Origin of the sequence: Dialister sp. i34-0019-2H8 (assembly GCF_042846925.1) — a bacterium.
Lineage (GTDB): Bacteria > Bacillota > Negativicutes > Veillonellales > Dialisteraceae > Dialister.
On sequence record NZ_BAABYQ010000001.1, the window covers coordinates 50,001 to 107,671 of the forward strand.

The 57,671-nt window shown below is 56.3% G+C and carries 32 protein-coding genes, 2 rRNA genes and 1 other annotated feature (2 of these 35 cut by a window edge); of the genes, 26 read left to right on the plus strand and 8 right to left on the minus strand.

Annotation, left to right across the window (positions count from 1 at the left end):
- From ACGG9R_RS00180 to ACGG9R_RS00215, 8 genes are all read left to right on the plus strand, one after another.
- Positions 1–2,106: ribosomal RNA gene (locus ACGG9R_RS00180) — 23S ribosomal RNA — on the plus strand; it begins 820 nt to the left of the window's first position.
- Positions 2,107–2,191: 85 nt separating this feature from the next.
- Positions 2,192–2,308, plus strand: a 5S ribosomal RNA gene (rrf, locus tag ACGG9R_RS00185).
- 223 nt (positions 2,309–2,531) lie between these two features.
- On the plus strand, positions 2,532–2,684 hold the full coding sequence (locus ACGG9R_RS00190) for a hypothetical protein (protein ID WP_390150050.1): 153 nt from the start codon (positions 2,532–2,534) through the stop codon (positions 2,682–2,684).
- Positions 2,685–2,823: 139 nt separating this feature from the next.
- Entirely contained in the window at positions 2,824–3,999 is a 1,176-nt protein-coding gene (locus ACGG9R_RS00195) for a GspE/PulE family protein (protein WP_390150053.1), read from the plus strand.
- A 1-nt stretch (position 4,000) separates the two neighbouring features.
- Positions 4,001–4,999, plus strand: coding sequence for a type IV pilus twitching motility protein PilT (locus ACGG9R_RS00200; protein WP_390150055.1), 999 nt, complete (start codon positions 4,001–4,003; stop codon positions 4,997–4,999).
- 87 nt (positions 5,000–5,086) lie between these two features.
- On the plus strand, positions 5,087–6,274 hold the full coding sequence (locus ACGG9R_RS00205; protein ID WP_390150058.1) for a type II secretion system F family protein: 1,188 nt from the start codon (positions 5,087–5,089) through the stop codon (positions 6,272–6,274).
- Positions 6,275–6,335: 61 nt separating this feature from the next.
- Complete coding sequence (locus ACGG9R_RS00210; RefSeq protein WP_390150061.1) at positions 6,336–6,983, plus strand: HAD family hydrolase; 648 nt, start codon at positions 6,336–6,338, stop codon at positions 6,981–6,983.
- 189 nt (positions 6,984–7,172) lie between these two features.
- Positions 7,173–8,156 carry an ABC transporter substrate-binding protein gene (locus ACGG9R_RS00215; RefSeq protein WP_390150063.1) on the plus strand — a complete coding sequence of 328 codons (984 nt, stop codon included), beginning with the start codon at positions 7,173–7,175 and terminating at the stop codon, positions 8,154–8,156.
- A 927-nt stretch (positions 8,157–9,083) separates the two neighbouring features.
- Here the strand turns inward: ACGG9R_RS00215 and ACGG9R_RS00220 are convergent.
- Positions 9,084–10,136, minus strand: coding sequence for a YitT family protein (locus ACGG9R_RS00220; RefSeq protein ID WP_390150066.1), 1,053 nt, complete (start codon positions 10,134–10,136; stop codon positions 9,084–9,086).
- 348 nt (positions 10,137–10,484) lie between these two features.
- Between ACGG9R_RS00220 and ACGG9R_RS00225 the strand changes: the two genes are divergently transcribed.
- The 3 genes from ACGG9R_RS00225 (at position 10,485) to ACGG9R_RS00235 (ending at position 28,815) form a co-directional block, all read left to right on the plus strand.
- Positions 10,485–12,134 carry a ShlB/FhaC/HecB family hemolysin secretion/activation protein gene (locus ACGG9R_RS00225; protein WP_390150069.1) on the plus strand — a complete coding sequence of 550 codons (1,650 nt, stop codon included), beginning with the start codon at positions 10,485–10,487 and terminating at the stop codon, positions 12,132–12,134.
- A gap of 180 nt (positions 12,135–12,314) precedes the next feature.
- On the plus strand, positions 12,315–12,581 hold the full coding sequence (locus ACGG9R_RS00230; protein ID WP_390150072.1) for an ESPR domain-containing protein: 267 nt from the start codon (positions 12,315–12,317) through the stop codon (positions 12,579–12,581).
- Positions 12,547–28,815, plus strand: coding sequence for a leukotoxin LktA family filamentous adhesin (locus ACGG9R_RS00235; RefSeq protein WP_390155013.1), 16,269 nt, complete (start codon positions 12,547–12,549; stop codon positions 28,813–28,815). The genes ACGG9R_RS00230 and ACGG9R_RS00235 overlap by 35 nt, the downstream gene beginning before the upstream one ends.
- Before the next feature lie 618 nt (positions 28,816–29,433).
- On the opposite strand, the gene larA is transcribed toward ACGG9R_RS00235, so the two are convergent.
- The 3 genes from larA to lonC all read right to left on the minus strand — a co-directional run bounded on the left by larA (position 29,434) and on the right by lonC (position 33,886).
- On the minus strand, positions 29,434–30,735 hold the full coding sequence (larA, locus tag ACGG9R_RS00240; RefSeq protein ID WP_390150075.1) for a nickel-dependent lactate racemase: 1,302 nt from the start codon (positions 30,733–30,735) through the stop codon (positions 29,434–29,436).
- Positions 30,736–31,330: 595 nt separating this feature from the next.
- Positions 31,331–31,672, minus strand: coding sequence for a cupin domain-containing protein (locus tag ACGG9R_RS00245; RefSeq protein WP_022105114.1), 342 nt, complete (start codon positions 31,670–31,672; stop codon positions 31,331–31,333).
- Positions 31,673–31,969: 297 nt separating this feature from the next.
- A complete protein-coding gene (lonC, locus tag ACGG9R_RS00250) occupies positions 31,970–33,886 on the minus strand; it encodes a Lon family ATP-dependent protease (RefSeq protein WP_390150079.1) in 1,917 nt (638 codons plus the stop codon).
- Positions 33,887–34,039: 153 nt separating this feature from the next.
- Between lonC and ACGG9R_RS00255 the strand changes: the two genes are divergently transcribed.
- From ACGG9R_RS00255 to ACGG9R_RS00290, 8 genes are all read left to right on the plus strand, one after another.
- Positions 34,040–34,303, plus strand: a complete 264-nt coding sequence (locus ACGG9R_RS00255; protein ID WP_390150081.1) for a hypothetical protein — start codon at positions 34,040–34,042, stop codon at positions 34,301–34,303.
- 488 nt (positions 34,304–34,791) lie between these two features.
- Positions 34,792–34,995: a DUF2922 domain-containing protein gene (locus ACGG9R_RS00260; RefSeq protein WP_022105282.1), complete on the plus strand. Its 204-nt coding sequence runs from the start codon at positions 34,792–34,794 to the stop codon at positions 34,993–34,995.
- Positions 34,996–35,339: 344 nt separating this feature from the next.
- Positions 35,340–35,564: a DUF1659 domain-containing protein gene (locus ACGG9R_RS00265; protein WP_022105281.1), complete on the plus strand. Its 225-nt coding sequence runs from the start codon at positions 35,340–35,342 to the stop codon at positions 35,562–35,564.
- A gap of 163 nt (positions 35,565–35,727) precedes the next feature.
- The gene (locus ACGG9R_RS00270; protein ID WP_322350198.1) at positions 35,728–36,243 is read left to right on the plus strand and encodes a hypothetical protein; all 516 of its coding nucleotides are present in this window, start codon (positions 35,728–35,730) and stop codon (positions 36,241–36,243) included.
- Positions 36,243–37,538 (plus strand): glutathionylspermidine synthase family protein, encoded by a 1,296-nt coding sequence (locus ACGG9R_RS00275; RefSeq protein WP_390150085.1) that lies wholly within the window; start codon positions 36,243–36,245, stop codon positions 37,536–37,538. The genes ACGG9R_RS00270 and ACGG9R_RS00275 overlap by 1 nt, the downstream gene beginning before the upstream one ends.
- A gap of 705 nt (positions 37,539–38,243) precedes the next feature.
- Positions 38,244–39,194 carry a magnesium transporter CorA family protein gene (locus ACGG9R_RS00280; protein ID WP_022105024.1) on the plus strand — a complete coding sequence of 317 codons (951 nt, stop codon included), beginning with the start codon at positions 38,244–38,246 and terminating at the stop codon, positions 39,192–39,194.
- Between the two features lie 300 nt (positions 39,195–39,494).
- Positions 39,495–40,340: a ChbG/HpnK family deacetylase gene (locus tag ACGG9R_RS00285; RefSeq protein ID WP_390150088.1), complete on the plus strand. Its 846-nt coding sequence runs from the start codon at positions 39,495–39,497 to the stop codon at positions 40,338–40,340.
- A 122-nt stretch (positions 40,341–40,462) separates the two neighbouring features.
- Complete coding sequence (locus tag ACGG9R_RS00290) at positions 40,463–41,347, plus strand: DMT family transporter (protein ID WP_390150090.1); 885 nt, start codon at positions 40,463–40,465, stop codon at positions 41,345–41,347.
- Positions 41,348–41,987: 640 nt separating this feature from the next.
- Here ACGG9R_RS00290 and ACGG9R_RS00295 read toward each other — a convergent pair.
- Complete coding sequence (locus ACGG9R_RS00295) at positions 41,988–42,623, minus strand: nitroreductase family protein (RefSeq protein WP_390150092.1); 636 nt, start codon at positions 42,621–42,623, stop codon at positions 41,988–41,990.
- Positions 42,624–43,005: 382 nt separating this feature from the next.
- On the minus strand, positions 43,006–43,476 hold the full coding sequence (locus tag ACGG9R_RS00300) for an MlaD family protein (RefSeq protein WP_390150095.1): 471 nt from the start codon (positions 43,474–43,476) through the stop codon (positions 43,006–43,008).
- A gap of 861 nt (positions 43,477–44,337) precedes the next feature.
- On the opposite strand from ACGG9R_RS00300, the gene ACGG9R_RS00305 reads away from it, so the two are divergent.
- The 5 genes from ACGG9R_RS00305 to ACGG9R_RS00325 all read left to right on the plus strand — a co-directional run bounded on the left by ACGG9R_RS00305 (position 44,338) and on the right by ACGG9R_RS00325 (position 52,341).
- On the plus strand, positions 44,338–46,494 hold the full coding sequence (locus ACGG9R_RS00305) for an McrB family protein (protein ID WP_390150098.1): 2,157 nt from the start codon (positions 44,338–44,340) through the stop codon (positions 46,492–46,494).
- Positions 46,478–48,196, plus strand: coding sequence for a DUF2357 domain-containing protein (locus ACGG9R_RS00310; protein ID WP_390150101.1), 1,719 nt, complete (start codon positions 46,478–46,480; stop codon positions 48,194–48,196). Before ACGG9R_RS00305 ends, ACGG9R_RS00310 begins: the two co-directional genes overlap by 17 nt.
- A 646-nt stretch (positions 48,197–48,842) precedes the next feature.
- Positions 48,843–49,451 carry a GTP pyrophosphokinase family protein gene (locus tag ACGG9R_RS00315; protein ID WP_390150104.1) on the plus strand — a complete coding sequence of 203 codons (609 nt, stop codon included), beginning with the start codon at positions 48,843–48,845 and terminating at the stop codon, positions 49,449–49,451.
- Positions 49,452–49,565: 114 nt separating this feature from the next.
- Positions 49,566–50,240 (plus strand): response regulator transcription factor, encoded by a 675-nt coding sequence (locus ACGG9R_RS00320; RefSeq protein WP_390150107.1) that lies wholly within the window; start codon positions 49,566–49,568, stop codon positions 50,238–50,240.
- Positions 50,241–51,090: 850 nt separating this feature from the next.
- Entirely contained in the window at positions 51,091–52,341 is a 1,251-nt protein-coding gene (locus ACGG9R_RS00325) for a sensor histidine kinase (protein ID WP_390150109.1), read from the plus strand.
- A gap of 378 nt (positions 52,342–52,719) precedes the next feature.
- Here ACGG9R_RS00325 and ACGG9R_RS00330 read toward each other — a convergent pair whose 3' ends face one another.
- Both ACGG9R_RS00330 and ACGG9R_RS00335 read right to left on the minus strand, forming a co-directional pair.
- A complete protein-coding gene (locus ACGG9R_RS00330) occupies positions 52,720–53,775 on the minus strand; it encodes an iron-containing alcohol dehydrogenase family protein (protein ID WP_390150112.1) in 1,056 nt (351 codons plus the stop codon).
- Positions 53,776–53,916: 141 nt separating this feature from the next.
- The gene (locus ACGG9R_RS00335) at positions 53,917–54,897 is read right to left on the minus strand and encodes a bile acid:sodium symporter family protein (protein WP_390150114.1); all 981 of its coding nucleotides are present in this window, start codon (positions 54,895–54,897) and stop codon (positions 53,917–53,919) included.
- A 203-nt stretch (positions 54,898–55,100) separates the two neighbouring features.
- Positions 55,101–55,343, minus strand: a binding site (T-box leader).
- 257 nt (positions 55,344–55,600) lie between these two features.
- Between ACGG9R_RS00335 and ACGG9R_RS00340 the strand changes: the two genes are divergently transcribed.
- Positions 55,601–56,539: an AEC family transporter gene (locus ACGG9R_RS00340; RefSeq protein ID WP_390150117.1), complete on the plus strand. Its 939-nt coding sequence runs from the start codon at positions 55,601–55,603 to the stop codon at positions 56,537–56,539.
- Positions 56,540–57,121: 582 nt separating this feature from the next.
- A protein-coding gene (locus tag ACGG9R_RS00345; protein ID WP_390150120.1) for an ABC transporter ATP-binding protein/permease crosses the window boundary here: on the plus strand, positions 57,122–57,671 show its 5' portion. The gene runs 1,148 nt beyond the window's last position; the window shows 550 of its 1,698 coding nt (coding positions 1–550); its start codon is at positions 57,122–57,124; the stop codon falls past the right edge of the window.

Sequence of the window (57,671 nt, forward strand, 5' to 3'; positions counted from 1 at the left end):
AATCGAACGTGGAGATAGCTGGTTCTCCCCGAAATAGCTTTAGGGCTAGCCTCGAGGTAGAGATTGCAGGCGGTAGAGCACTGATCAGGAGAGGGGCCTACCCGGCTACCAAACCCAGTCAAACTACGAATGGCTGCAATTATACTCGGGAGTCAGACTACGACTTATAAGGGCCGTGGTCAAAAGGGAAACAGCCCAGATCATCAGCTAAGGTCCCAAATGCCGTGCTAAGTGGCGAAGGATGTGGCGTTTCATAAACAACCAGGATGTTGGCTCAGAAGCAGCCACCATTTAAAGAGTGCGTAATAGCTCACTGGTCGAGAGACGCTGCGCCGAAAATGTCCGGGGCTCAAGCACGGAACCGAAGCTATGGCATTGACTATGTCAATGGGTAGGGGAGCGTTCTTAACAGGAAGAAGCATGACCGGAAGGACATGTGGACCGTTAAGAAGTGAGAATGCCGGTATGAGTATCGAAAAGAAAGGTGAGAATCCTTTCCACCGAAAGCCCGAGGGTTCCTGAGCAACGATCGTCGTCTCAGGGTAAGTCGGGACCTAAGCCGAGGCGGAGACGCATAGGCGATGGACAACAGGTTGAAATTCCTGTACCGGATACAATCGTTTGAGCGATGGAGCGACGCAGAAAGGCATATGATCGCGCGACTGGAAGAGCGCGTCCAAGTGCGTATGTTGAATCGGAGGCAAATCCCTGATTCTAAAAGCAGAGACACGATGGGGAGTTATACGAAAGTATGACGAACTCATAGATCCTACACTGCCAAGAAAAACTTCTAGTGAGAAAGTATCCGCCCGTACCGTAAACCGACACAGGTAGGCGGGGAGAGAATCCTAAGGTGCGCGGGAAAACCCTCGTTAAGGAACTCGGCAAATTGCATCCGTAACTTAGGGAGAAGGATGACCTTAAGTAAGCGAAAGGGAGAAACCCCTGGAACAGAACAAGGTGGCAGAAAAGAGGCCCAAGCAACTGTTTACCAAAAACACAGGTGCCTGCGAAAGCGAAAGCTGAAGTATAGGTGCTGACGCCTGCCCGGTGCTGGAAGGTTAAGGAGAGATGTCAGAGCAATCGAAGCATTGAACTGAAGCCCCAGTGAACGGCGGCCGTAACTATAACGGTCCTAAGGTAGCGAAATTCCTTGTCGGGTAAGTTCCGACCCGCATGAAAGGCGTAATGATTTGGGCACTGTCTCAACGAGGGGCCCGGTGAAATTGAAATACCTGTGAAGATGCAGGTTACCCGCGACTGGACAGAAAGACCCCATGGAGCTTCACTGCAGCTTGAGATTGAATCTCGGTGATGCATGCACAGGATAGGTGGGAGACTTTGAAGTATGGGCTTTGGCTTATACTGAGTCGATGTTGGGATACCACCCTTGTATTGCTGAGATTCTAACACGGAGGCTAACAACCTCGTGGACCATCTCAGGTAGGCGGTTTGACTGGGGCGGTCGCCTCCGAAAGAGTAACGGAGGCGCCCAAAGGTTCCCTCAGGTCGGACAGAAACCGACCGAAGAGTGCAAAGGCAGAAGGGAGCTTGACTGCGAGACAGACAAGTCGAGCAGAGACGAAAGTCGGGCTTAGTGATCCGGTGGTACTGTGTGGAAAGGCCATCGCTCAACGGATAAAAGCTACCCTGGGGATAACAGGCTAATCTCTCCCAAGAGTTCATATCGACGGGGAGGTTTGGCACCTCGATGTCGGCTCATCACATCCTGGAGCTGGAGTAGGTTCCAAGGGTTGGGCTGTTCGCCCATTAAAGTGGTACGCGAGCTGGGTTCAAAACGTCGTGAGACAGTTTGGTTCATATCCATCGCGGGCGCAAGAAGTTTGAGGGAGGCTGCTCCTAGTACGAGAGGACCGGAGTGGACGGATCAACGGTGTACCAGTTGTCACGCCAGTGGCACGGCTGGAAAGCCGCATCCGGAAAGGATAAACGCTGAAAGCATCTAAGCGTGAAGCCCGTCCCGAGATGAGACTTCTCATCAGCAATGAGTAAGACCCCTTAAAGACGATGAGGTTGATAGGCTGTGAGTGGAAGGCCCGTAAGGGTTGGAGCGACGCAGTACTAATAGGTCGAGGTCTTAACTTGAATTTCACAAGCGCGACCAAGTGGCGGAAGCCCTTCGGAAAACTTTTCTTCTATATAGTTTTGAGAGAACAGACACTCTCAACGATTCAGTGGCGATAGCTGTGAGGATACACCCGTACCCATGCCGAACACGGTAGTTAAGCTCACAAACGCCGAAAGTACTTGGCTGGAAGCGGCCCGGGAGGATAGGAAGCTGCTGATTAACTAAAAGGACCAATCATGTAAATGGTTGGTCCTTTTTGCTTTGCCTTGAAGTCTCGGTTGGCTGGAATCGCCGGCGGTATGAAAGACTATGAGGGGCGATCTTCTCCCGCATGTCATTTCGAGCGCAAGCGAGAAATCTTTTCCGTTTGCGGTCAATCGGTGTATGCGTGTGAACGGAAACGGGAAGCCTGATACTCCATGAATGTGGGATACGGTGCTTCATGCAAACGGATGAGCAAAGGGAACAACAAAGCCGCAGCAATAAAGATCCCTCGGCTGCGCTCGGGATGACGGTGCTTGGGGAGCGGATGGTCTCACGGGGCGGCGGCATCGCTGCCTTTTTAGAAGAGGGTATTCTCGTATCGACGACCTAATCCCTAGCCACCAATCCCTAGCTATCAGTCGCCAGTCACGCCAATGACAGGATGCGATATTTCCAACATTGTTGGATGGGTGTTTTCTATTTATGCTATAATGAGGAAAAATCCTTGATGGTAAGAAGGAGGCGGTCGCATGGAGGAGCTGCGCGGTGGAGCGGATGTGGTGCTGAAGAAGATCATGCGACAGGCGGCTGCTGAGAGGGCGAGTGATGTCCATATCGAGCCGGGGGCTTCCTTTGTGCGGGTACGGTTTCGGAAGGACGGGCTGCTTTCGGATCGCTTTTGTCTCTCTTCCTCCATGGCGCCGAATCTTTCGGTGCGCGTGAAGGTCCTTGGGCGGCTGGATGTGGGGGAGAGCCGTTTGCCGCAGGATGGGAGCTGGGCGGAGGAGATCGATGGGGTGCCGTATGATTTCCGCATTTCTGTCCTGCCTTCGATGTATGGGGAGACGATCGTCATCCGTATTCTGTCGGGGCGGGTGAATTTTATCGAGAAGAATGAGCTGGGAATGCGAAGGGAGCAGGAGTCGCTGTTTCGGCGGGCGCTTTCCAAGGGGCAGGGACTGATCCTCACGACGGGGCCGACGGGCAGCGGAAAGACGTCGACGTTGTATGCGGCGCTGAAGCTCTTGAATCAGGAGACGGTGAGTATCATTTCTATCGAGGATCCGGTGGAGTACCGGCTGCCGGGCGTGACGCAGATCCAGGTGAATGAGCGTTCGGGGCTTTCCTTTGCGCGAGGGCTGCGTTCGCTCGTGCGGCAGGATCCGGATATCGTGATGATCGGGGAGATCCGTGACAGAGAAACGGCAGAGATCGCGATCCATGCCTCGCTCACGGGGCATCTGGTGCTGTCGACGCTCCACACGATGAGCGCGGCCGCTGCGCCGCTTCGTCTGATGGATATGGGCATCCCGCCCTATCTTCTTTCCGCGTCGCTGTCGCTGGTGATGGCGCAGCGGCTGGTACCGAGGCTTTGTCCTTCCTGCAAAAGGGAGGTGGTCTTGACGGAGGATCTCCTGACGGCCCACGCTCTGCCGCGCTCCCTTGCCGGGCATGCGGCTTACGAGCGGGCTGGCTGTGAGGCCTGCCGTCATCGCGGCTTTTCCGGGCGGACGGGGGTCTTTGAGATGATCGCCATCGGAGACAGCGAGAGACGCATCCTGCATCATGATTTCTCGCAGGAGAAGCTGCAGCAGGCGATGCGGAAAGCGGGACAGAAAACGATGGGCGAGTCGGCGCTTCTTCTGATGGAAGAGGGGGAGATCTCGCCGGAGTCGGCGGCGGTCATTCTGGCCGGGGAGGCATGAGATGGATATAGAGAAACTGCTGGCAGCGAATCCTGCCATGACGGATATTCACTTGACCGAGGGGCTGCCTCTTATGATCCGTGTCTATGGGGCGCTGAAGAAGATGAAGGAGATCGCGGAGCCTCAGCTCTTTGCAGAACTCATCTCTTCCTATGTGCCTCCCGATAGGCAGGCGGCGTATCAGCGGACAGGAAGCGCGGACAGTGCGTTTTCTTTGGGAAATGTCCGCTGCCGTCTGCATCTGTATCGCAGCGGCGGTCTGGCATCGGCGGCGATCCGCATCCTGCCGGAGCTTTCTTTGCTTGGCGCGGATCCCGACAGGACGTGGCTGGAGAAGGTATCGCAGCTTTCGCACGGGCTTGTCCTCATCACGGGTTCTTCGGGAAGCGGCAAGAGTACGACGATGGCGCGCATTCTTTCGCTGATCAGCCAGAAGAGAGCCTGTCATGTGGTGACGCTGGAGGATCCGGTGGAGTACGTGATCCCTATGGAGAAGGCGCTCATCCATCAGCGGGAGATCGGGCGTGATGTGGCGGATTTTCCGCAGGGCATCCGTGATGCGCTGAGAGAGGATCCCGATGTCATCGCGCTGGGAGAGATGCGAGACAGCGAGACGATCTCTGCGGCGCTGACGGCGGCGGAGACGGGGCATCTGGTGCTGGGGACGCTGCACACGACGCGCGCGAAGGATGTGCCTGCCCGCATCATTCATGCGTTTCCCGGCGATCGGCAGGAGGAGATCCGGGGGCTTCTCGCGGCGAATCTCGTGACGGTCTCTTCTCAGATGCTTTATCGCAGCGGCAAGGAGACATGGCTCCTGCGTGAGATCCTGACGAATGTCTCTGCCGTCGCGCATCTGATCCGCGAGGGCAAGGAGGAGCAGATCCCGTCGTATATGGAAATGGGACTTTCGCAGATGCGGACGATGAAGCAGGCGATGTATGCCATGAAGGGGATCAGTGAACGGGAAAGGGAACGGCTTTTGAAGAGTTTGGAATAAATTGTGCGTCTCTTCCACCCCTTTTGAACCTTCTGAACTTGTTTACCAAGTCATCAGTCACTCATTTCCCACAGCAAAGGACCATTCATGAAACAATTTCACTATAAGGCTTATGACGAAGAGGGCGGGATCCACGAAGGAAGCCTTGCGGCAAGGACGAAGCGGGAAGCAGCGGCAGCCCTCTTCTCTGAAGGGCTGTCGGTCATCCGCCTTTTTGAGGAGAAAGAGGCGCATCGTTTTTTCCGTGCGCGGCCTTTTGCAAGCCGCCGCGCGCTGTCCCTTCTGGCTTCGTCCTGGGCAGCACTCCTTTCCGCTGGGCTGACGGTGACAGAGTCGCTCTCGCTCCTCGCGTCGAAAGAAAGACCGCAGGAGAGGAGACTCCTCCTCTCTGCGAGAGAGCGGATCGCGAGCGGGCATTCTCTGTCGGAGAGCTTTGCGGCGGGCGGCTGGTGTCCGTCTTTTTTTATTTCTCTGCTGGAAGTGGGAGAAATGACGGGGACACTGCCGTCGGCCCTTACACACATCGCGCTGTACTATGAGAAGGAGGATCTGTTCCGGCGGCGCCTCTCGCGTTCGCTGGCGTATCCGCTCTTTGTGCTTGCCTTCGCGTTGGTGCTTCTTCTGGTGATCCTGCTCTTCATCCTGCCGTCCTTTGCGATGCTTTTCGAGACGCTGGGGATCACACTGCCGCTTCTCGCTTCGGCGGGGCTCGCGCTGGGGCTTTTCCTTCGGCACTGGGGGATGCTTCTTGGCCTTATACTCTTCGCTGTCCTGATCGTCGGAGCGCTGTACCTTCGGACGCGCGCGGGCCGGCGGCGAAAGGAAGTGTGGCTCTACCGCTCTGTCTTTTATCGCCGTCTGCTGCTCATCCGATTCACTCTTTCGCTGTCCTCTTTCCTCGAAAGCGGAAAGCCGCTCTCGGAAGCGCTCGCCGCCAGCATGAAGGTACTGGGCAATCACGTGGCAGAAGAAAAGGTGCGCGGTATGGAGAGGAAGCTGATGCAGGGGGAGAATTTTGCGAGCGTATGGGAGGAAAGCGGGTTCTGTTTCCCGCTCCTCTTTGAGCTTTGTCAGGTGGGACTTTCGAGCGGGGAGCTGCCGCGATTTCTGGATCAGGCAGCAAGGCTCATGACGGCGGAAACGGAGGAGAAGCTCCGTCATTTCCGTCATATCGCGGAGCCTGCCATGCTGCTCTTCGTGGGCGGCCTCACGGCGCTTGTCCTCTTTTCGGTCATGCTGCCCGTTTTCCGGATGGCGGGAAGTCATTTGGGGTAGGGAAATGCGGATCGCCTCTCTGCGATCGATTCCGTGTTTCCACAGATCAAGGAGGATCAACATGTCCATAGCAGTCATTTTCGACATGGACGGCACGCTTTTTGATACGGAGGCCGTCTTTCAGAAGTATTGGAATGCCATAGCAAAAGAACGGGGCATCGTACTGCCGGATGCTTTCAAGTATGAGATCTGCGGCACCTCGGGCGAGGTGATGAACCGCATCATCGAGAAGCATTATCGGGTGAAGGATGGCACGGAGATCCAGCGGGAGTGCAAGCAGCGCGTGGCAAAGGAGCTTTCGCGCGGCGTGCCCCTGAAGCCCGGCTGCCGGGAGATCCTTGCCTCGCTTCACGCGCGCGGCATCCCCATGGCGATCGGGAGCAGCGGACCGCGGGCGCAGATCGAGAGCAATCTGTCTGTCAGCGGCCTTACGTCCTATTTCTCAGCCATTGCGAGCGGAGATGAAGTCCTTCACGGGAAGCCGGCGCCGGATATTTTTCTGCTGGCTGCGAAAAGACTGGGCGTCCCTCCGGCGGATTGCTGCGTCTTCGAGGACAGTCCGAATGGCATCCGTGCGGCACACGCAGCCGGCATGAAGCCGATCCTCATCCCCGACCTCATGCCCGTCACGGAGGAGATCGCATCGCTCACGGTCGGCGTGTACAAGGTGCTGACAGATGCTTTGGAAGAATTGGTGGCTGGTGACTAGTGGCTAGGGATTAGATGCTTCAAGTAACTAGGAGACTAGGAGACTAAGAGACGTCAGACTTTAGACGTCAGACATCTAAAGTCTAAAGTCTCCCAGTCTCTACGTCTCAGGTGGGCATCACCACTATGCCATGACCCGCAGTTTATGTTATGATTAAAAACGGAAAAGATTTCTATCATAGGAGGACGCATGAAAATATATCAAACGATGGGACTGGGATTGGCGCTCCTGCTTTCCCTTTCCGTGACCGGCTGCGGGGTGAAGCAGGTAGCGATGAGCGGTCAGGGAGAGAGCTACACCGTGGTCGATGCGACGGGGCAGGAAGTGAAGATCCCCGGCAAGCCGAAGCGGATCTTGGGAAATTCGGCATCGATCGATACGATGCTTCTGGGTGTCGTGACTGCGGATCATCTGGTGGGAGCGACGGAGGCGGATCGTGATCCGGCGATTTCCTATGTCGCAGAGGATACGAAGGATATCCCGATGACCATTCCTCTCGCGGGACTGTCGATGGAGCTTGTGACGCAGGCGCGGCCGGATCTGGTGGTGGCTTCGACATACACGAAAGGCGAGGAGCTCACGATGTATCGCAATCTGGGCATCCCTGTCGTGGTGATCGACGGGCCTCGCTCGATCCAGCAGGTGAAGGATGATGTGCGGATCATTGCGGCGGCGGTCGGGGAGAAGGAGCGCGGCGAGAATGTGATCCGCGAGATGGATCGCCAGCTGAAAGAGGTGGATGATACGCTGGGAGCGCGTACGGACAAGAAGCCGGTGGTGTACCTGGTCTCGCAGATGACACGCTATGGAGGACCCGGCTCGATGTTCCACGAGCTTTTGACGCGGGCGCGTCTGGAGAATGCGATCGAGAAGGCAGGCGGCGCGAATGGGCAGGCCATTTCGCCCGAGCTCATCGTCAAGGCGGATCCGGATATGCTCTTCGTCTCGACCGACCGTTCCTCGGATACGACGGGGGCGGGGAAATATCGGGACGATTTTCTGGCAAATCCGGCAATCGCTCAGATGCGCGCGGCCCGGCACATCGCTCCTATCGATGACCGCTATATTTACGCCGCCTCGCAGAACTGCGTCTACGCGGTGAAGGCGATGGCGAATGCGGGCTACGGAGATCTCTTCGATCTGTCGGATGAAAAGCAGATACGCGGGTACTAAGGAAACTTCGGAGTGAGAAATGCAGGTGGCGGCTGCGCCGCCATCTTATAGGAGAAAATCAGCGTTGACGGAGTGAGTGAATCGTGCTAAGATACGAATAGGCAAATGTGAATATACCCATGTGGTGCCAAAAGAAAGAACCCCTATGAGATCTCATACATCTCATAGGGGTTCTTTCTTGACGTAGGCTTATCAAGCACTGCTAGCAATTTCCGTCAAGCCATTTGCAAATGTAGTAGGCTACGATACTTGCTGCGACAGAAATCAAAAATGTGAATATACTTTCCATACAGGTGCCTCCCTCCCGTCACGATTCTCCGGGGAGTTGCAGTGTGACGCAATTAGTATAGCAGAAATGACAGGCAGCAGCCAGTGAAAGGTGATATTCCCATCCCCATCAAAAAAAAGGCGATGTGAAATAACGATCATCTCATTTTCGCGTTCCATCTTCCGCGGGGGACTTGCAGCTCTCAAAGGAGTGACCGGTATTTCGTTTTCCACCGCTCAGGATGATGATGCATGGGATTGGAATGGCAGCGAAGAGCGTTGACGAAGCCGGGAAATCGTGCTAAGATACGGATAGGCAAAGGTAATGATGCCATAGGCATAAAAGAACGAACCCCCAAAAGATGTGCGAGATCTTTTGGGGGTTCTTCTTGTTCAAAGCACAAGTGAGCTTAGGCTTATCAAGCACTGCTAGGTTTTCCTGTCAAGCCATTTGCAAAGATAATGCGCGATCATGCTTGCTGCGACAGAACCACAAAAGGTAATGATGAAATCCATAAGGCACCTCCTTCTTGTCACGATTCTCGTGCGAGGAGTTGCAGTGTGACGCATTCAGTATAGCAGAAATAGCGGACAGCAACCAGTGGAAGAGGATATGCCCATTCCCACCCAATAAAAAAACACGCCCTGCGGCGTGTTTTTTTATTTCCGATAGCTCATACGCTTTCTTGCAATCTTCTCAGCTTCACGTTCGGCCTCGCCCTGATTCGGGTGGGCTTCCTCGTCCATTTCATACTGCCACATGCGCGTGGGGACCATTTCGCCCTTGGGGCTGCTGGTGTAGCGCATGGACTTCGGCATGGTCTTTACGGTGGAGAGCGGGCTTGTGAAGCCGCGGCCGATGACATCGGTGGTATTCATGATGAAGAGAAAGGCGTGCGGGTCGATTTCTTCGATGTAGTGACGGAGCTTCGTGATCTGTGTCAGATCGACGATGGCAAAGATGATGCGCTTATCCATGCCGGAGAAGGCGCCCTGCCCGTAGAGGAGGGTCGCACCGTGGTGAATGTTGCGGAGGATGGCGTCTGCGATCTCAAGAGGCTTGTCAGAAACGATGAAGGCGGCTTTCCGCTGGGCGAAGCCGATGACGAGACGGCTTGACAGATTCGCATTGATGTACATCGCGATCAGGGTGCAGATGGCGAGCTCCAAGGCAAAGATCCAGGCACTGGCCATGACGATCAGGAAGTTCAGCGCAAAGACGACGTAGCCGATCTCCAGATTGTAGTATTTCTTCAGGATCGCGCCGATGACATCGAGGCCGCCGGTGTTGCTGTTGTAGCGGTAGAGGAGCCCCATGCCAAGGCCGAGGATGACGCCGCCTGCGATGGCAGAGACGAGCGGCTGTTTCACGGAGGACATGGCGGCAAGCGGTGCGGTGAGGTCGATGAAAACGGAGCAGAGCACGGTGCCTATGATGGTGATCAGGGTATAGAATTTCCCCATGAACTTCAGGGCAAGAAGAAGGATCGGGATGTTCAGGATAAGATTTGCGATACCGATGGGAAAGCCCGTCAGGTAGTTCAGGATCATCGCGATGCCGGTGAGCCCGCCTGCGAGAAAGTGATGGGGGACATAGAAGGCATTGATGCCGACGGAGTAAAGAAATGTCCCGACCACGGTGATGGCCAGGATGAAAAACAGCCGCTGCCAGAAAGTGGGGCTTCTGTAGTCAGCCCCCAACGGGGTGTTCATGAGTGGGTCCTTTCTTTGAAAAATGGAAGCACCAAGGGTGCTGTGAAAATATTTACATCATATTATATCACGGAGAGCAAGGAAACATGAGGCATGGCGCATAGAGCAGAAACGCTGCGGAGCATCCATCGGGCGATGTCCGAATGTCTCTTAGTCACCAGCCACCAGTCCCTAGTCCCTCATCCCCCCAAAAAACTTTTCTCAAAATTTTCTGACCCTGTCACTTGTGACAGGGTCAGAAGGAAGGATCTCCTGTATAATAGATACAGAATAGGCATCATGTACCCTTTTTTAGAAAAAGCAGACGGTCTTCTGCGTGTCCCTTTTTTTCCGATGGAGGATCTTGCCATGAAACGTACTATACAATCACTATCTCTTAGTCTTTTGACAGCCCTTCTTTTTTCAGGCAGCGTGAGTGCTGCGCTCGATCCGACGGATCCGGCGGTGCAGAAGGTGATGGATCAGGCGTCGCGCATGAGCGAGACGAACCAGCAGGTGGCGTCGTATTATCAGAAGAGCCGCTACCGCACGCTGGATGTCGTGCATTCTTCGGAGGCGAAGGCCGAAGAGGGCGGGCTGGTCTTTGAAGTGAAGGAGATCCGTGTGACGCCGTCGAAATTTCTTTCCGCAGAGGAGATCCGGAGGGCCATCCATTTCAAAGGCGCAGGGCCTGCCACCGTGAAGGAGCTGACGGACATGGTGGCCCGCCTGAATGCGCTGTATCAGGAGAAGCATATCGTGACGGCGCAGGCCGTGCTGCCGCCGCAGAAGGTACAGGACGGCGTGGTCTACATCCGTCTCATTGAAGGGAAATTCGGAAAGACGGTCGTCACGGGAAATCAGCGGATCTCCGAGAAGTCGCTTCTCTCGCGCATCCATGGAAAGACGGGCGAGCTGGTGGACGTGGACCGGCTCGAGGATGAGCTCCGCGTATATAATTCGACGAATACCTATCAGGTGCAGGCAGAGCTGGTGCCGGGAGAGGAGGAAGGGACCTCCGACCTCCACCTGCTGCTCGGGGAGAAGGAGAATCCGCTGACATCCTTTATTTTCACGGACAATGCGGGTCAGAAAGAGAGCGGCCGCTATCGCATCGGTGCGTATACGGAGTACCGCGGGATCGGCGGGCATGATGCGAGCCTCGCGGTGAGCCCGGTGTGGACGGAAGGCATCTGGGGCGGCTCGGTGATGTACGATACGCCATGGGGGCATCACGGGACGCGGGCGCAGATTTCCTACAGCAGAAATCTGGTGGATATCATCGACGGCGCCTTCAAGGATTATGACATGAAGGCCAATTCGAATGACGCGGCGATCTCCATCACGCACCCCGTGAATATCACGCCGCTTTCCCGTGTGGATGTCTTTCTGGAAGGCCATCGGAAATGGTCGGATACCACGTACTCCGGGATGGAGCTCTCGAATAGCGAAACGCGCACGGTGAAGGCCGGACTGTCAGCGCGGAGCTTCGATGAGAACGGACTGTGGTTCTTCATGACCAGCGTCACCGGCTATGAGAGCGATGACCGCGTGAATGATAAGGATAACAACGGCTCATACTATAGCGCCTACCTCATGCGCCGGCAGAATCTCAAAAATGACCAGTACATGCTCTACCGCCTCTACGGCCAGTACACCGCCTTTACCTCGCTGCCTTCGACGGAGCAGTTCACGCTGGGCGGTATGGGGAGCGTCCGCGGATACAAGGAAAGTATCCTTTCGGGCGATAAAGGATGGTTCGCCGGTATGGAGTACGGCTTCCCCATCAGCAGTGACCATCAGACTTGGCGAGGCTTCGTCTTCCTCGACCACGGCGTCGCATATAACAATTTCAGCGTCAAAACAACGAAGGACTACCTCACGAGCGCAGGCTTCGGTCTGGAGTGCAGCAAGGGCGGCTGGTATGGCAAGGCCGTTCTCGGCATCCCGCTCAAGGATTCCGGCAATATCGGAGATGCATCGCCCAGAGTCCATTTCTACCTGCAGAGGAATGTGTGAGGGAAGTGACTAGTGACTAGTGGCTAGTGACTGGTGACTTGAATACTGCTTTCGGGCATCGCCCCATACATATTCGCGGCGAAGCCGCCACCACAACCCCGAACCCCGAACCCCGAACCCTGAACCCTTCAACCCTTCAACCGATCTTCATGATCTTCTCACCCAAAGGAGGACCGTCTTATGAATAAAATATATAAAGTCATATGGAATGCCACGCGCGGCTGCTATGTGGTCGCTTCGGAGCTTGTCAAGACCCATCAGGGGAAGAAGAGTACGCGCCGGGGGGGGGAACATCCTTTCCCGCGCAGGGACGACACTGCTCCTTGCCATCGCAGGCTGGGGCGCGGCTTGCAATTTCATCTATGCGGACGTGACGGTGGCGGATCAGAAGCACTATGGCAATACGGTCAAAGTGACGGATATCGCAAACAGCGGCAAACAGTATGACATCACGAATCAGCAGGTGAAGGACGGCAATGCGCTGAACAAGTTCAATGATTTCGGCATCAAGCAGCACGATGTGGCGAATCTCCATATGGAAAAGGCGAATCATCAGATCAATGTCGTCAAGAACAAGATCGACATAGACGGTGTCGTGAATGCGATCAAGGATAACAAGATCGGCGGGGACGTGTATTTCTTCTCGAATGCAGGTATCGCGGTCGGCTCGCATGGTGTCTTCAATGTGGGCCGCCTGACGCTCGGGACGAATACAGCGGTGGGTGATGCGCTCTATAACGGCTACTACGTTATGCCTCCTCAGCCGGGGCCGGTTCAGGTCAATTTTGACCGGGACAAGGACTTTTATCAGAAATCGCCGGCGGAGCGGGCGCGCCTTTTGAATGACGGCTCTCTGTGGGGCGGGAACACGGCAGGCGATGCAGGGATCTCTTTCGCGGGCAAAATCAACGCAAAGGACAGCGTGGTCATCGCTTCGGCAAAGAGTACGATCTCGCAGACGGACGGCATGATCCAGACGGGGGCTGCATTTCATGACTACACCGCGGGTCAGAGTGCGGATACATACAGAAATTCTCTCGTAAATACGGCGGGCATCGTGGATGCGACGACGGCGGTAGCGACGATGGACGGCATCGCGCTGATCGCAAAGAAGAATATCACGCTGGCGGGCGAGGTCGCGTCTCATGGGCGGAGTGTCACCGTAGAGACGGGGGATAATCTCGTCGTCACCGGCACGGAAGCGAAGGCGAGCCGCATCACCTCGGGCGGCGGGGCGATCGCGCTGACGGCGTCTTCGCAGGATGCGAAGCTGCAGGCGGATCCCGGTAAGGAGCCAGGTGATGGCATGATTTCCATCAAGGATGCGTACATCGACTCGTCGTCGGAAAAGAAGGACAGCGGCAAGATCGACATCACGGCGGTCAGAAATGTCATGGGCGTCTCCCGCATCGATGTGGATGATGCGACGATCACGGCAGAAGGAAAGAACGGTCATAAGGCGGGGGATGTCTCCATCCATGCGACGGCGGCGACGAAGCTCTATGCCTGGGACATCGGCGACGGCGCGTATGCATTGGTGAAGATGGGACAGAAGAGCCGCGGTCGAAATACGATCAAGGGGGATAATGTAGACATTTCCGCTCGTGCCACGACATCGGGCGTCATCGGTGATGACAATGAGCTCTCTGATGCGGAGATCAAGGCGGGTATCGAGCGGGAAAAAGATCACAATGCCGTCTTGGGCCTCATCGAAGAGTACGGCGGCAATTTCCGCACGTTCGGCTCGGCGACGAAGACGTATGCCGAGGCGAATGTGGACATCGACAAGACGGATATCAAGGCTCTTGGAGATGGCACGGGCGCCGAGGGGCATGGCGATGTGAAGATCACGTCAGACGCAAAGTCGGATATCGCGCCGTTCAATGTGAATCTTGTTGGCATCGGGTTTAACGTGGGCATCGGTGACGTGAAGTCGTACGTCGATGTGGATGACAGCACGATCACTTCCGCGAAGGATACGACGCTCTCCGCGGAAGGCACGAATGCGGTCAAGATGAGCCTGATAGATTTCAGCGCAGTGCCGATGGGCGGGCTGTCGCTGGACTTCTCTTGGGCGCAGCTTACGAGCGACATCGCGGCGAAGGTAGGAAAGAAGGCGACGCTGACAAGCCAGGGCGATGTGGATATCAGCGCGAAATCGATCCGCTCGCTGGGCTCTGGCGCGTCTAACTGCGGACAAACGCTGGGGCTCGCGGTCGGTCTCGGGATCTCTGATACGAAAGCGAGCGCGGATATGGCGGGCAAGGTCTACGCGAAGGGCGATGTGTCGGTCAAAGCGGAGAATACGCTCTCTGAAAACGGCGGCGTCTATGCGGCGGATACGGTGACGGCATCGAGCATCGGCGGGGATACGGCGCTCAAGCCGACGACAGATCCGATCAAGGCAGGCGTGGGAAAATTTTTCTCGAAATTGAAAAAAGCATTTACCGAAGAAGATAAGACAGGCCAGGCGGCAAAGGACCTTGACCTCGATAAAGCGGACAAGCCGGCGAAGCAGAAGAAACCATGGAACAAGATGGGAGCGAATGCGTCGACAGCGCTTCTTTTCAGTGACAATGACGCGACGGCGTCTGTGACGGGGAAGGTGCGCGGCATCGATGCGAGCGGGAATGCAAGTGACGCGGCGGGCGCAAAGTCGCTCACGGTCGATGCGCTGACGCTCTCTCGCAGCCATGCGGTCGTTGGTTCGTACCAGAATGATACAACGTCCAAGGATGAGACCACGAAGAAGGACAATACCATCACGGCGGCGATCTCTTATCTGGAACAAAGAAATCACGCGACCGCTTTCATCAGTGGCGACACGAAGACCAGCGGAGATACGACCGTCCATGCGAAGACGGTCATCCCCTGGCAGACGAGCTGGCAGAGCAGCGATCCCGTGGATCAGCTTTTGAATGTCTTCTTTAACTCGATCGATACGAATCCCGTCCTTCCCGATCTGGTGGACAGCTGGACGCAGGCGGCGGGAAATGGCGACAACGTGAATGGTGCGGCGTCCGTCTCCATCGTGAACTATGACAACAACGCCAAAGCGTATATTGGCAAGAAAGATGACACGCAGACGACGACGCCTGCAGTCGATGCCGCTGGAAACGTGAATGTCACGGGCGAGACGGACATCACGACAGTGAATCTGACAGGTACGATCCAGTCGTATCTGAGCGCGGCTCCGCTGAATCTCTGGAAAACGGCTTATAAAGATAAAGACAAAAAGTTGGCCTTCCAGGATATTTTCAATAGAAATGGCTGGACGATGGAAGGCGCATCCAAGGCAGGTGTCGGCGGCGCGGCGCTCTCCGTGCATCAGAAGAATAACGCAGAGGCCTATATCGATGACGGTGCGGTGGTCACGGCGAAGGGATCGGCAGATGTCAATGCGAAGGCACGCGCGCTCAATATCGCGATGGCCGCGGCAGGCGGCCCGGCGAAGTCCGTCGCGGTCGATGCAACGGTGGGCGTGAACCGTTTCGATAATACGACGAAGGCGCGCATCGGAGAGGCGACGGTCACGGCGAAGGATGTCTCTGTCACTGCGGAAGACCTCTCGAAGACCATTCAGGCGGCGGGCGCGATCGGCGTCAGCGGCGGCACAGGGATCGGTGCGTCCATCGCGTACAACCACATCAACCGTGATACGGAAGCCGCGATCTCGGGGAATGTCACGGCGGATGACAATGTCAATGTCTCCGCGAAGAACACCGGCGAGATCATCGCAGCCTCTGTCGCGGGTGCGGTCGCTTACGACAATAAGAGACCGAATGTGAAGAACAAGGCCGGCAGTACCGGCTTCCATGCGGTCGAAGACGGCGATGAAGACGGCATCGAGCTGGAAGATTTTGTCAATGATATGGATGATGCCGATGAAAATACACCGCTCCTCTCTCAGGAAACGGATCGTCATATAGGGGGGGTAGCAAGTAAGGACGGCGCGATGAAGGACAATGTAGCGGAGGCCAAGGGCGGTTTGGCAGCCGCAGCGAATGTGTCTGTGAACCGCATCACCGATACCGCGAAGGCGACCGTGGCGAAACAAGACGGTGGGACTGCGCCCTCTGTCACGGCCGATGCGCTCCGTGTGAATGGTCTGAATGACAGTGCGATCCGCGCGACGTCGGCGGCCATCGGAGCCAATCTTCACGCCAATGCCGGAACGGCGCTTGCGGGAAGCTTCATGTACAACTCCATCACGGCGGACAACGAAGCCTATGTGGATGGGGCGACGCTTACCCTCAGCGGCAATGAAGGAAAAGACAAGGACGGGAAGGACATCGATGAATCCCTCACCGTCCGTGCGGAGAATGATGCGACGATCCTGAACATCGCGGCGAGCGGCAGCGGTGCGACGAAGGGCTTCTCCGGTGCAGGGCAGATCAGCCTGAACTGGGTGGATGACAAGACGGATGCACATGTGAAGGACAGTACGGTGAAGGCGAAGGAAGCCACCACCATCGAAGCGAAGGACAAGGGAAAAATCGACTCGTACACGGGCGCGGTTTCTGTGTCTACGCACTCTTCCGCGGTCGGTGCGGCCATCGGTGCGAACCTCATCGAAGGCGATACGAAGGCATATCTGGAAAACAGTGAAGTGGCTGGGACAGCGGAAGGAGAAAAGGCGGGCAAGCTCGCCGTCACTTCGGATGAAGCGAGCCAGATTACATCTATCATCGCGTCCGGCGCACTGGCGGATAAGGCGGCGACCGCCTTCTCTGCGAGCGGAAACTGGATCCATACGACGACGGATGCCCATGTGGATAGCGGCAAAGCGATGAAGACAGGGGCCATTACGATCGATGCCGGAAATCACAGCAATGCGACGCTTGGTGTCGGTACGGGCGCGATCTCGAATACGGCCGTCGGCGCGTCGGTCGCAGTCATGGTGAATGACTCGGACGTCAAGGCGTCGCTCTCCGGCGATGCAAAGAAAGAAAAGACCATCGAGGCAGACGGCATCTCTGTCAAGGCGGACAATGCATACAATGGGTCGGCGAAGGACAGCGATAGTGACAGCACAGCGAAGACCGTCGCCGTGGGCTTTGCGGCAGGCGCGGCGAAATTTGCCGGTTCCGGCTCGGTCACGGTGAATGTCATTTCCCAGAAGGCCGATGCATCGATCGGCAAGGGAAACTATCAGGCAGGAAATCAGGGCGTTGACGTAGAAGCGAAGAATACAGCGCGCCTCTTCGGCTTGGCCGGCGGCCTGGGGATCAACCTGGGCGGCACGGGCATCGGCGCGGCGGCTGACGTGCAGACGTACAAGGGGCATACCTATGCGTCCATCGAAGACGGTGCGAAGCTCTCGAAGGCATCTTCTGTCCGCGTGAATGCCGAGTCGGAAGAGGACCTGACATCCGTTGCGGCGACGATCGCGACGGGGGATACATTTGCCGGCGCCGGGGCAGCCGGACTCCATGTGATTTCGACTGATACGAAAGCGTATATCGGAAATCAAGAGGACAAAGATGTCACGGACGCGGGCAAGGCAGAGCTCATAGAGGCGGGCGCTGTCTCCGTGACCGCGAAAGATACGACGAAGCTCACGACCTCCGGCGGCAGCGGGGCTGTGAGCGGGACGGCAGCCGGGGGCCTCTCCGCGGCGGTCGAAGTGGTGCAGAAGAAGGCTTCTGCCTATGTAGGAAATCACGCGAGCATTGGCGGGGAAAGCCTCACTGTACAGGCGGAGAATACCAGCGACTCGAAGACAGCGGCGGCAGGTCTTGGCGTTGGCGGTACGGCGGGTGTCGCAGGCGCGGCTTCTGAGACTTTTGTCACGCATACGACAGACGCTCATGTAGGCAGGGCGGCGAATGTCACCACCTCGGGTGATGCGGACGTGAAGGCGGTCTCTTCCTTCAAGCAGGGCGCCGGTGCCGGCGGCGTCGGCGGCAGTGGTACGGTTGGTATTGGGCTAGCGAATGCGACCGTATCCCTCAGCGCAGACACGAAGGCGCATGTCGATACCGGCGCGAAGGTCACGGGGAAGAATGTCCGCGTCGCAGCAGATCATACGACAGACATCACCTATGCGACCATCGCGGGCGGTATCGCGGGCACCGCAGCCATCAATGGCGCGGTCGGCGTGAATGTGCTGGATACGAAGACCAAAGCGTATACGGAAGACAAGACCGAGCTCACTGCCACAGGCACGGCCGATACGGACGGGATCGCCATCACAGCGTCGGATGCGACGAAACTTCATGGCGGCAACGGCGGCGCATCCGTCGGTTTCGCGGGCGGAGGCGCAGGGCTGGCCCTCTCCGTGATGAATCTCACGAAAGACACAGAAGCCTATGCAGGCAAGGCGGCCAAGCTGGATGCCAAAGGCCAGATTTCTTTGGATGCCCAAAGCAGCGAGGACATTTTCAATCTGTCGCTGCAGGCTGCAGGCGGCTCCTATGCCGGCCTCGCGGGCGCGACGAATGTGATGAACCTCACCGCGATCACGAAGGCATACACGGATACGGGCGTGGAGATCAACCAGAAGGCCGGCTACGGCAAGGATGACTCGAAGGATGTCTCGCTCACGGCGACGCATGAAGTCAAGGAAATGAAGAACACCGTCACCGCGGCGTCCGGCTCCGGCGGTGCGTCGGTCGGCGCAGCCGTCGATGTGGGAAATATCAAGACGCAGACGAATGCCTTCCTCGGCGATGGAAACAAGGTCGCATCGGGCGGTAGCGTGACCGTCGAAGCGAAAGACAATATGCATGACATCATGTCGAATGCGATCTCGGCCGCCATCGGTTTTGTGGGACTTTCGGGCAGTATCTCTGTCTATAACGTCGGCAGCACGATGTCTCCGGAAGACCAGAAGACGCTCTCGGGCCAGACGAGTGAGAATGGCGAGACCGTCGGCTTCGACAGCTGGGTGAATGAGGAACTCGCGAAGATCAACGAAGGCACGGGCAAAGCGGTCGGTGCCTATGACACGGCATCGCTGGATGAAGTGAAATCGAGCCTTGGCAAAACCTTTGCATCCGAGGCGCCGAGCAGCGCGGGCGAGAAAGGCACGCTCGCAAAGATCGGAAACGGCACCGCCATCGATGCGGCGGGCGATGTCAAAGTCCATGCGGATGACACGCTCTCCATGCAGAACATCATGGGCAGTCTCTCGGGCAGCGCGGCGGCAAGTGCCGGTGCGTCCGTCAGCGTACTGAATACGGATACGCAGACGAAAGCGCTCGTGGACAAGGCAGCGAAGGTGACGGCAGGAAAGGATCTTGCCATTTCTGCAAAGGCCGCGCACAATTTTAAGGAATATATCACGGGGGCTTCCGTCTCCGGCGGCGTAGCTGGGCAGGGAACGGTCGGGACATGGACGGACAAGAGTGCCGTCTCGGCGCTTCTTGGCGATACGAATGCCGTCCACGCGAAGAATATCTCCATCACTTCAGACAATGACCGCACGCTTGATGCGTATGTGGCAGGGGCTTCGGTGGCACTTTGCGCACTGAATGGCGCTGTCGTCACGGCGAATGTCACCGGCTCTTCGGAGGCGGGCATCGGAGACGATGAAGGTAAGTACGCGGGCGAAGTGAAGGCGGATGAGGCTCTCACTGTTTCTTCGAATGCCAAGACAACGATGGATGCGAAGGCATTCGGCGCGGCGGCAGGCATTTTCGGCGGCACGGGAACGGGCGCAGACCTTTCGTCCGCTGTCGATGTCACAACGAAAGTCGGGAAGAAGGCGAAGCTCTCCGGGAAAACGATCTCCCTCACGGCGGAAAATACGCCGAAGATGTCCGCACTCGCGACTTCGGCGGGCGTCGGCATCGGCGGCGTGGGGGCGACCGTGGCAGTGATCGACTCCAAAGACACCTCGCGTGTCACCATCGCTGACGGGGCATCGCTCACGGCCGTAGACAAGCTCATCGCCCGTGCGGCGATGTCTATGCCGACGGATGATTACAATGCCTATGCGCATGCTATCGCCGGAAGCGGCGGCGTCATCGCCGGATCCGTGGCGGTCGTGGGGATCGGCATGAAGAATACCACCGAGACCGCGATCGGGAAGGATGTCAAGATCAAGGCAGGCCGCGCGGAGATCACCGCAGATCATAAAGACAGAGGAAACTATGAGATCGAGTCTATCGCGGCCGGCGGATACAGCGGCACCGGGGCGGATACGAGGTACACCGTGGACTCCACTTCGAAGGTCACCGTCGGTGACGGTACGACCGTGACGACGGATCGGGAGACGGCCATCCGCGCGGACAATGTGAGTGAAAAGGCGTGGAAAGACGGCTCGGAAAAGGAGAATGCCACTTCTGGTGGTGCGGCGCTCGACTCCGGGAATGGCGTCGTGAGTGTGACGAAGATCACCCACACCACGGAAGCGAATCTCGGGAAAGTCACCCTGCAGGCGAGCGCTTCTGACCTTACGGCGGAAGAAAAGGCCGCGGGGAAGACCCTGCATGACAAGAAAGCCATCACCATCGACGCCGCGAGCCGCGTCAAAGCGCATGATAACAATGCGTTGTCGACCGGTGCTGCCGTCGGTGCGGCGCATGTGAAGGAAACGCTCGATGTCAAGGCGACTACGAGCGCGACTGTCTCAGGCGGCGCAAGCCTCAAGGCCGGCGAGACAGAGAAGGCGAATGCGAAAGACAAGGCTTGGGAAGGGAAAGCGGAAACCGCCTCGTATGATGGCTCGTACAAGGGCGGTACGATCGCCATCGGCACAAGAAATGATGCGGATCTCTACAGCACGACGCTAGTCGATGTCTTCGGCTTGGCGGGCTATGCGGGCTCGGAAAATGACGTCACCTACACGGGCAAGACGAAGACCACATTCGGCGCGGCCGCGGAAACGGCGAAGGGGGATATTTCCCTTGCGGCAGGTCGTGACAGCGCAGGCGAGACAGGCACGATCAGCGTCAGTGCGCACAGCGACATCCTGAATGCGACGGCGATCCCGATCTCCATCCAGAAGGATCCCTATGCGAAAGCGGACAGCCAGGCGAGCCTCACCGTCACGAATGGCGCGGATATGAAGAGCGACCGGGACATCCTCCTCAAGGCGAAGGCGGGCGCGGTATCCGCCTTTGGCAATGGCGAGGTGAAGGACTGGGTGAATGCCATCGAGGATGCTTTCGGCTCGGACGGCAGCCAGATCGGGAAGAAGGAGATCGCAAAGTCCGCCGATGTCACCATGAATGGCAAGGCGGAGACGGGCATCCATCGCAAGAAATCCATGACCATCGGGGGGACGAATAAGGATGGGACATGGACGACCAAGGTCACGAGCGATGGCGACCTCTCCTACACCTATGGCGGCTCGAAGCCGGCCGGCTCGGAGCTCTATGACCAGCTCCACGAGCTGCAGGGAAAGCTCATCGACTATGCGGCTGACCCCTCGGCGAAAGCCGCATATGAAGCGGAGATCACATTCCTTGAACAGAAGATGGCGGCAGAGGGCCTCGGGTATTTCGATAAGAGCGGCCGCTTCGTAGAGACGCCGCCCTCAAGCACCTCAGAGCTGGACAGTGCGAAGGCAATGCGGGATCAGGCGAATGCGCTCCTGCCTGAGATCAAGGATGCCTATGAGGAAAAAATCAAAGAGACGCAGGATCAGATCGATGGGCTGGATGCCATCGCAAAGAGCAAGAACTCGTATGACAGTGCGGCCGCATCGGCAGTCGATGCTGAGAGTGCGCTCACTGCCGCCAAGAGCGCAGAAGAAACGGCAAAGACAACGCTGGAGAGTAGCCGGTCTGCGGTCGAAACATTGGCGACAGATGCCGGACAGCCGCTGGAAGAATACGTGGCGGCGAATCCGAACGAGGAGAGGGTCGTAGCATATACGGGAGCGAAGAAGGCATACGATGAGGCACAGGCTGCGACGAAGGTGGCTGATTTGGATAAGACCGCTGCCGATACCGCGAAGTCCGATGCAGAAACGGCATACACCAGTGCGGTCAGCAGCTACAACACCGCCTACAGCGATAGCATCCCGACCGACCCCAAGCAGTACGACGAGATGGACATCAGCAAAAAGCAGACTGCATTGACGAATCAGAAAACGCAGCAGGAGAAAGCGAAGGACGTCCGCGTCGGTAACTACAACAAGATCAACACCCAGATCGAGCTGACGGAGGAGTTCTTCGCCCAGAAAGGCACCGAGAAGGGCGGCAAGTTCTTCGATGCGAATGGCAATGAAGTCGAAGGCGGCAAGGTCAAGAAGGACGGCAAGGAGTACTACCTCCTCCACAGCCTGACCTACCCGCAGATGACGCATGATTTCCTCGTGGGTGATGTTACCTCGCAGCTCGGGGATATCGTCTTCGAAGGGGATAATGTCTCCGGCGCGGGCACGCTCAAGGCGGGCGGCGATGCGGAAGTGAAGATCACGAATGATTCGCCGAATAATCTGGTGATGGGGGATATCCACGTCGTCGGTAGCCAGGGCACGGCAGGCGCCGGTCAGGGCGGTACGATTTATTTCAACAGCACCGAGATCAAGGGGGACAGCGCGGAGGCGGTCCAGAAGGCGATCCAGAAGGAGAACAAGGACAAGACGAGATCCGTTTCCTTTGCCGCCGAGACGCGCTACCAGACCGGCGGGCCTTCTGTCACTATCGAGAACAATTTCCGCCCGCAGGCGTATGTGGACAGCGACAATGCGCCCTACTACGCCGCACCGAATGTCGATCTCAAGGGCTATATCTACAATCCGCGCGGCACGGTCACCGTCACGAGTGCGAATGGCGACGTGTACAATAAGGGCACGATTTACGCGGGCAGCGTGAATATGACCGCAACGAACGGAGATTTCATCCAGACCTATGATGCGAGCAGCGCGGGGACGCGGTCCGGCATTTCCAGCGTCGGCGGGAATCCGCTCGATGACACGGGCAATTTGCACAATGTCGATAAAGACGGCAAGGCGAATGACAAGCTCGGCAGCGGCATCCTGGCGAATGGCAATGTCTTCATTTCCGCGCGCTATGTGAACATCAATTCCAAGATCCAGAGCGGCGTCCCGGATCACGCGATCACCATCCCGAAGGAGTACAAGCTCTTCTATATGGACGGCAGCACGAAGGTCGATGTGACGGACGCAGGGCAGGCACCGTCTGGTGCGAAGATCCTCGCCTCTGACAAGGATGGAAAGGAGATCGAGGGCGTGTCCTATGACAGGACGAATGACCGCTTCGTCATCAGTGATGTCGAAGTCCACGGCGGGCATGTCTCCATCGTCGGGACCATCCTCAATACGACCAATGACACAAACAAAGCCCGCATCGAAGCCCTCGACGGCTACGGCACGATCCAGGTGAAGAATGACTCGGACAAGAACATCGAGCTCAAGACCCTCTCCACGGGCGGCGGGATCGAAGGCAAGATCGAGATCACGGATCTGGATCGCTTGAGCGGGAAAGTCACGAGAAAGACCACCTACACCCGAAAGAATGGGGTGATCCAGCAGAGCGTCCAGAGCTATGCGAATGGAAATCCGACAGGGGATCCGGCGATTTTCACCTTCACGAATGCCAAAGACGCGAAATACCATACGACGAAGGGCTCGTACTACACCGTGCAGACGGGACAGGACAGCAGTACCACGACCACGTATGAGCTGCATGACACCCGCCTCGACTGGTGGGGAATCGATGACAAGGCTCCGACGAGCGCAGAAATGCTGGCGCAGGGCGGCACCGTGACCGACTTCTGGAAGGGAGATGAACGCACGCTGGAGGGCGGTGCCTTCGTCTCCGACTACAACACGGTCGATGGGACGACGGCGAGCGGCAACTATGTGACGACGGACAAGCAGTTCACGTCAGCAGAGCCGACCTCTACATTCACGAAAAAAGAGGAACGCCTCTGGTATACGCTGGGACTTGCGAAGAAATTCGATTACAAACTGGTCGAGACCACGTATGATACGAAGGTGACCCAGTATTCCCTCAAATCGGACTACGATGTGGGCATCGGCTTTGGCGGCTTGGAAAATGGCGGCACGCTCACGGTCGATGGCGGCAGCCATGACGTCCTCATCAATGGCACGCTCTCCAATGGCCGCGGCGCTTCGACACTCTCGGGCGGCAGCCTTACGCAGGGCGACCTCGGCTATGTCGATACCGGAAGCCTTCATATGACTGCGACTGGCAGCATCGGCAGCGCGGGGCAGGCGATCAAGACCAGCGCAGACACCGTCTCCGGCAGCGCAGGCGGCGACTTCGCCGTCAATGTCAAAGGGAATGTCACCCTGGGGGCGGTATCGGCGGGCAAGATCGCTGATATCACCGCCGAGGACGGCATCACGCAGGCAGCGGGAGAGGCGCTCTCGGCAAGCCGCGTGAACCTTGATGCAGGCAGCGGCGCCATCCGCGGCGCCTCCGGCGCACTCTCGATCCAGACGAAGCAGGGGAGCGGCGAGGCCTATGGTCTCAAAGCGGTAGCGGATGGAAATATCGCGATCACGAATACCGGCGGCGATCTCTATCTCGACAGCGTCACCTCGAAGCGTGGCGATGTCATTCTGACGACAGACGGCAGCTTCATCGACAACAATTTCACCGATGTGGCGAATGAAAATGCGAAGGCAAAGCTCGACGCCTGGTCGAAGGCGCGGGTCCTGGAAGGCAGCGAGGCGACGATCTCGAAACAGAAATCCCTCCTCATCGCCAAAGTACAGGGCAAGTACAATGAGTATCAGACCCTTTCTGCTTACGTGAAGGACGGGACGTACACTTTGGACGACACCGCGAAGGCGGCACTTGCGAACAATGGCGTCACTGACATCGATGCGTATATAGCTGAGAAACAGGCGCGCTACGATGAGCTCGCTCAGACCGTCGGCACTTGGAAGAAAACGGACGTCGAAGCGTATGTGAAGGTGATCGAGGAAAGCACGGACAAGACGCTCTACGGCAATGCCGCGCTCACCGCGAAAGATCTGACATCGGATGATTACCTCACCGCAGAAGAAAAGAAAGAAGTCCTCGTCGGCTCGGCAAAAGCCGCACAAGATCTCCTCGTCACCTTCTCCGGCGGCAGCATCAAAGAGGGCATCACCGATACCCAGACCACGCAGAAGGAAACCGCGCATGTCACGGGACAGAATGTCACACTGACAGCACTTGGCGGTAAAACGGAAAATGGCAAGTACGTGAGCGGCATCGGACGCAAGGAAAGCGGACAGGTGATCGACCTCTCGACGAAAGAGAAGATCGAGAGCCTGACGGCAGACCAGCTGATCGCCCTTGCGTCCGCAGAGCGCGGGGATTTCAAAGTAGATGGCAAGACCGTCACTGTCAGCTCCATCCGCTCCATTGAGACGAATGCGGACGGGAAACTCACCGCGAAAGCAGAGAATGGCGCCGTCTACCTCACCAGCGATACCGGCGTGAAAGAAGGCAGCGAGCTCCTCTCCGGCGGCGAGCTCCGCATGAAGGGGACGGGCGACCTCAAAAATGTCACCGTGGGTGCGAAAGACCAGATCGTTCTTGAATCCGGCGAAGGAAAGATCTCCGGTGTCACCATCCAAAGAGGCGGCACCCTCACCGCCCGCGCAAAGAAAGGCGTCTCTCTTTCGAAAGACGGCGACCTCGTCATCAACACCGTCTACGCCTCCGATGGGGACGTGGCGCTCGACCTCAAGGGCCACAGCCTCCTCGCCGAAGACGGCCATGATGCAGATAAAAAAACGGGCACCACCTACACGAATGTTGAAGGTGAGAATATTTCCATCGAAAACGTGGCAAATGTCAAAGGCGAGGGCGAAGGACAGTCCCTCGGCATGAAAGTGACCGGCAAAAAAGCCGAAGATGGCAGTATGGTGCCGGGCAGCATCCGTTTCCAAGCGGCAGGCGACGCCGACATCACCCTCTTCGGAGAAGCGGCATCGGATGCGACTTCCATCGAGGCAGAAAATACCGCCATCACCAACCACGGCAAGATCTCGGATGGCAGCTACAAGGCAAGAAAAGCCCTCCGCGTCTACCATGCGAAGGACGGCACGATATCCGGCGGCACCTTCACAGGCGCAGATACCACCCTGACAAATCAGGCAGATCTCAGCGGTGCGAAGGTAGAGGGGACAAAGACACTCACCGTCACGAATACCGCATCCATTCAGAATGCGACGCTCACAGGCGGCGCTGCTACAGTCGATAACCACGGCGAAGACAGTGTCATGAAAGATGTCACGCTGACCGGCAGTGCGATCACCCTCACGAATGAAGGAACCGTCGAGAATGGCAGCTATACCGCAGAGACGGGAGCAATGACCGTTAAAAACAACGGCAAGCTGTCTTCCGGCACGTACACTGCGAAGGGGACGATGGACATCACGAATGAAGGAACCGTCGAAAACGGCAGCTATACCGCAGAGACTGGTGCGATGACCGTCAAAAACAGCGGCAAGCTGTCTGCGGGGGCATACACCGCAAAAGCAGGGACGATGGGCATCACGAACCGCAAGACCATCGAGAACGCTACTTTCACCGCAGGCGGTGCGCTCACGTATGACGGAAACGCTGATTCGACAGTGACTGAAACGACGATGACCGGCGCGTCGGTGGACATCACCAACGTGGGCACGCTCACCAATGGCAGCTATACCGCAGAGACGGGAGCAATGACCGTTAAAAACAACGGTAAGCTGTCTTCCGGCACGTACACCGCGAAGGAGACGATGGGCATCACGAATCAGGGCACGATCGAAAATGGCGAGTATACCGCCCGCGGCGACCTCACCTATACCGATACCGCAGAAGCCTCTCTCAAAGATGGCACCTTGATCTCGAAAGAAGGAAAGGCAAAGATCACCGCACATGGCGTGTTCCAGAGCAAGAAACTCAGCGCGAAGGATAACGCGACCGTCGAGGCAGATTACGATGTCACGCTCAACGAAGCAGAAGCAGGCACGCTTGCTGTTTCGTCGGGAGGCAGTGTAAATGCGGGCACGCTCACGGCTACGACAGGCGATGCGGAAGTCAAAGCGAAGACGGATGTGAAGATCGGCACGCTGAAGGCAGAAACCGGCAGCACAACGATCGAAGCGACCGACGGCAAACTTGACGTGACGACGCTGAATGCGAAGAGCCTGACCGCGAAAGCGGGTACAACGCTTAGTGCGAAAACGTTGGATGTGAAGGAACACGCAGAACTCACCAGCGGTAGCGATATGGTTCTTACGGAAGCCCATGCGAATGCCTTGACCGCGAACGCGGGCGGGAAGCTGACGGCGACAACGCTTGGCGTGACTGGCGCAGCTGGTCTGACAAGCGGCGGTGCGATGGAAGTGACCGAAGCGAATGTGGGAAGTGTGATGGCAAATGCCGGAAGCACGCTCCATGTCAAGAAACTCACTTCGACTGGCGAAGCGACGCTGACGAGCAAGGACGAAGCGAAGTTGGATGACGTGACTGGGGGAACGCTTGCCGCAGAATCAACAGCGGGCAGCGTAAACGCGGGCACGCTCACGGCTAAGACTGGCAACGCGTCTGTCACCGCGAAGACGGATGTGAAGATCGACGCGCTGAAGGCGGAAGCCGGCGGCGCGACGATCGAAGCGACCGAAGGCAAACTTGACGTGACGACACTGAATGCGAAGAGCGTGAGTACGAAAGCGGGTACAACGCTTAGTGCGAAAACGCTGGATGTGAAGGAACACGCAGAACTCTCAAGCGGCGGCGCCATGACGCTGGAAAGTGCGAGTGCGGATACTCTGACCGCGAACGCAGGCACGACGCTCAATGCGACGAAGATTCATACGGCGAGCGATGCGGGTCTTGTGAGCGGCAGTGATATGGTTCTCCATGAGGCAGAGGCAGGCGGCAAGCTTATGGCGAGCGCAGGCGGCAGCATTTCTGTGAAGGAGACGGATGCGAAGATTTCCGGAAGCACCATCGAGATGACGGCGAAGGAAGACATCCGCATCACGGATCGTTCGCCGGTCGGAAAACTGGATGGCGTGGATACGAGCGTGCCGGCAGGGTCGACCACCGGCAGCGGCGCGGCAGGCAGTCTTGTCACGGGCGAGGCGAAGCCGCATGATTTCGATGCGAGTGGAAAGGGCAGTGCGCTGCTCTCGTCTGCGGGCGGAAAGGTCACACTCTCTGCGAAGAAGGTGGAGATCGACACGCTGGCAAATGGCAAAGGCGACGCGGCAGACCTCACGATCTCTGCGGACAACATCGGTATCGATGATCTGGCAGGGACGGGCGCGCAGCATGTCACCATCCACGGCAAGGATGGACAGAGTCAGGCGCACTACGCAGGTATTCACTCCACAGCGGAAGGCGGCACTCTTGTGAAGGACAGCGCAGTCGAGCACCTGCATCTCACAGGCAGGGAGCCTCTCGGTCTTTCGAATACCGCGATCGGCGGAGACAGCCTCCTCGCGACGGATAAGATCCGTGTGACGATCCAGAAGAATCCGGGCAGCAGCCAGGCGGAGCATTTCGGAAATCTTTCGCTCAGCGGCTATGATATTGCGACCGACCATGTCATGACGAGCGTCAAAGACGGCCTCACCGTGAACGGCGAGCGTTTCCCAGTGACGGCGGAAAACGTCATGAATGCGAGCCTCTATGAGGACCGCACGCTTGGCCGTGACGGACGGGAGAAGGAAGAAGAAACGGAGAAGGAAAGTCCGTCTCTTGCCTTCGGCGCACCGAATGACAAGGAAGCGTATGAAGTCGTGAAATAGGTTTTGAAGTAGCAAGAACGCCTCGTCGAAAGACGAGGCGTTCTTGTCGTATCGTCATTTCGAGCGAAGTCGAGAAATCTTCTTTGCAGACCGAGGTGCGACGCTTCGCGTCGATTTTTATAAAGGCGATGCCCGAAAGTGGTATTCAAGTCATGGGTTACCAGTCATAACAATGATACGAGTAGGCCCTTGGAGACGGAAGTCCCGCAGAGGGACTTCCGAGTTTGGCCTAATCCAAAGAGGCGCCTAGCCTGCCCATTAAGGCGCCTTCCTGTGAGGCCAAACGGCCCGCGCCGAAGGCGCAGGATAGAGTGCCTCGAAGAGGCACAACTCTACACAGCGGTATGAAAAACGATATGAGACGATCCGTCTTTCTTGCGTGTCATGAGGGCCGAAGTGGAGGGATCTTTCTTGCAGACCGGTAAAACGTGGGTGAGGGAAAGGCGAAAAAGGAAGCACCAAGGCGTCGTTTGAGTGAGGGCGCATGCGTGCATATGGCGGCCGTGCAAGAAAGATCCCTCGGCTGCGCTCGGGATGACGAAACGGGGGAAAGGTATTTTCAACACAACAAAAAAGGCTATCGCCTGATGAGCGATAGCCTTTTTACAGGAATCTTTATTAGTCTTTATAAGGAACGATGGAAGCGCAGTGTGCCATGACGGTGATGGTGTAGTCTTTCTTGCCTTCGTCTTCCATTTTCTTCTTGGCGATTTCCCATGCTTCCTCGACGGTAGCGACCGGGATCTGGTTGGTCTTCCGGATGGCTTCAAAGTTCTCCGGCTTGGTGACCAGGATGATGGTGTACTGGTGGGTCATGCAGAAGAGGTTGAATGCGACGAAGAACGGGATGGTGAAGTGTTCACGGAGAGCCTTTTCCATATCGGCTTCGGTGGCATACTTGAAGCTGTCGAGATAAGCGGCCGGTTCATAGATGTCGGAGGCTTCCATGATGGCGATGATGACGCCGCCTTTCTTGGTGACGACATCGGATGGATCGTAGCACTTGCTGCCCTGATAGAGGGAAACGTCTTTCGGATAGCCGCCGGCGCAGGCAAAGACGATGTCGGCTTTATCGGTGTAGGGGACTTTCTGGGTCTTGTAGACGAGCTTGGTGCCTTCGAGCCATGCTTCGTAGGGGTCACCGCCGACCATGCGGCAGATCTGGCCTTCGGAATTGATGACGGAGTGAACGAGGAAGGCTGGTTTTACCATGTCGGAGGCTTCCTGCATGTCGTCAGATACCGGGTTGTCATCGAGAAGGGTGGAGCGGGTCTTCGGATTGATGCCGGAACCAAATTTTTCACCGAGAGCGTGGCAGTGGTTGATCTGGATGGTCTCATCTCCGGCAACGCCCGGGAGGATCAGCTTGCGGCCGCCGCCGTAGCCTGCGAAGAGGTGCGGGGTGATGCCGTCGACGACGATGATCTTATCTGCTTCGACGGCGTGCTTATTCAGCCAGACCGGAGTGCCTCTCTTGGTATCGCCGACATGGACGAGCTCGTCCATCTGCTTGCAGCGGTGCTGGTAGAGCTTCACGCGATGGGTCAGCTCTTCACCGACGACAGCGATGTCTTCTTCCGGAGTCTGTTCACGGTGGGTGCCCTGCGCGAAGAGGATGCAGATGTCATCATCCGGGATGCCGCCGCGGTTCAGTTCATTTACGATGTGGATGACGTACTGATCGGAATGGTTCCAGATGCGGGTGACGTCAGCGCAGACGATGCAGACCTTGTCGCCTTTGGAAACGATTTCGGTGAGCGGCTTGCTGCCGATCGGGTGACGCATACATTCCAGGGTAGCGGCTTTAACGTCGCAGGCCGGAGTCGGGGCGCCTTCGAGGACGTCGAGGATGTGTTCTTCCGGCAGGGAAACTTTCTGGGTGGTCTTGCCAAAGCCGAATTCAAATTCTTTTAATGCCATAGGGTTCCTCCTTATCACGAATCAGATGAGATTGTTTTTCTATTATAACACGATATTTATGTTTATTTCATCTCTAAAAAAGAGAAATGAAAATGGGTTCAAGATTAGCAGATTAACCCATGGGGCGTCCTTTGATTGTGGATGAAAGCATTGCTCGAATGAGGAATGAGGAATGAAGGTAGCGGCTTCGCCGCGAATATATATGGGGCGATGCCCGAAAGTAGTGGGGATAGCGATACGGGGAAACGCATTTTCAACATACGGGGGAGCCAACCCCGTCTCGCTACGCTCGACAGCCCCTTCCAGAGGAAGGGGCGAGAATGTGGGGCGTTTTGAGTGTATCTATCCCTCCTTCCTTTGGAAGGAGGTGCCCGTAGGGCGGAGGTTGGGCGATGCAGAGCGGAATGAAAAAGGAGTGTCTCAAGTCGACGATTTACGAAAGCACCCTATCCACCGCTGACGCGGTTCCCCTTCCCCAAAGGGGAAGGCTAAGAGGTGCGACGCTTCGCGTCGATTTTTATAAAAGGTGATGCCCGAAAGTGGTATTCAAGTCACTAGTCACTAGCCACTAATCCCCAGTCACTAGTTGCTTACATCACTTATCGTAAATGACGAGTCCCATGAAGACGAGGTCTTCGTCACCGATGTTCTCGATGCCGTGGCGGTTGCCGTTTTTGCAGAAGGCGGCATCGCCCGGTTTCATTTCATAGGTGGTGTCGTTGTCGGTGTAGAGGCCTTTGCCTGAGAGGATGTAGTAGATCTCACCGTCGCCCTTGTGCTGGTGGATGCCCATGGAGCAGCCCTTCTCAAGGGTGGCTTTCACATAGAGGCGGCACTTGTCTTTCAAAATGTCCGGCCCTGCGATGGGTTCGAGAATGAGGTGGCCTTTGCCGCCGTTGGCGTGTTCGATGATTTTCTTTTCCGGTTTTTCGATCATGATAGCTGCTCCTTTGGTAATGATTGTTGGTTGAAAGTTGTTGGTTCGGGGAAAGCTCGTGGGTGTGTCGTCCTTGGCGTAGCGTCATTTCGAGCGAAGTCGAGAAATCTTCTTTGCAGACCGATGGGCGAGGTATGAAAAAACAGAAACAGGCACCGCCAAGGTGTCGTTTCCGTACAGGGGGATGTGTGGTGCATACCGCAGTGCAATAAGGATCCCTCGGCTCCGCTCGGGATGACGATGCGAGGGAAAGGGATAGTCTCGCAGGAGGTATTTGAGTTTCCAGTCCCCCAGTCCCTAGTCCCCAGTCACTAAACTCCACACTTCCTGTATATTTGATACGGGATGAATTGCGATCCCCGCGGTCCCCTCGTCGATGTCGCTCTTGTTTTTCTCAGGGAGGATCATGGCCTTCATGCCGGCTTGGCGGGCGCCGAAGGCTTTCTCGTGGATGCCGCCGACAGGCTTCACCTCGCCGGAGAGCGCGATCTCGCCGGTGATGGCGATGTCCTGACGGAGAGGCTTCTTTTCAATGGCTGAGAGGATAGCGCAGGTGATGGCGCAGCCGGCGGATGGGCCGTCGATATTTCCTCCGCCGATGACATTGATGTGGAGGTCGTAGTCGGAAAGACGCTTGTCGGTCAGCTGGCGGACGACGGCGGCCGAGGCGCTGACGGAGTCCTTCGCCATGGAGCCGGCGGTGTCATTGAAGCGCAGGCTTCCCTTGCCGGGCGCAGCGGCGGGAAAGGCGGCGGCTTCGATCTCTATTGTGCTGCCCCAAGAGCCGATGACGCCTAGGCCATAGATGTGTCCGATCTTCGGCGTGTCCGATGCCTCTTGCTGAAGGCAGGGGCTGAGGCGGCTCGCTTGCGCGGTGCGCTCCATGATGGCTTTGGTGATGGTGATGCGCTCTGCTTTGCCGGATTCGTAAATGGCAAGGCCGTAGGCATCGGCGAGAAGGTTCACGGCCTTGCGGCCTTCCATAGTGTAGCGGCTGATGAGCTCGGGGACGCCGGCTTCGAGGTGAGCGCCGAGCCTTTCGGCGGCGCGCTTGACGATGGCGATGATGTGCGCGGGCTCTAAGGGCGCGAAGAAGATCTCGCCGCAACGTGAGCGGATGGCGGGGTTGATCTCCTCGGGCGCTCTTGTCGTGGCACCGATCAGGATGAAATCGGCGGGCGCGCCTTTTTCGAAGAGCTGCTTGATGTAGGCGGGGATCTGCGGGTCTTCTTCGTCGTAGTAGGCGGAGTCGAAGCGGACGCGCTTGTCTTCAAGTACCTTCAGCAGCTTGTTTAGGAGGATGGGGTCCAGTTCACCGATCTCATCAATGAAGAGGATGCCACCATGGGCGTCCGTGACGAGGCCGGGCTTCGGCTCGGGGATGCCTTCGTCGGCGAGCTCCTGCCGCGCGCCCTGATACAGCGGGTCATGCACGGAGCCGATCAAGGGGTTCGTCATGTCGCGGCTGTCCCAGCGCAGTGTCGTGCCGTCACACTCGATAAAGGGAGCGTCTTTTCGAAAGACGGTGTACGGCTTTTTCTTTGCCTCTTCGAGTACAAGGCGCGCTGCGGTGGTCTTGCCGACGCCGGGCGGGCCGTACAGCAGAAGGTGCTGCGGATAGGGCGAGGAGATGCGGGAGGCGAGTGCTTCCACGGCCTGATCCTGTCCGATGATCTCAGAAAGCGACTGCGGGCGGACGACCTGAAGGATCGTCGCAGTGAGGCTGACTTTTTCCATCGCGCGTAGCTTTTCCAGCTTGCGCTTGCTCTCGGCGGTCTCTGCGCTGCCTGTCTCCTCTTCGATGATTTCGCGGCGGACCTCTTCGATGTACTCCTTGTGCCGCTCTTCAAGGCGGTCTTCGATCTTTTTCTCGAGCGAGCGCTCGACGGCCTGACGGGAGAGGATATCTGCGACCTTGTCCTCCAGCTTGTCCAGGATGGCGGGGATCTCTTCATCTGCCGGCTGGCGATGGTAGTCGCGGCTTTCCAGAATGAGGCGTTCCATGCCGATGAGACGGCTCTTGGGATTTTCGTCATGAATATATTTCACGGCATTGAATCGGCTCGCCTGTACGATCAGCTGTTCGGGCCCCATCGCGGCGGCATAGATGCTGTAGATCGCATTCAGCTGGCGGTTCAGCTCCTCGTCCGAGAGGCTCTCCTCTCCGCCGATCTGGTTTTTGATGCGGTTCAAAAGGTCTGTCACGTCTTCCATCGCGATCACTCCTTTCTTTTGTACTTATGATACCACAAATGAGGGGAGAGGGTTCAAGGGGCAGGGCTGACGAAACGAGAGAGCTGCCCCTTTTCTCCTTTCTTCCTTTTTCTGATATAATAAAGGCAAAAGATCGCTACGAAAGGAGCCCTCATGACACAGCTGGAACGATTGAAGGACGAACTCATCACACTCACCGTCCGCCGCGGCTATCCTGCCGAACTTGGCGCATTGATGGCAGCCGAGCTGGGTACGGAGAAGACCATCACGCGCATGATCGCCTACCTCACCCACGTTGCCCCGGAGCGCGCAGAGGATATGGTGGATGAAATGCTTGCGATCCGCAGTGACCGCGATTTCTGGGCGGATAAGAAGAGATCAGAGTATTATCAGAAGCAGTACAATCAGATGCTCTGAGAGGAGAAGAACCGGTAGCGGGAGGGATGTGCATCGCCCGATGCAGCAGGCAGAAAAGATGCTCGGGACATCCCTGGCTCCCTTTTAGGGGCTGTGAAATAACGATCATCTCATTTTCGCTTTCAATCTGCCGCGGGGACTTGCAGCTCTCATAGGAGTGACCGAGAAACCGTATCCCAGCTGTCTTTCATGCCATAGTCACCCTATCCGCCCCTTTCGGGCACCTTCCCCTAGAGGGGAAGGCTGCGATACGAGAATACCATCTTCTAAAAAAAGGCGGCGAAGCCGCCACGAGAGCCCTGAACCAAATGAAAGCAAAATAAAAAGGGGCTGTGAAGAAATGAGGATTCATTTCTTCGCAGCCCCCTTTTTTATTTTTGAAGAAACGACAATATTTCCATCCCCGAAACACACTATATAGACAGAAGGGCAAGTGAGCCGGCCGGCGACCTTCGAAATGTTCATTCTTACAGAAAGGAAGAAATGCTATGAAAAAACTGAATCTCGTTTTCAACACCTCCGGCAAAGCCATGACGGTCTCTCTCACAGATCCCAAGGAGGGCCTTACGCTGGAGGAATGCAGAACAGCGGCGGAAAAGCTGCAGGTCGTCCTCTCCCCGTCCTCCGGGGAGACCGTGACCGGATTTGAAAAAGCCACTGTTGTCACCACCACCACCGAAGAAGTGAAATAAAGGAAACGGGGGAGCGAGTTCAGGGTTAGCCCCTCGGGGCGTGCTGCCCTTTGATTGGGGATGAAAGCCTCGCGCACTCTCTAGTTAGGAGTTAGGAGTTAGGAGTTAGGAGTGGTGGTGCGGCGCATAAAAATATGAAAGCGCCGCGAGTATATATGGGGCGATGCCCGAAGGTAGTATTCAAGTCACTAGTCACTAGTCACTCGGCACCCCTGATCCCTAGCCACTAATCCCTGGCTACTCATCCCTGCTTTCAAACTTCTCGCGGTAACGCCCGAACCCATCAGCCTTCCCTACTGTATGGCATGTAACTATTTGAAAAAGGAAGAAAGGAAACCATCTCTATGACTGCAAAAGCAAAAATGACCGATCTCGTACTTCAGGTCCGTGTCGAAAACGGAACCAAAGCTGACGGCAAGGCGGCCGTGAAAAATATCAATTTCAACCAGCTGAAGCTGGATGCCACGGATCAGCAGCTCTTGGATGCCGGTCATGCGGCAGCGGGACTGCAGTCCCACGCCCTTCAGGGCCTGCGCCGCGTCGTCACCAGTGAACTTGCCGATGAATAAGCGGCCGGTATAAGAGAAAGAGTCGTGAGAGATCACGGCTCTTTTTTGCGTGGGATCAAAGGGGCTGAGGCAGTGCTTGGCAGATCGGCGAAGCTGGCTGAGGCGTGCTGTTTTTATGCTATAATATAAATAAATGATTGTACCCAAAGAAGGAGGATCCATCATGATCCATATCAGTTCGAAGACGGCTGCGATCCTTGCGGCTTTTACGGCAGTCAGTGCACCGCTCATGCTGGCGGGCTGCGGACAGGAGGCGCCGAAGGGGGAGGCGCTGACGGATGAGAATGGCCGCACGTACCATCTTATCAAGAATGAGGATGGCACAGAGACAGCGAAGTATGATAATGGGGACGAGGTCACATTCCGCCGTGACGAGAATGATAATTTGAACTACGTTTCCGGGATGTCATCACTCCTTCCGATGATGCTGATGAGCTACTTCCTCTTTCATGGCATCGGCGGCTATCAGGGGCATTATGACAGGAATACGGGCAATGTATTAAATGACAAGCGTCCGGCGTACACGCAGACCCAGCAGCCGGGAACGGCCGCCGGGACGGCGGCAGGGACGGCGGTGAAGCAGGGGCAGCCGTCTTCGGGCAAGACCTCTGTCAGTGCGCCGGCCGGCGGCAAGACCGGCTTTGGCGGTGCGGGCGTGAGAAGCGGAGGTGCCTCCTGATGGAAAAAACGTACATGGATGACATTGATCGGACGATATTTCCCTATGTCGAGTATCCGGGCTATCCCTTCCGCTATCCGACGCATTTGCCGCTCGTGATCGAGAAGAAACAGGCGGATCTCCTCCGGCGGGTGAGCGCGGCGCTCTATGCGATCTTCGCAAAGGCTGTCCGGCGTTTTCAGTCGCAGAGCGATGAATTTTTCGATGAGATGGAGATCCCGAAGAAGATGCGAAGGTACCTTCACGAAGGCAATGCGATGAAGGATCTTCCGAGCTGGCTCTCGCGCTTTGACTACGTGATGGATCAGTCGGGTCGGATCCAGATGGTGGAGATCAATGCGGACACGCCATGTGCGGAGATCGAAGCCTACTATGCGAATGGTGTCGCGGCGCGGTATTTCTTCAAAGAGGATCCGAATGAAGGCGAGTGGGATCGTTTGCGGAGCTGGATGAAGGATATTTTCCTTCGCTGCTCAGGCGGAAAGAGCCGCGAGGAGCTGCTCGCGCATCCGGTGCTGTTTTCGTGCTTCGATGACTACGTGGAGGACCTCGGGACGACACGCTTCCTCATGCAGGCGATGCAGGATGCGATCGATCCCTCGCTCCGAGACACCATCGTCTTCGTGTCCTTCTATCATCTGGCGGTGATGGAGGACGGAAGCCTCGCGCTTCCTGACGGGAGGACCGTCTCCTTCCTCTATCGCATGCATCCGATGGAGATCCTCATCGAAGAGACGGCGGATCAGGATGCGTCCTCTCTGGGAGAGCTTTTGATGGATGGGTACAAGGCGGGAAAATTCCATATGATGAATCCACCGGAGTCGCTCATCATGCAGTCGAAGGGTTTTCAGGCGCTCATCTATGCGCTGATGGAAAAGAGCCCCGCCTTCTTCACGGAGAAGGAGAAGGAGATCATCCGCACCTACCTTCCGGAGAGCTATTTCCAGCGTGATTTCAAGCTCGGAGATATGCCCGAGGATTCTCTTTGGATCAGAAAGCCCATCTGGGGCCGTGAAGGGCGCGGGATCGAGATCATCAATGGCCGCGGGGAGCGGATCTACCGGAAGAAAATCGACAGCGATGACTATGTGGTGGCACGGGACAGTGATTCGAATCTCGTCCAGCGCTGCGTCCCGCAGCAGAAGATCATCACGAAGACGGATGTCGGCATCATGGAAGGCTATGTGACCCTCTCCTGCTTCATGCTGGGCGATACGCCCTCTGCGCTCTATGCCCGTTTCAGCGATGAACGCATCGCAGGAAATGAAGCGTACTGGATACCAGTGTTGTATTAAGGAAACGCTGATTCAATCGCAGGATCAGCGTTTGCAAGAATTTTTATGCATAGCTTCGCGTCGATTTTTATAAAGGGCGATGTCCGAAAGTGGTGGGGATAGCGATACGGGGGAAACGCATTTCCAACATACGGGGGGAGCCAACCCCGTCTCGCTACGCTCGACAGCCCCTTCCAGAGGAAGGGGCGAGAATGTGGGGCGTTTCGAGTGTATCGATCCCTCCTTCCTTTGGAAGGAGGTGCCCGCAGGGCGGAGGTTAGGGGCGCAGAGCGGAGTAAAAAAGGAGCGTCTCAAGTCGACGATTTACGAAAGCACCCTATCCACCGCTGACGCGGTCCCCCTTCCCCGATGGGGAAGGCTTAGGCGGAGCGACGCTTCACGTCGATTTTTATAAAGGGCGATGTCCGAAAGTGGTGGGGATAGCGATACGGGGGAAACGCATTTCCAACATACGGGGGGAGCCAACCCCGTCTCGCTACGCCGGGCAGCCCCCTTCCAGAGGAAGGGGCGAGAATGTGGGGCGTTTCAAGTGTATCTATCCCTCCTTCCTTTATCCCCCGTCAATTCCACGTAAAATTTGCCGATTGCCATTGATTCTCATTGACAGGGGAAGATTTTCTGACTATATTTAGTAAGGATAGCCCACAGCAGACCGTGGGCAGCAAGGATCGGTCACCGGATGCTTCCGGAGAGAGGGGGGTCGCCATGATACAGGCATACAAACACAATGAAAATCATGTTCTGTCCGCCGTTCCGCTGGAACAGCTGGAAAAAGGGTCCTGGATCAATGCCGCGGCACCGACATTGGAGGAACTGGTCAGGATCAATGAACTGACGGGCATTCCCGTTGATTCCCTCCAGACCGCCCTCGATAGAGAAGAACGTTCTCATGTCGAGCTTGAAGACGACTATATCTTCGTCGTCGTGAATACCCCGGTCGTCCTTGAGACGGATGCGTATGATGCACTGCCGCTTGGCATCTTCATCACGCGCCAGTACTTCATCACGGTCTGTCTGGAGCCGAATACAGTCATTCAGAAATTCCTGAATAACTCATTCACTTCTTTCCAGACGTACAAGAAGACGCGCTTCCTTTTCCAGATCCTTTCGCAAGCCTCCTCTTCCTTCCTGTATTTCCTGCAGCAGATCTACAAGCAGACCGATGTCATCGAGACGCAGGTCAGAAAGTCCTTGCAGAACAAGGAGCTCTTCCGTATGCTCGAGCTGCAGAAATCTCTGACGTACTTCAACTTCGCCCTGCATGCGAATGAAAACGTGATGGAGCGTCTGATGCGGCTTCGAAACAGTCCGCTGCACTCGCTCCTCAAAATGTATGAAGAGGATGAGGACCTGCTGGAAGATGTCATCATCGAAAATAAGCAGGCGCTCGAAATGGCGGAGATCTATACCAACATTCTGATGAGCATGATGGACTCTTTCTCCTCCATCATCTCGAACCGTCTTTCGCAGATCATGAAATTCCTGACGTCTGTCACCATTATCCTGGCGATCCCGACCTTGATCTACAGCCTCTGGGGCATCAATGTCCCTGTCCCCTTCGAGGAGTCGCCCTTCGGCTTTGTCGGCGTCATCCTGATCGGTATCCTTTTGACCCTTGTCGTCACCTTCATTCTGTGGCGCAAGGATATGCTCTGAATCTGAAATACATGAAACCCTCGGAGTGAGCGCTTCGAGGGCTTTTCTTGCGTGAGAATGGTATAATCGGATAATATGTTGGTGACTGGTGACTGGTGACTGGTGACTGGTGACTCTCTCGTATCGTCATTTCGAGCGAAGTCGAGAAATCTTTGTCATCCGCAGTCAGGCGGTCGATGGCAGGAGCCCCCAAACGGGAAGCCTGCCAGCAAGAGACCTTGAGGCATCGTTACTATTTATACTGCGGCGAAGCCGCCACCACAACCCTGAACCCTGAACTCATATTTATAAAGGACTTTTATGCCAAACTATCAACTTCTTGTCAATGCCGACGACTTTGGCCGGCATGTTCTTATCGATCAGGCCGTCAAGCGCTGCGTGGAGGACGGTTGTCTGCGCTCTGCGACGCTCATGCCGGGCGGCAAGGCCTTTGATGATGCCGTCGAGGTGGCCAGATGTCACCCTGAGCTGGGCGTCGGCATCCATCTGACGCTCGTGAATGGATTTCCTGTATGCGAAGCGAAGGATATTCCCTCGCTCGTGACCAAAGAGGGTGTCTTTTTTGATAACCACGTCGAATTTGTGAAGCATTTTCTCAAGGGGCAGATCGCCATGGAGGATGTACGGCGTGAGCTCATGGCGCAGGCGGCGAAAATGGAAAGGACCGGCCTTCCCTTGACGCATGTCGACAGTCACCAGCACATGCACATGCTGCCGGGGGTGATCGATATCTCGCTCGATGTCGCCGCGTCGCTGCATCTTGACGCCGTGCGTATCTCCCGGACGCCGCTCTTCACGGCCTTTGCCGGTATGGGGCAGCTCATCGGCCGCCTCGGGCTCTTCACGCTATCGGAGCTCTCCCTCTGGAAGGCGAAGCGCCGTCATTTCCGCGTGCCGGATCATTTCGAGGGCATCGTGGCAGGCGAAGCGGTGCATGAAGGGCATTTCCTGCATATCCTGAAGGATCTGCGCCCCGGCACGACGGAGGTCATGATGCATCCCGGCACGGATAATGAAAAGCTCATTCCCGCCTGCGACTGGGAGCATGACTTCGAAGCGGAGATGCAGGCGATCGTCTCGCCGAAGGTGAGACGGATGATCGCGGATAAAGCCGTGAAGGTCGTGAATTACAGGGATCTGAAATAGTTGGTGACTAGTGACTGGTGACTGGTAGCTAGTGGCTAGGGATTAGGGACTCTCTCGTATCGTCATTTCGTGCGACAGCGAGATCGTTTTCCTTTGCACTGTTTTCCCATCGGAGGGAACCATTGAATACTCGGATCAAAGGCATCCTGCAGTGCGCGCTCGGCGCACTTTGCTGGGGGGCGAGCGGGATCGCGGGGCAGTACCTGCTCGTGAACCGCGACATCTCCCCGGAGTGGCTGACCTTCTGCCGGCTGCTGTCGGCCGGTGTGCTGCTCCTTTTTATTTTTTCATTGACGGGACAAACGGGCATCTGGTCGATCTGGCAAAATAAAAAAGACCGGATACGGATCCTGGTCTTTGGCATGCTGGGAATGATCTGGACGCAGTACGGATATTTTGCGGCCATCAAGTACAGCAATGCGCCGACGGCCACGGTCCTGGAGTATCTGATGCCGATCCTCATCATCTTCTGGTACTGCCTTTCGGAGCGGCGGCTGCCGCACCTGGTGGAAATTTTCTGCACGGTCTTTGCCTTCGTGGGGACCGTGCTCATCGCGACACATGGAAATTTTGGCAGTCTCGCGCTGTCTGAAAAGGCTCTCTTCTGGGGACTTCTGGCCGCCGCGGCATGCGCGCTCTATACGGTAGAGCCGGTCGGCATGATCAAGAGGTACGGCGCGCCCATCGTCGTGGGCTGGGGCATGGTCATCGCAGGGCTTTCCTTCCTGCCCTTCATGGGGCTCTTCCCCTTCACCGGTGCGGTGGATCTTTCTGTCGGTCTGGCCTTCCTTTTCGTGGTCATCGTGGGTACGATCTGTTCCTTCGTCCTCTATCTCGGAAGCACGAAGTATATTTCACCGGCAGACGCCAGCATCATCGCAGCCCTGGAACCGCTCTCATCCATCCTTCTCGCCTTTGCCGTCTTCGGGCAGGACTTCGGATCCTTTGAGCTTCTCGGGATGGCACTCATCATCGCTGCCGTCGGCGTGGTCAGTGTGCATCAGTGACTTGCATGCTGCTTTCGGGTATCGTCCTTTATGAAAATTGATGCGGAGCGTCGCACCTCTTAGCCTTCCCCATTGGGGAAGGGGGACCGCGGAGCGGTGGATAGGGTACTCTCGTTAACAGTGATTTGTGCAAAAACGTTTTTCCATCTGCATCATCCTCTTTCATGCCGCTCTGCGCCCCCAACCTCCGCCCTGCGGGCACCTCCTTCCAAAGGAAGGAGGGATCGATACACTCGAAACGCCCCACATTCTCGCCCCTTCCTCTGGAAGGGGCTGCCTGGCGTAGCGAGACGGGGTTGGCTCCCCCCGTATGTTGGAAATGCGTTTCCTCCGTATCGCTATCCCCACCACTTTCGGACATCGCCCTTTATAAAAATCAACGCGGAGCGGCGTTCGGGTGCTCTCATAAACGACGTACTTGAGACGCTCCTTCCCACTCTCTTTTATACCGCCAGTGCCCTATCCGCCCCTGCGGGGCACCTTCCCCTCGAGGGGAAGGCTGCGATACGGGAATACCATCTTCTAAAAAAGGCGGCGAAGCCGCCACCTCACCCTTGAACCTTAAACCCTGAACCAAATGAAAGCAAAGTAAAAAGAGGCTGTGAAGAAATGAGGATTCATTTCTTCACAGCCCCTTTTTTTACTTCAGCATAGTCTTCCATTCTTCGGGGTAATCGCCGCGGTATTCGACGACTTCCTCGAGCGGCTTTCTGGGCATCGGCTTGACTTCCTTGTCGGTGTAGCCGAAAGCGATGGCAGCGACCATCTCCCCTTCTTCGCCGAGCCACTCCTTCAGCTCATCGTAAGCGAAGAAGACATTGCAGGTCCAGAGACTGCCGATGTCATGCGCCGTCGCTTCGAGGCACATGTTCTGGATCGCTGCGCTGATGGACTGGATGTCAGCGAGCTCCATCATGTACTGGTCGCTGGGGTAGGACTTGCGGTAGTCATTGCCCTTGGTATTGATGACAAAGACGATGACCGGCGCCTGTTCGAGCACGCGCGCGGTGTAGATGGCAGACGGGATGAATTTCTCATAGCCCTTGCTGAAAATGGCCGTCTCGTCGCCCTTGCGGTTTCTCATGATGCCTTCCTTCAGGCGTTTGACCATGGCTTTGCGTTCCTGTCCGCGGATGACGATGAATTTCCACGGCTGGGCATTCTTTTCGGATGGCGCCCAAAGTCCGGCAGTCAGGATCTCATCCAGATCTTCCTGCGGGATCGGCTTCTGCAGGAAATGACGGATGCTTCTTCTTTTGACGATTTCTTCTATCACTCTGTGGTTCTCCTCTATCTATGATAAAACAACATAGAATTTATTATATGTAATTCGCAGAAAGAAATCAAGAAGGAAATAGACCGGAAGTCGAGAAAGGGGGGATCAGGTTGAGCAAGTTCAGGGTTCAAGGTTCAGGGTTGTAGTGGCGGCTTTGCCGCAGTATAAATAATGGCGATGCCCGAAGCGCTCTTGGGGAGCGGGTTTCCCGTTTGTGTTTCCTGTCATCGACCGCCTGACCGCGAATGAAAAAGATTTCTCGCTGGCGCTCGAAATGACGATACAAGAGAGCCCCCGGTTACTAGTCACTCCTAATCCCTAATCCCTAGCCACTAGCTACCAGTCACCAGTCACAAGTCACTCCCTCATCCCCAGTCATCAGTCACTGATACTGCCCGATCGCCTGCTGCATTTTTTCGGCGCTTCCCATGAGGCGATCGGCTTTGTCCATGAGCGCATCCATGCGGGGGTCTTTGCGTTCGGTGACGGTCGTGCCGCTTGCAAGGACGCCGGCAGACAGATCTCCGCCCGAGATCTTGACATAGGTGTCACCGATGAGTCCGGAAGTTGTGATGGAGAATGCCGCATCCTTGGGGATCGCCGCTTTCCGATCGATCTCAAGGTGAAGGACGGCCTTGCCTTCTTCGATGGTGATGGATCTCAGCTGCCCGACTCGGACACCGGCATGAAGCACGGGAGCTCCCGGCGTGATGCCCTGCGCATCATCAAAGACAGCATAGACGGGAAAGGTGGTCGGGAAAAGGCGCTCCATCGGATGCAGAAGGAGGGCAGCGATGCCGATCGCAAGGAAGAGGAGGAGGGCGGTCATGCCGATCTTGGTTTCTTTGGTCATGATGGGGATCCTTTTTTCGAAATAGTAAGGCTGGCGAGGGTCAGACCTTGGGGCGTGCTGTCCCTTGATTACGTTTGAAAGCCTCGATTGAATGAGAAATTAGAAATGAGAAATGCGAAATGGTGGTGCGGCGCATAAAAACAGGGAAGCGCCGCGGAGGTTTGAAACTAGCGGTTTTCTCGTATCGCAAACCTAATCCCTAGTTCCTAATCCCTAGCTACTAATTCTTAGTCACTAATCACTCGAGGCTCCTAATCCCTAGCTACCAGTCACTAGTCACTCCTGATCCCTAATCCCTAGCCACTTATCACTATAGTTTCAGCGGGTTCAATGGGTTCAGGTAGCGGCTTCGCCGCGTACATATGGGGCGATGCCCGAAAGTCTCTTGGGGAGCGGGTTTCCCGTTTGGGTTTCCTGTCATCGACTACCTGAACGCGAATGAAAAAGATTTCTCGCTGGCGCTCGAAATGACGATACGAGAGAGTCCCTAATCCCTAATCCCTAGCCACTAGCTACCAGTCACTAGTCCCCAGTCCCCAGTCACTTTTCTTCATTATACCCTCTTTCTTCTTCTTATGCTAAAATAGGATGGAATGGCAAAAGAATTTTTGCCATTTGGTATAATCGTTTCGGCCCGGGACAGTGTCTGTTCACGGGTCAGGTGAATTCTATATCGCGGGCGATATAGAAAGCGCAGCATAGAAATTGAATGAGAAATAAGAAATGCGAGAGGAAGGAGCGGCGCAAAGGAATGGATAAAGCGCCGTTTTTGCGAAAACGGGCAAGTGACCGGGTGTCTCAGCCGCTCCTCATTCGCAGGCTCTCTCAGCCTTCTATGCGGCCAACGAAAGAAGGATGCATATGGCAAACATGTACATGAATGATTCGTATTCAGCGGTCCGTCAGGCGGATGGCAAGGTGCTCGGGCGGGTGCGCGCTGTGGTGAAGAGCGCGACGCCGCAGGCGGGGGTGAAGGATTTCCGTTTCTTCGTGGATCCTGTCTCGCCGGTACCGAGAGGTTTCGAGGATGGAGAGAAATTCGGCTTCACGGGCTTCATGAGCCGTATCGGATTCGGATACAATTCATTTGCCGATGAGGAGTCGGCACTGGCGAATCTGGAGTCCGTTTTCGGGGATTGCTTCGTGTCGTTTACACCGTCACTCCGCAATAACAGGTACTTTGTGCTGGATGATATAGTGAAGGAGCAGGGGACGCCCTTCATGGAGGAGGACCGGAATTATTATCCGGTGCCGGCTTTCGGCACGGAGGAGGCGCCGGTCTTTGATGGGGATATCAATAAGTTCTGTCATCATCTGCTGACGGATCGGCCGCTGCCGGGGCTGTCGAAGCGTTACTGGAATAATGATGTGTCGCCTCGTCTCATTGTGGCGGCGACGCGCAATTATGAGAATAAGATCGGGCCGTGGGTGGTCTTTGCGCCGCTGTATGATGAGGCCTTCGATCCCCGTGTGATCGGGGAGGGCGGAGCGTATTTCCGTGTGAAGAACCGCGGCCAGCTGGGGTATGCGGTGGTGGACGGACAGAATTCGGAGCTTTCCTCGCACATTCTTCGCTGCGCGGAGAGCCCGCTCTGGTTCGTACCGGAGGTATTTCTGGCGGATCTTAGGCTGAATCTGAAGCCGGTGCCGCGGGATGCAGACCTCTTGAAGGACTGCGGGGTCTCGGTGAATCCCTTCGCGGATGAGGCGGAGGAGGAAGAGCCTGTCCATGAGACGCGTGAGCAGATGACGCAGAGGGCGCTCGATGATCTGGTGCAGAGCCTTGGCATCGGTGCTTCGGGCGAAGAGGCGTATGCGCCGAGAAGAAACCGGCGGGATCCCCGTCCTTTCCACGAGGCAGAGGCTGTGGAGAAGGCGCCGGTCTCTGCGGAGATCCATCAGGAGCCGGCAGCGCCGGCGAAAGAGCTGCCGAAGCCGTTCACGGAGGGAGATCTCCTCGCCCGCCTGAAGGAGGCGGCGGAAAATGACGGCCTCCTCTATGCAGAGAAGGATCTATTCCATTTCCATATCTCCATGAAGTCGTCCCGCCTGGTCATCCTCGCCGGGAAAAGCGGGATCGGCAAGTCCGGGTTGGTGCGTCTCTATGGGCGTGCGCTGGGACTTCCCGAGTCGCAGGTGCGTTTCCTGCCGGTCCGTCCGTCATGGATGGATGACGGGGATGTCCTGGGCTATGTGGATATGAAGAATATGGTGTACCGCAGTGCGGATACGGGGCTCGCCGAGCTTCTGATCGATGCGGCGGCGCATCCGGAGAAGCAGTACATCGTCTGCTTCGATGAGATGAATCTGGCGCGTGTGGAGCATTATTTCGCACAGTTCATTTCCGTGCTGGAGAAAGAGGATCATCCGATGATCCGTCTGTACAATCCATCGCTCGCCCCGCGCCTCTACAACAGTGAGAAGTATCCGCCGGAGATCCCGGTGGGGAGGAATGTGCTCTTCACAGGGACGGTGAATGTGGATGAGTCCACCTGCCATTTCTCGGATAAGATCCTCGATCGCGCGAATGTGATCACGCTCAGCCAGTGCCATTTCCGTGACCTGCTGAAGCTTTCGCCGCAAGAGAGAAAGGTGTACAAGGAGATCACGGCCGAGGAGTATGATGATTTCCGTGTGAAGGAGGGCATGGGCCTCAATGATAAGGAGCTCGAGCTGCTGGATGCGCTGAATGATGCCTTCACGAAGAGCGGTATGCCATATGGCATCGGCTTCCGCGTGGCGCAGCAGATGGGACGCTATCTGGAGAATATTCCCGAGGAGGCGGGGATCAGCCGCGGAGAAGGGCTCGATGCCCAGCTCGTGCAGCGCGTCTTCACGAAGCTTCGCGGCTCTGCCGATCAGCTGTCCGCCCTTCTTTCTCTCTCAGATAAAAATACGGCGGAGGGGCTGCTGCCGGCTATCCTTGTACGCTTCAAGGCGCTCTCGGATTTTCAGGAATCACAGACCGTGCTGAAACGGAAAGCCGGGGAGCTGAAGCTCTATGACTACACCATGTAAGCTGCCCTTTAGCGTGGCACTCGGCAAGCGGGAGGCGATGCGCTCCTTCACCCGCTTTACCACGCACCCGGAGGAGCTCAAGGAAGCGCCGCCTGCGTGGCGCTTCACGGAGAATCAGGATCTCTACCTGCGCTTTGAAGCGCCGATGGATTTCCGCTTCACCATGGACGGGCTCGACATCGTGACGCTTCCCGGCGAGGACCGCTATGACGGAGAGACCTGGGTGCGCCCGCGGCGCGCTTGGGATACGCTCCTCTTCAAGGGAGAGGATTTTCCCTTAGTCCCAGGCTACTATGTCCTGACCGTCACCGGGCGCGGCGAGACATGGTACAGCCTTCTGGAGATCACGCCCCGCTACATGGGCAAGCAGAGCTGGCAGGATATGGGCGAGGAGCTCTTGGAGGAGATCAAGCATCTGTCCTTCGATTTCATGAAAAAGAGCATCCACATGTCGCGCACGCTGGATATCAATCCAGACCTCCTGCTGCGCTTCTATACCATCAGCGACAATTCCCGCATGGTGCTTCATGTGCTCGGCGAGCTTGCCCGCACGGCGAATGGCCGCCTCGTGCGCCGGAAGAAGCCGGCCCGCACCGCCGGCGTCTCTCCGGCGGCATCGCACATCCCGCCCCAGTCCCTGCGCCCTTCGGCCGGGCAGCATCTGCTCTATACGGAGATCACCTACGACGTCGCGGAGAACCGTTTCGCCAAAGCCATCCTGCTTCGCCTCGCGAAGAATCTGCGGGATTTCGTCAGTGAGGTCGATGGATTCATCGCGCGCCTCGATGCCAGATGTCAGGCGCTCCTGCCGTACACGCAGAATCAGGAGTACAGAAGAGGCGAGGCGGCGCTCGTCAAATTCCGCGACTATCGGAAACAGGCGCTCGCCATCCTTCGAGACATCGAGCGCGTCACCCGCGCGGCATGGTTCGAAGAAGCCGGCAGCCGGATGCCGCCCCTCATCCCGATGACCGTTCTCTGTGATCCGCGCTACTCGCTCCTCTACCACCTCCATCGGCATCTGGAGACGCCTGCCGACAGCTACTCTGTCGCTGATTTTTACCAGTTCCAGTGGAAACGGACGGATAAGCTCTACGAGCTATGGGGATTTCTCCAATTCATCAAAGCGCTCTCCTCGCTGGGCTGGGAGATGGAGGAGGGCATGTCCGTCATCAGGGAGGACGGCCGTTACCGTCTCTCCTCGCTGGAGTCCGGTGCCGTCATCAGCATGAAGAAGGGCGAAGAGGAGATCCGCCTCACCTACGATGGCATCATCCCCGCTGCGTCTGCCGATACAGACCGCATGACTGCGCCGCTTTATACCAATAATGCCCACCGCCAGCCCGATCTTCGCATGGACTGCTATAGAGGGGAGATGTACTGCGGCTCTCTGGTCGTCGACTTCAAGTACCGTGACATGCTCTTCCTATGGAACGATGAAAACCGCGGCGAGGGCCTGCGCCGTCAGTTCAACGGCTACCGTGATATGAATACAAAATTCTACCGCGACATGGATGAGGCGCAGTCCCTCCGCGACAGCCGTCCTGTCAAGGAGGTCTGGGCAGTCTTTCCAAGGGAGGTCCCCGGCAGCAGCGATGAGGACTACAGCCTGAGATTCATCCCGCTCTCACCGGGCAGCGAAAGCCGTCTTCCCCAGCTTCTGGAGGACTATCTGAGATCATTGGGGCTGGGCGGCGACTAGTGGCTGGTGACTAGGGACTAAGAGACCAGCTGCTAGGAGACATCAGACGTTCTCGTATCGTCATTTCGAGCGAAGCGAGAAATCTTTCTTGCAGTCCGATAAACGACGCACCTCTCCGCATTTCCCCGCTCTCTTTCATACCGCCAGTGCCCTATCCGCCGCTGACGCGGTCCCCCCTTCCCCAATGGGCAATGCTATTAAGTTAAGAAAATCGTTAGCTACGTAACGTCTTGCTTCCCCCTTCGGGGGAAGTGCCGAAGGCAATAGGGGCATGCTAGCGGTATAGCGTGCTATGTTGAATAGTCCGACGCTATTGATATTCCAACACTTTCATGCAATACCGCTACGTAGCCCCCTCAGCCTTTTGGGCAGCTCCCCCGATGGGGAGCCAAGAACGTTCTGCCGCTTAACTTAACAGCATTACCCCAATGGGGAAGGCAAATCGGTGGCGGTTTCGCCGAGATCCTTCGACTCAGGTCGCAGATGTTCTGGCATTCGTTATCTCACATACGACGTTTCTCGCCGCTCAGGATGACGAAACGGGGCGATGCCTGAAGGCTGACGATACGGGAATACCGTCATCTAAAATGCGGCGAAGCCGCCACCTGAACCCTGAACCCTGAACCTTTTTTCCTTAGGAGCATCTATGACCATTTACGGACCCCATAAAGCCTCTCTCAAAGCTGTCATGGACAGCTTTGAGAAGGGCATCCGCGCCTACAGCGAGAAAGAAAAAGAGAAGACGGGAGAGATGCTTTACGAGCATCTCTCGTATCGCCTGAAAGCAGAAGACAGCATGAAGGAGAAGCTCACGCGGAAAGGATTTCCCCTCACCGCCGAATCTGCCTTCTATGCCGTGAAGGACGCTATCGGATTCCGCATGGTGTGCCGTTTCGTGGATGACATTTATGAAAACGTCTCCCGCTTGAAGGCTCTTCCCGGCGTCGTTGTCGTAAAGGAAAAGGACTATATCAAAAACGTCAAGCCCAATGGCTACCGCAGCTACCATATGATCCTGGATGTCACCGCTCCCTATGAGGATGCGAGAGGCAGAGATCCGGGGCATTTCTTCATCGAGATCCAGCTGCGCACCATCGCGATGGACTCCTGGGCGGCGCTCGAGCATGAAATGAAGTACAAGCACGAGGTGAAAAATGCCGCGCTCATCAGTCGGGAGCTCAAGCGCTGCGCCGATGAGCTTGCTTCCTGTGACCTCTCCATGCAGACGATCCGGAATCTGATAAGGAAGACGTGACTGGTAGCTGGTGGCTGGTGACTAGTCCCTGGTCCCTAGTCCCTAGTCACCAGTCCCTAGTCACTTCTATCTCCTAATCCCCACCCTCTTATATTTTCTACTGAGGTCAAATCTATGAAGATCCTGCTTGCTGAAGATGAAAAAGCATTATCCGATGCCGAAGTCGCGGTGCTTCGTCACTTCGGCTATGAGGTCGATGCGGCTTATGACGGGCTCTCTGCCTGGCAGATGGCGGAGCGCGAAGCGTATGACTGCATCGTCCTTGATATTATGATGCCGAAAATGGATGGCATCGAAGTCCTCGCCAAGCTCCGCGGGAGCGGCAGCACGGTGCCGATCATCATGCTCACCGCAAAGACGGAGGTCGATGACCGCATCGCAGGTCTTGATGCGGGGGCAGATGATTACCTGACGAAGCCCTTTGCGATGGGCGAATTTCTGGCGCGCATCCGCTCGATGACACGCCGCGCGAATGCCTTCACACCTGCCGTCCTTTCGGCAGGCGGCGTCACGCTCAATGTCGAAGAGCAGGAGCTCTCGGCGGAGAGCGCGATCCGTCTCGGCAGCAAGGAGACGAAGCTCATGAAGTATTTCATGATGAATGCCGGCAAAGCACTCACACAGGAGGAGATCCTGCGCTACGTGTGGAGCGATGAGCCTGACGTACCGGCAGATATCGTGTGGATGTATATTTCCTTCCTGAAAGAAAAGCTCGCCGCCGTCCGAGGCAAGGCAGTGATCGAAGGGGAGAAGGAAGGGCCTTTCGTGCTGCGCGCAATGGGTGACTAAGGATGGGGACTAGTGGCTGGTAGCTAGGGATTAGGAGTCTCGAGTGACTGGGTGACTGGTGACTAAGAGACTAGGAGACTAAGAGACATCAGATTCCCGTATCGTCATCGAAAGCGCAGCCGAGGGATCTTTCTTGCACTGCGGTCAGTATCACATAGGCATTGACAGGGAAACGACGCCTTGGTGCTGCGTATTTCTGCTTTCATACATGTATCGTTTATCGGTCTGCAAGAAAGATTTCTCGCTTACGCTCGAAATGACGATACGGGAAAAGGGTGTTCCCAAAAGTTTGAAAGCAGGGATGAGGGATTAGGAGTGCCTGGTGACTAGTGACTGGGAGACTAGGAGACTAAGAGACATCAGATTCTCGTATCGTCATCCCGAGCGCAGCCGAGGGATCTTTCTTGCACTGCGGTCAGTATCACATAGGCATTGACAGGGAAACGACGCCTTGGTGCTGCGTATTTCTGCTTTCACACATGCATCGTTTATCGGCCTGTAAGAAAGATTTCTCGCTTACGCTCGAAATGACGATACGGGAAAAGGGTATTCCCAAAAGTTTGAAAGCAGGGATTAGTAGCTGGGGATTAGTAGCTAGGGATTAGGTTTGCGATACGAGAAAACCACTAGGGAAACACTGATTAAATCTGACTCTACGATTTAATCAGCGTTTCCCTAGTTTCAAACCTCCGCGGCGCTTCCCTGTTTTTATGCGCCGCACCACCATTTCGCATTTCTCATTTCTAATTTCTCATTCAATCGAGGATTTCAAACGTAATCAAAGGGCGCCCCGCCCTACGAGCTAACCCGGAACCTTTTTTGTTATCCAATGTGCCAAGGAACCTCATTTATGGATATGATCAAGAAACTGCACCGACAATTCATACTTCTGGCCACGCTGGCGGTGTTCATCATCATAGCGGTCGCGCTCTCTGTCATCAATGGGATGATGTACCTCATTGTACGGGGGGACATTCATGATGTGCTTGAGACCATCGCAGACAATGGCGGCGTCATCACCACGCGGCGCATAAGCGGGGAAGGCTGGCTTCCGGATGGCAGCTGGGTCGAGGATACGCCGGAATTCACGTACCAGACCCGTTATTTTTCCGTACTGCTGGACAGTGATGGCACGGCCAAGGTGACGAATATCAATCACATCGCTGCCTTTTCGGCGGAAAGTGCGGTAGAGGCAGCGGTGGCTGCGGTGAAGACCGGGGAGAGCGAAGGCTATTTCCAAAAGCAGAAGGGGACCTATGCATACCATGTGAGCCGTACCACGGATGGCGATCTGCTGGTCGTCATTCTGGATTGCACGCGGGATTTGTCGGCGGTGAAGGCCTTCCTGAAATATTCTTCTCTCTTCGGGCTGCTCTGCCTTCTGCTTTTCGTCGGTATCGTGACGGTGCTTTCGGGGATCGCGATCGGTCCCTTCGTCAGAAATATGGAGAACCAGAAGCGATTCATTACGAATGCCAGCCATGAGCTGAAGACGCCGATCGCGATCATTTCCGCGAATGCGGAGGCGATGGAGCTGATCAACGGCAAGAACGAGTGGACGGGCAATATCATTGCGCAGGTGAAGCGCCTCTCGCTCCTCATCAATGACCTTGTGCTGCTCTCCAAGATCGGGGAGACGTCGGCCAAGGATCTGACGCTTGTCGATACGGATCTTTCGGAGGCGGTGAAGGGGAGCGCGGGCAGCTTCCGCCAGATGATCGAGGACGCGGGAAAGACACTCTCTGTGGAAGTAGAGAGCGGCATCCATGCGAAGGTCGAGCCGCGGCTCTTCTCGGAGATCGTGAGCATCCTTCTGGACAATGCGGTCAAGTACTGTGATGAGAAGGGGACGATCACCGCCCGCCTTGAGAAACATAAAAAGGGCGTGATCCTCTCTGTCTCCAATCCGTATCAGGAGGGAGCGTCAGAGGACTATGAGCGCTTCTTTGAGCGATTCTATCGCGGAGACACCTCGCACAACAGCAAAAGGTCCGGCTATGGCATTGGCCTTGCCATGGCGCGTGACATGGCAAGGCTCATGAAGGGAAGCCTTGCTGTGTCATACAAGGATGGGGTCATCACCTTTAGCCTGAGCTTGTAGAGGGCTAGTCCGTGGATCGGGCTGTTCCCTTGATTGCGGGCGAAAGCTTCGCTTGAATGAGAAATTAGAAATGAGAAATGCGAAATGGTGGTGCGGCGCATAAAAACAGGGAAGCGCCGCGGAGTATAAATAGGGCGATGCCATGAGCTGGCATTTTAGTCACCAGTCACTGGCTACTCATCGCTACATGTTCTATGAGTTCAACGGGTTCTGAAGGTTCGAAAGGTTCAGGTGGCGGCTTCGCCGCAGTATAAAGAAAGGCGATGCCCGAGGGTGGCATTTCAGTCACCAGTCACTAGTCACTCCAATCCCAAATCCCTAGCTACTAATTCCTAGTCACAATCACTAAAAAAACCTCGCCATATGGCGAGGCCTTTTTTATTTTTTCAGTGCTTCGACATCCGCGATGGCTTTTCTCAAAAGCTCTGCGGTGACAGGATAGGGGACCTTGTTGAGGTCCGGCTTTGTGAGCGCATTGGCGATGAGCTCTTCCGGATCGGTGAGGCCGATGTCGGAAAGAGAATGCGGGAGGTGCGTGCGTTCGCAGAAGGCGTAGAGCTTGTCTCTTTCTTCGAGCTGTCCGTCCAAGGTGAGGAGGACGAGGGTGCCATAGCAGACGACCGCGCCGTGGAGGTGCGCTCCTTCATGGGCTGTGCCAGTGTGAGAATTGTAGAGGGCGTGTGCGACGCTGGAGTTGTAGTCTTCCGGTTCCAGATTCGAAATGATGCCGGTGGAGCAGATGATATTCTGGGCTACGTATTCAAGGGCTTCGCTGGCTGTCTTTTTATCGGCGGATCGCAGTGCGGCTTCGCCGTATTCGAGAAGGCCCTGCGAGCAGGTGCCGGCCAGCGTGACGCCGAGATTTCTGCCATAGGGGAGGACATCGCCTCTGGCAGAGAATTCGACCTCGTACTGCTTGGAGAGCGCGTCGCCGATGCCGGCCCAGAGATATTCTCTTGGCGCGTTGGCAATGACGCCGGTATGGATGAAGGTGTGGTAGGACGGGCGATCGACGTAGTAGACCTGACGGAAGGTGTGGTCTTTGTAGTAGTACGCGCCGACACCGGTGACAGGAGCGCAGTTCGATGCGAGGGTCGGGAAGGTGAAATAGGGCTTGCCTGCTTCAGCAGCTGCTTTCTTCGCCGTGTCGATGGCGCGGCCGCCGCCCATGGCAAAGACCATGTCCGCTTTCTGAAAGGCTTCATTTTCTTTCAGCGCTTCGGCGTTTTCGAATGTCGCATCGCCGCCGTAGTAGAGGGAGTCGAGGATCTCCATCTTGCCTTCCAGCGCTTTGCGGAGGAGCGGCTCAGCAGCGGCTCTGGACTTGTGCCCGCCGATGAGGACGGCGGTCTTGCCGAAGTGATGGCAGACATCGTAGACGCTGTCATAGGCGTCGGTACCGATGGTATAGCTGGGGAGGAACTGATTTGTCATAGGTGTGGCCTTCTTTCGTAAATGATGTGTGGAAATGGATGATTTCTATTGTAGTAGATTTTGGGGAATGGTTCAATGGGGTTCAGGGTTCAACGGGGACGGTGCCCCGTCTCCTAGTCACTAGTCACCAGTCACCAGTCACTAGTCTGCCGCAAGTTTGCGGACGTTGACGGCTTCGGTTCCTTCTTCGCTGAATCTCGGGTTCAGGTAGTTGACGCAGGCCCAGGCGAGGACAGCACCGGAGATGGTGAACCAGGCGGAGAAGATCGCGCCCGGTACGACGGCTGCCGGCATGGAAGCGAAGTGGACCTTGGCAAGACCGGTGGCGAGGCCGGAATTCTGCATGCCGACTTCGACGGAGAGGGTGACGGCTTTCTTCCAGGAGAGGCCGCAGAGCTTGGCTACGCCAAGACCTAAGACATAGCCGAGCGTATTGAAGAGGACGACGACTGCAAGGATGACGCCGAGGTTATCCATGATGGCTTTGTGGGAGGCACCGACGACGCCGGCGATGATGAGGCAGATGGTGACAGAGGAGACCGCGGGGGTGTAGTCTGTCGCGACAGCGGCTGCTTTCGGGAGGAAGTATTTCAGTGCAAGGCCGAGGCATACGGGGAGGATGACGATCTGCAGGATGGAGAGGAACATGCCGACCGGATCGAAGGCGATCTCCTTACCGATGAGGAAGAAGGTCAGCGCCGGGGTGAGGACCGGGGAAAGCAGGGTGGAGACGGAGGTCATGGTGACGGAGTAGGCGAGGTCGCCCTTGCTCATGTAGGTGATGACGTTGCTCGTCGTGCCGCCGGGGCAGGCGCCGAGGAGGACGAGGCCGGCGGTGAGGCCCGGCTCGAGGGCAAAGAGCGTGCCAAGGGCGAAGGCGAGGAATGGCATGATGGTGTACTGCGCGAGCGCGCCGAGGAAGATGTCGCGCGGACGGCGGAAGATGACGAGGAAGTCCTTGAGGTCAAGCGTGGTGCCCATGCCGAACATGATGACGCCGAGCAGTACGGAGAGGACGGAGACGCCCTGGACCTTGCCTAAGATCCAGAGCCAGCTCGTCGGGGTGACAAGACCGAGGACAAGAAAGACGACGGCCATGACGCCGAAATATTTCGCAAGCATTTGACAACATTTTTTCATGGTAGAGCTCCTTGGGGAAAATGAATACAGGGTTCAGATCGAATGAGGATGGGGGGCTGTGCCGCCGGTCTTCGGAGGCATAGTCTTTCAGGCGGAATGTTCAATATCACTTTCCAAAATAATCCCTTCTTTCTGCAAAACTCGCGGTAGAGCAGGGATTGGAAATAAAAAAATCCGTCCCTCGACTGAGGGACGGATACTGGTTCCGCGTTACCACCCTGATTCCTGAAGGATATGACGATCCCAGGCGCTCTACAACGTACAAACATACGCGTTTCCTGTAACGTGGAAATGACGTCGGCGCTTAATAGGTTTCAGCACCGCACCTCAGGGATGATTTTCGTATGTCCTGTCCTGCCGGATCGCACCATACTCCGGCTCTCTGAGAAGATCTTGGAAATACTACTCTTTCCCTTCAAAGGGTTTTCTTCGTGTGAAGATGAGTTGATTATACAGAACGGGATATGCAGCTGTCAAGCGTTTGCAAAATACGGAAAATGGGACGCTTTCATGGGCAAGGATGAGATTTTTAGATAGCAGAGGCATTGGCCGGCTGCGCGGATGCCGCATGCATCAGCGGGAGCTTCCCGTTATCCCTCGCATCTGACCTTTTGCACATGACATGCATGATCTGCTTTTCTCTTGTAGTATAATGGGAAGAAACATTGTCAAAGGAGATACATTCATGGATGCGATATGGCAAGGCCTTTCCGGCATTTTTGAAGTCGCCCTCATAGCGGGGCTGGGCTTTTTTCTGGCGAAGAAGGGATGGTTCTGGGAGAATGCGGCAAAGGATCTGACGAAGCTCACGATGACTGTCGCGCTGCCGCCGCTCATGATCCACTCGCTGTATGCCAATTTCACGCATGATGCACTGCTGGAAGCGGCGCCGGATCTGGTGCTGCCCTTTGTTTCTATCTTCGCCGCTTACCTCGCGGGGCATGTGCTCGCCTCTCTGCTTCACGTCTCCAAGGGCCGCCGCGGCATTTTTATCTGTACCTGCTGCATCGCGAATGCCATCTTCATCGGCGTGCCGGTGAATGTGGCGCTCTTCGGTGAGGCGAGCGTGCCGTCGTGTATGCTTTACTATCTGGCGAATACGACGATGTTCTGGGCGCTCGGGGCGTACCTCATCATACGGGATGCCGGCGGGGAACACCGTTTTACGCTGAAAGAGATGCTCTTGAAGCTCCGCACTCCGCCGCTCATGGGATTCGCAGCGGGCGTCATCCTGCTCCTTGTGAATGTCCCCATCCCGCACTTTGCGATGGCAGCGATGAAGTATGTGGGCGGCATGGCGACGCCGATGGCGCTCATGGTCATCGGTATCCAGATGAGCCGGATCCCGCTTTCCTCCATCCATTTCGATAAGGATCTGGTGGGGGCGATGGCAGGCCGTTTCCTTCTGGCACCGCTCTGTCTCTTCCTGCTTCTCCCCGTCATTCCTGTTTCCGAGATGTCATCCAAGGTCTTTCTCATGCAGGCGGGGATGCCGGCGATGACGAATATGACGATCCTCGCGACCGCAGTCGGGGCGGATGCGGAGTACTCGACGACGGTCAACTGCGTCTCGCTTGTCCTCGGTGTATTCTTTGTGCCGTTTTATATGTATATGCTCTCGTGAGGAGGGCTGCGCCAATTAGAAATTAGAAATGAGAAATTAGAAATTAGAAATGGTGGTGGCAGCTTCGCTGCATTTTAGATGATGGTATTCCCGTATCGTCAGCCTTCCCCTCGAGGGGAAGGTGCCCCGAAGGGGCGGATAGGGCACAGGCGGCATGAAAAAGAGTGGGAAGGAGCGTCTCAAGTCGACGATTTACGAAAGCACCCGAGCGCCGCTCCGCGGTCCCCCTTCCCCGATGGGGAAGGCTAAGAGGTGCGACGCTTCGCGTCGATTTTTTATAAAGGGCGATGCCCGAAAGTGGTATTTAAGTCCCTAGCTACTCATCCCTGCTTTGAAACGTCAGGGGTTGTGGTGGCGGCTACGCCGCATTTTAGATGACGATACGAGGGAACCTGCTATCAAGAGCCCTTCGGGCATCGCCCTATTTATACTCCGCGGCGCTGCTGATTTTTATGCGCCGCACTACCATTTCTCATTTCTAATTTCTAATTTCTCATTCAAGCGAGGGTTTCAAACGTAATCAAAGGGCGACCCGCCCCACGGGCTAACCCTGCCCCCTATATTTTTCCCAAGGAGCCTTCTATGAGATCTAGTGAATGGTCGATCTCCTTTCTCCGTCAGCTCTTCTCGCTGACGAGCCGCTACTGGAGATCCGAAGAAAAGAAGAGTGCCTATGCCTATCTTTTTGGCATCGTGACCCTTACGATCGCAGCGGTCTACATGACCCTGCTCTTGAACGACTGGTTCAATGAGTTTTACAGCGCGCTGCAGAATTACGATGCGGATGCGGTCTATCACGGGCTCATCCGCTTCACCGGGCTCGCCTTTGCACACATCGCCTTTGCGGTCTATGCGTACTACCTGCAGCAGCAGCTTGCGCTCCGGTGGCGGCGCTGGCTGACGGAGGAATACCTTGCCCGATGGACGGAGCGGGAGATGTACTACCGCATGGACATGTTCTCCAAGGAAGCGGACAATCCGGATCAGCGTATCTCCGAGGATATCAATCTGTTCACGGCGCGTACGCTTTCCTTCATGGCGGGGCTTCTGAAGGCCATCACCACCATCGTCTGTTTCATTTTCGTCCTGTGGCAGCTCTCAGAGCCGCTGCCTTTCACCGTGGGCGGCGAGA

Bases quoted from the DNA above. Each gene is read 5' to 3' on its own strand.
- ACGG9R_RS00225 (WP_390150069.1), top strand. From the start codon at position 10,485: ATGAAACGTACTATACAATCACTATCTCTTAGTCTTTTGACAGCCCTT.
- ACGG9R_RS00245 (WP_022105114.1), bottom strand. From the start codon at position 31,672: ATGATCGAAAAACCGGAAAAGAAAATCATCGAACACGCCAACGGCGGC.
- larA (WP_390150075.1), bottom strand. From the start codon at position 30,735: ATGGCATTAAAAGAATTTGAATTCGGCTTTGGCAAGACCACCCAGAAA.
- ACGG9R_RS00220 (WP_390150066.1), bottom strand. From the start codon at position 10,136: ATGAACACCCCGTTGGGGGCTGACTACAGAAGCCCCACTTTCTGGCAG.
- ACGG9R_RS00215 (WP_390150063.1), top strand. From the start codon at position 7,173: ATGAAAATATATCAAACGATGGGACTGGGATTGGCGCTCCTGCTTTCC.
- ACGG9R_RS00230 (WP_390150072.1), top strand. From the start codon at position 12,315: ATGAATAAAATATATAAAGTCATATGGAATGCCACGCGCGGCTGCTAT.
- ACGG9R_RS00300 (WP_390150095.1), bottom strand. From the start codon at position 43,476: ATGACCAAAGAAACCAAGATCGGCATGACCGCCCTCCTCCTCTTCCTT.
- ACGG9R_RS00265 (WP_022105281.1), top strand. From the start codon at position 35,340: ATGACTGCAAAAGCAAAAATGACCGATCTCGTACTTCAGGTCCGTGTC.
- ACGG9R_RS00340 (WP_390150117.1), top strand. From the start codon at position 55,601: ATGGATGCGATATGGCAAGGCCTTTCCGGCATTTTTGAAGTCGCCCTC.
- ACGG9R_RS00255 (WP_390150081.1), top strand. From the start codon at position 34,040: ATGACACAGCTGGAACGATTGAAGGACGAACTCATCACACTCACCGTC.
- ACGG9R_RS00280 (WP_022105024.1), top strand. From the start codon at position 38,244: ATGATACAGGCATACAAACACAATGAAAATCATGTTCTGTCCGCCGTT.
- ACGG9R_RS00195 (WP_390150053.1), top strand. From the start codon at position 2,824: ATGGAGGAGCTGCGCGGTGGAGCGGATGTGGTGCTGAAGAAGATCATG.
- ACGG9R_RS00190 (WP_390150050.1), top strand. From the start codon at position 2,532: ATGCAAACGGATGAGCAAAGGGAACAACAAAGCCGCAGCAATAAAGAT.
- ACGG9R_RS00320 (WP_390150107.1), top strand. From the start codon at position 49,566: ATGAAGATCCTGCTTGCTGAAGATGAAAAAGCATTATCCGATGCCGAA.
- ACGG9R_RS00330 (WP_390150112.1), bottom strand. From the start codon at position 53,775: ATGACAAATCAGTTCCTCCCCAGCTATACCATCGGTACCGACGCCTAT.
- ACGG9R_RS00205 (WP_390150058.1), top strand. From the start codon at position 5,087: ATGAAACAATTTCACTATAAGGCTTATGACGAAGAGGGCGGGATCCAC.
- ACGG9R_RS00260 (WP_022105282.1), top strand. From the start codon at position 34,792: ATGAAAAAACTGAATCTCGTTTTCAACACCTCCGGCAAAGCCATGACG.
- ACGG9R_RS00200 (WP_390150055.1), top strand. From the start codon at position 4,001: ATGGATATAGAGAAACTGCTGGCAGCGAATCCTGCCATGACGGATATT.
- ACGG9R_RS00335 (WP_390150114.1), bottom strand. From the start codon at position 54,897: ATGCTTGCGAAATATTTCGGCGTCATGGCCGTCGTCTTTCTTGTCCTC.
- ACGG9R_RS00310 (WP_390150101.1), top strand. From the start codon at position 46,478: ATGACTACACCATGTAAGCTGCCCTTTAGCGTGGCACTCGGCAAGCGG.
- ACGG9R_RS00270 (WP_322350198.1), top strand. From the start codon at position 35,728: ATGATCCATATCAGTTCGAAGACGGCTGCGATCCTTGCGGCTTTTACG.
- ACGG9R_RS00325 (WP_390150109.1), top strand. From the start codon at position 51,091: ATGGATATGATCAAGAAACTGCACCGACAATTCATACTTCTGGCCACG.
- ACGG9R_RS00315 (WP_390150104.1), top strand. From the start codon at position 48,843: ATGACCATTTACGGACCCCATAAAGCCTCTCTCAAAGCTGTCATGGAC.
- ACGG9R_RS00285 (WP_390150088.1), top strand. From the start codon at position 39,495: ATGCCAAACTATCAACTTCTTGTCAATGCCGACGACTTTGGCCGGCAT.
- lonC (WP_390150079.1), bottom strand. From the start codon at position 33,886: ATGGAAGACGTGACAGACCTTTTGAACCGCATCAAAAACCAGATCGGC.
- ACGG9R_RS00210 (WP_390150061.1), top strand. From the start codon at position 6,336: ATGTCCATAGCAGTCATTTTCGACATGGACGGCACGCTTTTTGATACG.
- ACGG9R_RS00275 (WP_390150085.1), top strand. From the start codon at position 36,243: ATGGAAAAAACGTACATGGATGACATTGATCGGACGATATTTCCCTAT.
- ACGG9R_RS00305 (WP_390150098.1), top strand. From the start codon at position 44,338: ATGGCAAACATGTACATGAATGATTCGTATTCAGCGGTCCGTCAGGCG.